Annotated in this window: 50 protein-coding genes (2 of these 50 only partly in view); 35 read left to right on the top strand and 15 right to left on the bottom strand. The window is 70.3% G+C overall.

The features are described from left to right. Positions 1 to 610: the 5' portion of a magnesium/cobalt transporter CorA gene (gene corA / locus ACH41F_RS24790; protein WP_391240287.1), read on the bottom strand. The gene continues 386 nt to the left of window position 1, outside the view; only the first 610 of its 996 coding nucleotides appear in the window; it begins with the start codon at positions 608 to 610; its stop codon lies beyond the left edge, outside the window. Positions 611 to 672: 62 nt separating this feature from the next. Here corA and ACH41F_RS24795 point away from each other — a divergent pair, with 62 nt between their 5' ends. The 5 genes from ACH41F_RS24795 to ACH41F_RS24815 all read left to right on the top strand — a co-directional run bounded on the left by ACH41F_RS24795 (position 673) and on the right by ACH41F_RS24815 (position 5,483). Next, positions 673 to 1,359 carry a histidine phosphatase family protein gene (locus ACH41F_RS24795; protein WP_398837577.1) on the top strand — a complete coding sequence of 229 codons (687 nt, stop codon included), beginning with the start codon at positions 673 to 675 and terminating at the stop codon, positions 1,357 to 1,359. Between the two features lie 67 nt (positions 1,360 to 1,426). Beyond that, positions 1,427 to 2,017 carry a DUF3090 family protein gene (locus ACH41F_RS24800; protein WP_391240281.1) on the top strand — a complete coding sequence of 197 codons (591 nt, stop codon included), beginning with the start codon at positions 1,427 to 1,429 and terminating at the stop codon, positions 2,015 to 2,017. Then, positions 1,981 to 2,790: an SCO1664 family protein gene (locus ACH41F_RS24805; RefSeq protein ID WP_398837578.1), complete on the top strand. Its 810-nt coding sequence runs from the start codon at positions 1,981 to 1,983 to the stop codon at positions 2,788 to 2,790. Before ACH41F_RS24800 ends, ACH41F_RS24805 begins: the two co-directional genes overlap by 37 nt. Before the next feature lie 171 nt (positions 2,791 to 2,961). Next, on the top strand, positions 2,962 to 4,191 hold the full coding sequence (mshC, locus tag ACH41F_RS24810; protein ID WP_398837579.1) for a cysteine--1-D-myo-inosityl 2-amino-2-deoxy-alpha-D-glucopyranoside ligase: 1,230 nt from the start codon (positions 2,962 to 2,964) through the stop codon (positions 4,189 to 4,191). 332 nt (positions 4,192 to 4,523) lie between these two features. After that, positions 4,524 to 5,483, top strand: a complete 960-nt coding sequence (locus ACH41F_RS24815; protein WP_398837581.1) for an SMP-30/gluconolactonase/LRE family protein — start codon at positions 4,524 to 4,526, stop codon at positions 5,481 to 5,483. Between the two features lie 174 nt (positions 5,484 to 5,657). Here ACH41F_RS24815 and ACH41F_RS24820 read toward each other — a convergent pair whose 3' ends face one another. Together ACH41F_RS24820 and ACH41F_RS24825 are read right to left on the bottom strand one after the other, a co-directional pair. Then, positions 5,658 to 6,650 (bottom strand): PAC2 family protein, encoded by a 993-nt coding sequence (locus ACH41F_RS24820; RefSeq protein ID WP_398837582.1) that lies wholly within the window; start codon positions 6,648 to 6,650, stop codon positions 5,658 to 5,660. Positions 6,651 to 6,870: 220 nt separating this feature from the next. Then, positions 6,871 to 7,542: an FCD domain-containing protein gene (locus tag ACH41F_RS24825; RefSeq protein WP_391240265.1), complete on the bottom strand. Its 672-nt coding sequence runs from the start codon at positions 7,540 to 7,542 to the stop codon at positions 6,871 to 6,873. Between the two features lie 455 nt (positions 7,543 to 7,997). Here ACH41F_RS24825 and mtnA point away from each other — a divergent pair, with 455 nt between their 5' ends. Beyond that, positions 7,998 to 9,029 (top strand): S-methyl-5-thioribose-1-phosphate isomerase, encoded by a 1,032-nt coding sequence (gene mtnA, locus ACH41F_RS24830; protein WP_398837584.1) that lies wholly within the window; start codon positions 7,998 to 8,000, stop codon positions 9,027 to 9,029. Positions 9,030 to 9,081: 52 nt separating this feature from the next. Here mtnA and mtnB read toward each other — a convergent pair whose 3' ends face one another. From mtnB to ACH41F_RS24845, 3 genes are read right to left on the bottom strand one after another with little or no spacing between them, the layout of a single operon-like run. Next, complete coding sequence (gene mtnB / locus ACH41F_RS24835; protein WP_391240259.1) at positions 9,082 to 9,690, bottom strand: methylthioribulose 1-phosphate dehydratase; 609 nt, start codon at positions 9,688 to 9,690, stop codon at positions 9,082 to 9,084. Further along, the gene (gene mtnC / locus ACH41F_RS24840) at positions 9,687 to 10,412 is read right to left on the bottom strand and encodes an acireductone synthase (protein WP_391240257.1); all 726 of its coding nucleotides are present in this window, start codon (positions 10,410 to 10,412) and stop codon (positions 9,687 to 9,689) included. Before mtnC ends, mtnB begins: the two co-directional genes overlap by 4 nt. Next, complete coding sequence (locus tag ACH41F_RS24845) at positions 10,409 to 11,008, bottom strand: acireductone dioxygenase (protein WP_391240255.1); 600 nt, start codon at positions 11,006 to 11,008, stop codon at positions 10,409 to 10,411. Before ACH41F_RS24845 ends, mtnC begins: the two co-directional genes overlap by 4 nt. A 506-nt stretch (positions 11,009 to 11,514) precedes the next feature. Here ACH41F_RS24845 and ACH41F_RS24850 point away from each other — a divergent pair. Genes ACH41F_RS24850 through mtnK form a run of 4 tightly spaced genes read left to right on the top strand, consistent with a single transcriptional unit; the run spans position 11,515 to position 16,414 of the window. Beyond that, complete coding sequence (locus tag ACH41F_RS24850) at positions 11,515 to 12,627, top strand: substrate-binding domain-containing protein (protein ID WP_398837586.1); 1,113 nt, start codon at positions 11,515 to 11,517, stop codon at positions 12,625 to 12,627. Then, the gene (locus tag ACH41F_RS24855) at positions 12,614 to 14,161 is read left to right on the top strand and encodes a sugar ABC transporter ATP-binding protein (protein WP_398837588.1); all 1,548 of its coding nucleotides are present in this window, start codon (positions 12,614 to 12,616) and stop codon (positions 14,159 to 14,161) included. Before ACH41F_RS24850 ends, ACH41F_RS24855 begins: the two co-directional genes overlap by 14 nt. A gap of 25 nt (positions 14,162 to 14,186) precedes the next feature. Beyond that, complete coding sequence (locus ACH41F_RS24860) at positions 14,187 to 15,233, top strand: ABC transporter permease (RefSeq protein WP_391240247.1); 1,047 nt, start codon at positions 14,187 to 14,189, stop codon at positions 15,231 to 15,233. A gap of 8 nt (positions 15,234 to 15,241) precedes the next feature. Continuing rightward, the gene (gene mtnK / locus ACH41F_RS24865) at positions 15,242 to 16,414 is read left to right on the top strand and encodes an S-methyl-5-thioribose kinase (protein ID WP_391240244.1); all 1,173 of its coding nucleotides are present in this window, start codon (positions 15,242 to 15,244) and stop codon (positions 16,412 to 16,414) included. A gap of 195 nt (positions 16,415 to 16,609) precedes the next feature. Here the strand turns inward: mtnK and ACH41F_RS24870 are convergent, their stop codons facing one another. The 4 genes from ACH41F_RS24870 to ACH41F_RS24885 all read right to left on the bottom strand — a co-directional run bounded on the left by ACH41F_RS24870 (position 16,610) and on the right by ACH41F_RS24885 (position 21,814). After that, positions 16,610 to 18,226 carry an FAD-dependent oxidoreductase gene (locus tag ACH41F_RS24870; protein WP_391240241.1) on the bottom strand — a complete coding sequence of 539 codons (1,617 nt, stop codon included), beginning with the start codon at positions 18,224 to 18,226 and terminating at the stop codon, positions 16,610 to 16,612. A 51-nt stretch (positions 18,227 to 18,277) separates the two neighbouring features. Continuing rightward, entirely contained in the window at positions 18,278 to 19,819 is a 1,542-nt protein-coding gene (gene glpK, locus ACH41F_RS24875) for a glycerol kinase GlpK (protein ID WP_391240238.1), read from the bottom strand. 52 nt (positions 19,820 to 19,871) lie between these two features. Further along, the gene (locus ACH41F_RS24880) at positions 19,872 to 20,672 is read right to left on the bottom strand and encodes an MIP family channel protein (protein WP_391240236.1); all 801 of its coding nucleotides are present in this window, start codon (positions 20,670 to 20,672) and stop codon (positions 19,872 to 19,874) included. A 377-nt stretch (positions 20,673 to 21,049) separates the two neighbouring features. Continuing rightward, complete coding sequence (locus ACH41F_RS24885; RefSeq protein ID WP_391240233.1) at positions 21,050 to 21,814, bottom strand: IclR family transcriptional regulator C-terminal domain-containing protein; 765 nt, start codon at positions 21,812 to 21,814, stop codon at positions 21,050 to 21,052. A 306-nt stretch (positions 21,815 to 22,120) separates the two neighbouring features. Here ACH41F_RS24885 and metH point away from each other — a divergent pair, with 306 nt between their 5' ends. The 4 genes from metH to ACH41F_RS24905 all read left to right on the top strand — a co-directional run bounded on the left by metH (position 22,121) and on the right by ACH41F_RS24905 (position 30,232). Further along, entirely contained in the window at positions 22,121 to 25,636 is a 3,516-nt protein-coding gene (gene metH, locus ACH41F_RS24890; RefSeq protein WP_398837592.1) for a methionine synthase, read from the top strand. 227 nt (positions 25,637 to 25,863) lie between these two features. Further along, a complete protein-coding gene (locus ACH41F_RS24895) occupies positions 25,864 to 26,565 on the top strand; it encodes an HAD-IA family hydrolase (protein ID WP_391241888.1) in 702 nt (233 codons plus the stop codon). Between the two features lie 420 nt (positions 26,566 to 26,985). After that, complete coding sequence (locus ACH41F_RS24900; protein ID WP_391241891.1) at positions 26,986 to 28,587, top strand: ABC transporter substrate-binding protein; 1,602 nt, start codon at positions 26,986 to 26,988, stop codon at positions 28,585 to 28,587. Positions 28,588 to 28,651: 64 nt separating this feature from the next. After that, positions 28,652 to 30,232 (top strand): ABC transporter substrate-binding protein, encoded by a 1,581-nt coding sequence (locus tag ACH41F_RS24905; protein ID WP_391241894.1) that lies wholly within the window; start codon positions 28,652 to 28,654, stop codon positions 30,230 to 30,232. A 111-nt stretch (positions 30,233 to 30,343) separates the two neighbouring features. On the opposite strand, the gene ACH41F_RS24910 is transcribed toward ACH41F_RS24905, so the two are convergent. Further along, positions 30,344 to 31,015 (bottom strand): response regulator, encoded by a 672-nt coding sequence (locus tag ACH41F_RS24910; protein WP_391241897.1) that lies wholly within the window; start codon positions 31,013 to 31,015, stop codon positions 30,344 to 30,346. A gap of 14 nt (positions 31,016 to 31,029) precedes the next feature. Beyond that, positions 31,030 to 32,085, bottom strand: a complete 1,056-nt coding sequence (locus ACH41F_RS24915; protein WP_398837596.1) for a RecB family exonuclease — start codon at positions 32,083 to 32,085, stop codon at positions 31,030 to 31,032. Positions 32,086 to 32,898: 813 nt separating this feature from the next. Between ACH41F_RS24915 and ACH41F_RS24920 the strand changes: the two genes are divergently transcribed. The 3 genes from ACH41F_RS24920 (at position 32,899) to ACH41F_RS24930 (ending at position 36,192) form a co-directional block, all read left to right on the top strand. Further along, positions 32,899 to 34,413, top strand: a complete 1,515-nt coding sequence (locus ACH41F_RS24920) for a site-2 protease family protein (protein WP_391241903.1) — start codon at positions 32,899 to 32,901, stop codon at positions 34,411 to 34,413. Between the two features lie 77 nt (positions 34,414 to 34,490). Then, positions 34,491 to 35,393: a tRNA (adenine-N1)-methyltransferase gene (locus ACH41F_RS24925; protein WP_266833473.1), complete on the top strand. Its 903-nt coding sequence runs from the start codon at positions 34,491 to 34,493 to the stop codon at positions 35,391 to 35,393. A 220-nt stretch (positions 35,394 to 35,613) separates the two neighbouring features. After that, on the top strand, positions 35,614 to 36,192 hold the full coding sequence (locus tag ACH41F_RS24930) for a hypothetical protein (protein WP_391241907.1): 579 nt from the start codon (positions 35,614 to 35,616) through the stop codon (positions 36,190 to 36,192). A gap of 81 nt (positions 36,193 to 36,273) precedes the next feature. On the opposite strand, the gene ACH41F_RS24935 is transcribed toward ACH41F_RS24930, so the two are convergent. Beyond that, positions 36,274 to 36,579, bottom strand: coding sequence for a ferredoxin (locus tag ACH41F_RS24935; RefSeq protein ID WP_391241910.1), 306 nt, complete (start codon positions 36,577 to 36,579; stop codon positions 36,274 to 36,276). Positions 36,580 to 37,014: 435 nt separating this feature from the next. Here ACH41F_RS24935 and arc point away from each other — a divergent pair, with 435 nt between their 5' ends. The 6 genes from arc to prcA all read left to right on the top strand — a co-directional run bounded on the left by arc (position 37,015) and on the right by prcA (position 43,133). Beyond that, a complete protein-coding gene (gene arc, locus ACH41F_RS24940; protein ID WP_391241913.1) occupies positions 37,015 to 38,781 on the top strand; it encodes a proteasome ATPase in 1,767 nt (588 codons plus the stop codon). A 245-nt stretch (positions 38,782 to 39,026) separates the two neighbouring features. Then, the gene (gene dop, locus ACH41F_RS24945; protein ID WP_391241916.1) at positions 39,027 to 40,538 is read left to right on the top strand and encodes a depupylase/deamidase Dop; all 1,512 of its coding nucleotides are present in this window, start codon (positions 39,027 to 39,029) and stop codon (positions 40,536 to 40,538) included. 155 nt (positions 40,539 to 40,693) lie between these two features. Next, positions 40,694 to 40,912 carry a ubiquitin-like protein Pup gene (locus ACH41F_RS24950; RefSeq protein ID WP_007380863.1) on the top strand — a complete coding sequence of 73 codons (219 nt, stop codon included), beginning with the start codon at positions 40,694 to 40,696 and terminating at the stop codon, positions 40,910 to 40,912. A gap of 24 nt (positions 40,913 to 40,936) precedes the next feature. Continuing rightward, positions 40,937 to 41,539, top strand: a complete 603-nt coding sequence (locus ACH41F_RS24955) for an endonuclease VII domain-containing protein (protein WP_398837600.1) — start codon at positions 40,937 to 40,939, stop codon at positions 41,537 to 41,539. Continuing rightward, entirely contained in the window at positions 41,491 to 42,336 is an 846-nt protein-coding gene (prcB, locus tag ACH41F_RS24960) for a proteasome subunit beta (protein ID WP_391241921.1), read from the top strand. The genes ACH41F_RS24955 and prcB overlap by 49 nt, the downstream gene beginning before the upstream one ends. Positions 42,337 to 42,395: 59 nt before the next feature. Then, the gene (gene prcA, locus ACH41F_RS24965; RefSeq protein WP_391241924.1) at positions 42,396 to 43,133 is read left to right on the top strand and encodes a proteasome subunit alpha; all 738 of its coding nucleotides are present in this window, start codon (positions 42,396 to 42,398) and stop codon (positions 43,131 to 43,133) included. Positions 43,134 to 43,202: 69 nt separating this feature from the next. Here the strand turns inward: prcA and ACH41F_RS24970 are convergent, their stop codons facing one another. After that, on the bottom strand, positions 43,203 to 44,219 hold the full coding sequence (locus ACH41F_RS24970) for a LacI family DNA-binding transcriptional regulator (protein WP_398837603.1): 1,017 nt from the start codon (positions 44,217 to 44,219) through the stop codon (positions 43,203 to 43,205). Positions 44,220 to 44,316: 97 nt separating this feature from the next. On the opposite strand from ACH41F_RS24970, the gene ACH41F_RS24975 reads away from it, so the two are divergent. The 12 genes from ACH41F_RS24975 to ACH41F_RS25030 all read left to right on the top strand — a co-directional run bounded on the left by ACH41F_RS24975 (position 44,317) and on the right by ACH41F_RS25030 (position 56,746). Continuing rightward, positions 44,317 to 45,576 (top strand): MFS transporter, encoded by a 1,260-nt coding sequence (locus ACH41F_RS24975; protein WP_398837605.1) that lies wholly within the window; start codon positions 44,317 to 44,319, stop codon positions 45,574 to 45,576. Between the two features lie 9 nt (positions 45,577 to 45,585). After that, a complete protein-coding gene (gene pafA, locus ACH41F_RS24980) occupies positions 45,586 to 46,947 on the top strand; it encodes a Pup--protein ligase (protein WP_239752952.1) in 1,362 nt (453 codons plus the stop codon). A gap of 127 nt (positions 46,948 to 47,074) precedes the next feature. Next, a complete protein-coding gene (locus ACH41F_RS24985; protein ID WP_391241933.1) occupies positions 47,075 to 48,079 on the top strand; it encodes an FKBP-type peptidyl-prolyl cis-trans isomerase in 1,005 nt (334 codons plus the stop codon). A 60-nt stretch (positions 48,080 to 48,139) separates the two neighbouring features. After that, on the top strand, positions 48,140 to 48,511 hold the full coding sequence (locus ACH41F_RS24990) for an FKBP-type peptidyl-prolyl cis-trans isomerase (RefSeq protein ID WP_391241936.1): 372 nt from the start codon (positions 48,140 to 48,142) through the stop codon (positions 48,509 to 48,511). 206 nt (positions 48,512 to 48,717) lie between these two features. Continuing rightward, a complete protein-coding gene (locus ACH41F_RS24995) occupies positions 48,718 to 49,671 on the top strand; it encodes a WYL domain-containing protein (protein ID WP_391241939.1) in 954 nt (317 codons plus the stop codon). A 19-nt stretch (positions 49,672 to 49,690) separates the two neighbouring features. Continuing rightward, positions 49,691 to 50,686: a WYL domain-containing protein gene (locus ACH41F_RS25000; protein ID WP_391241942.1), complete on the top strand. Its 996-nt coding sequence runs from the start codon at positions 49,691 to 49,693 to the stop codon at positions 50,684 to 50,686. A 182-nt stretch (positions 50,687 to 50,868) separates the two neighbouring features. Continuing rightward, entirely contained in the window at positions 50,869 to 51,162 is a 294-nt protein-coding gene (locus tag ACH41F_RS25005) for a hypothetical protein (protein ID WP_391241944.1), read from the top strand. Positions 51,163 to 51,172: 10 nt separating this feature from the next. Next, complete coding sequence (locus ACH41F_RS25010; protein ID WP_391241946.1) at positions 51,173 to 51,367, top strand: hypothetical protein; 195 nt, start codon at positions 51,173 to 51,175, stop codon at positions 51,365 to 51,367. 261 nt (positions 51,368 to 51,628) lie between these two features. Further along, positions 51,629 to 51,913: a Sec-independent protein translocase subunit TatA gene (tatA, locus tag ACH41F_RS25015; protein WP_391241948.1), complete on the top strand. Its 285-nt coding sequence runs from the start codon at positions 51,629 to 51,631 to the stop codon at positions 51,911 to 51,913. Positions 51,914 to 51,960: 47 nt separating this feature from the next. Further along, positions 51,961 to 52,923, top strand: a complete 963-nt coding sequence (gene tatC / locus ACH41F_RS25020) for a twin-arginine translocase subunit TatC (RefSeq protein WP_391241951.1) — start codon at positions 51,961 to 51,963, stop codon at positions 52,921 to 52,923. A gap of 31 nt (positions 52,924 to 52,954) precedes the next feature. After that, positions 52,955 to 53,845 carry a diacylglycerol kinase gene (locus ACH41F_RS25025; protein ID WP_398837608.1) on the top strand — a complete coding sequence of 297 codons (891 nt, stop codon included), beginning with the start codon at positions 52,955 to 52,957 and terminating at the stop codon, positions 53,843 to 53,845. A 39-nt stretch (positions 53,846 to 53,884) separates the two neighbouring features. Next, the gene (locus tag ACH41F_RS25030) at positions 53,885 to 56,746 is read left to right on the top strand and encodes a DEAD/DEAH box helicase (RefSeq protein WP_391241956.1); all 2,862 of its coding nucleotides are present in this window, start codon (positions 53,885 to 53,887) and stop codon (positions 56,744 to 56,746) included. 70 nt (positions 56,747 to 56,816) lie between these two features. Here the strand turns inward: ACH41F_RS25030 and atzF are convergent, their stop codons facing one another. Next, positions 56,817 to 57,671 carry the 3' portion of an allophanate hydrolase gene (gene atzF / locus ACH41F_RS25035; protein WP_398837610.1) on the bottom strand. It continues 789 nt past the right edge of the window, so 855 of the gene's 1,644 nt are visible here — the last part of the coding sequence; the start codon falls outside the window, past its right edge; the stop codon is at positions 56,817 to 56,819.

The following is a 57,671-nucleotide window of genomic DNA, read 5'->3' on the forward strand; positions in this document are numbered from 1 at the left end:
CGAGCGGCCCAGTGGCCCGGCGGAACTCCAGGATCTGCCGCTTGAAGTTGTAGATGCGGGACGCGGTGTGGCGCGAACCGCCGCCGTCCGGGGAGAAGACCTCCGTCTCCAGCTCCTCCAGGTCGGTCTGGAGCTCCGTCGCCACGTCCAGGTAGTGGTCGACCACGGCGTCCGAGACGGCGTACAGCACCGCCGTGGGGCCCTTGCCCAGCAGCTCCGGCTCGTGCTCCAGCCGCTGGCGCACGTCCGCGAGCGGGGAGCCCTCGCCGTGCCGGACGGTCACCACGAAGCCGTCGCCGAGGAAGAGCATGACCTCGCCGGTGGAGACCGTGTCGCTCTGCGGCTCGTACACGACCGGCTTGAGGACGACGAAGAGCGAGTCGTCGTAGACCTCCAGCTTGGGCCGCTGGTGGGCTTTCAGGGCGTCCTCGACCGCCAGCGGGTGCAGCCCGAACTCCCGGGTGACCAGGTCGAACTCCTTCTCCGACGGCTCGTGCAGCCCGATCCAGACGAACCCGCCCGCGCCGCGCGCCTGGTCGAGGGCGTCGGACAGGTCCTCCGGGCCGTCGGCCCGATGCCCGTCGTGGTAGATGGCACAGTCCACGATCACGCTGCGTATTCTCCCGTCGCTCGGCGGCCGGCGCACGCGTGCGTGCGCCTACCCTGGGCCGCATGCCCACGTTGATCCTCGTCCGGCACGGACGATCCACCGCCAACACCGAGGGACTGCTCGCCGGGTGGACGCCCGGTGTCGCCCTGGACGAGCGCGGCACCGCGCAGGCCGCCGCGCTGCCGGCACGGCTCGCCCAGCTGCCGATCTCCGAGGTCGTCAGCAGCCCGCTCCAGCGCTGCCAGGAGACGATCCGGCCGCTGCTGGAGGCCCGCCCCGGACTGAGCGCCCACACCGAGGAGCGGATCGGGGAGTGCCACTACGGCGACTGGTCCGGCCGCAAGCTCGCCGAGCTCATGGACGAACCGCTGATGGAGGTCGTCCAGGCGCACCCGTCGGCCGCGGCGTTCCCGGGCGGCGAGTCGATGCGGGCGATGCAGACCCGCGCGGCGGAGGCCGTACGTGAGTGGAACGCGCGCGTGGAGCGCGACCACGGCTCCGACGCCGTCTATCTGATGTGCTCGCACGGCGACATCATCAAGTCGCTCGTCGCGGACGCTCTGGGACTTCATCTCGACCTCTTCCAGCGGATCTCCGTCGAACCGTGTTCCATCACAGCGATCCGTTACACCCGTCTGCGGCCGTTTCTCGTACGCCTCGGTGACACCGGTGATTTCACCTCGCTGGTGCCGCGCGAGGAGCCGGCCGGCGGTGACGCCACGGTCGGTGGTGGTGCGGGCGCACCGTGATCGTCGGGCGCAGTAGGGTGAAGCGGTCGAAGCAGCGCCGTACCCACGATTCCAATGGAGACAGGACGTGTCCCGTCAGGTGTTCCTCTACGACCCGCCGGAGCGTTTCGTGGCCGGCACGGTCGGGCTGCCCGGGCGCCGTACGTTCTTCCTCCAGGCCTCCGCCGGCCCCCGGGTGACCAGCGTGGCCCTGGAGAAGACCCAGGTCGCCGCGCTCGCCGAGCGGATGGACGAACTGCTGGACGAGGTCGTGCGCCGCAGCGGCGGCAGCGCCGCCGTGCCGGCCATGGCACCCACCGAGGTGTCCGACACCGCCCCGCTGGACACCCCCATCGAGGAGGAGTTCCGCGTCGGCACCATGGCGCTGGCCTGGGACGGCGAGGAGCAGCGCATGATCGTCGAGGCGCAGGCCCTCGTCGAACTCGACGCCGACTCCGAGGAGGACCTCGCCGAGGCCGAGGAGCGGCTCCTCCAGGACGAGGAGAACGGCCCCCCGATGCTGCGGGTCCGGCTCACCGGCGCGCAGGCGAGAGCCTTCGCCAAGCGTGCCCTGGACGTCGTCAACGCCGGGCGGCCGCCGTGTCCGCTGTGCAGCCTCCCGCTCGACCCGGAAGGACACGTATGTCCGCGCCAGAACGGATACCGCCGCGGAGCGTGACCACGGCAGAGCTGCTCACGCGAGGTGAGCTGACCGTGCGCGGGCAGATCCGGGACGCCTCCAACGCGGTCCTGCACTGCTCCGTGGCGTACGAGGGCCGTGAGGCCCTGTGCGTCTACAAGCCGGTGCGCGGCGAGCGCCCCCTGTGGGACTTCCCCGACGGCACCCTCGCCCAGCGGGAGGTGGCCGCCTACGAGGTCTCCGAGGCGACCGGCTGGGGGCTCGTCCCGCCCACCGTGCTGCGCGACGGACCCTACGGCGAGGGCATGGTCCAGCTGTGGATCGAGGCCGAGCCGGGCCCGGACCTGCTGGCGCTCGTCGACGCGCAGGAGCCGGGGCCGGGTTGGAAGGCGATCGGGTTCGCCGAGGCGGGGGACGGGAAGACCGCCCTGCTGGTGCACGCCGACGACGAGCGGCTGCGGCGGCTCGCCGTGCTCGACGCCGTGATCAACAACGCCGACCGCAAGGGCGGCCATCTGCTGCCCGCCGGGGACCGGCTGTACGGCATCGACCACGGGGTCACCTTCAACGCCGAGAACAAGCTGCGCACGCTGCTGTGGGGCTGGGCGGGGGAGCCGCTGCCCGGCGAGGCCGTCGACGTGCTCAAGGGCCTCAGGGAGGCTCTGGCGGGCGAGCTGGCCACCCGGCTGGCCGAACTGATCACACCCGCCGAACTCGACGCCACACGCGCGCGTGTCGAGTCCCTCCTCGCCACCGGCAGGCACCCGGAACCGAGCGGCGAGTGGCCGGCCATTCCCTGGCCGCCCGTATAGGAGCACCGCGGGTGGCTTCGTACCCCGCGCGGGGAACCGGCCGACCAGCTCTCACCGGTCGGCCGTTCCGTCACGGTTACTCCTGCGGGGCGTTCCGCGCAAGACCGCCTTACCGGCCATCCGGCCCGGTCCGGTTCGTATGCGGAACATCCGTCCGGTTAGGCTCATGACATGCATGCCTGGCCCGCTTCCGAGGTCCCCGCCCTGCCTGGTCAGGGCCGCGACCTGAGGATCCACGACACCGCGACCGGCGGTACGGTCACCCTCGACCCCGGTCCCGTCGCCCGTATCTACGTCTGCGGCATCACGCCGTACGACGCGACCCACATAGGTCACGCGGCGACCTACAACGCGTTCGACCTGGTTCAGCGCGTGTGGCTCGACACGAAGCGGCAGGTGCACTACGTCCAGAACGTCACCGACGTCGACGACCCCCTCCTGGAGCGCGCCGAGCGGGACAACGTCGACTGGGTCGCCCTCGCCGAGAAGGAGACGGCCCTCTTCCGCGAGGACATGACCGCCCTGCGGATGCTGCCGCCGCGCCACTACATCGGCGCGGTCGAGGCGATACCCGGCATCGTCCCGCTGGTCGAACGGCTGCGGGACGCGGGCGCCGCGTACGAGCTCGAGGGGGACGTGTACTTCTCCGTCGAGTCCGACCCGAACTTCGGCAAGGTGTCGAACCTCGACGCCGCCGCCATGCGACTGCTGTCCGCCGAGCGCGGCGGCGACCCGGACCGTCCGGGCAAGAAGAACCCGCTCGACCCGATGCTGTGGATGGCCGCCCGCGAGGGCGAGCCGAGCTGGGACGGCGGCTCGCTGGGCCGCGGCCGGCCCGGCTGGCACATCGAGTGTGTCGCCATCGCCCTGGACCACCTCGGCATGACCTTCGACGTCCAGGGCGGCGGCTCCGACCTCGCCTTCCCGCACCACGAGATGGGCGCCTCGCACGCCCAGGTGCTCACCGGCGAGTTCCCCATGGCCAAGGCCTACGTCCACGCCGGCATGGTCGCCCTGCACGGCGAGAAGATGTCCAAGTCCAAGGGCAACCTGGTCTTCGTCTCGAAGCTGCGCTACGACGGCGTCGACCCGGTCGCGATCCGGCTCGCCCTGCTGGCCCACCACTACCGGGCCGACTGGGAGTGGACCGACCAGGTCCTCCAGGACGCCGTGGCCCGGCTCGGCGCCTGGCGCGCGGCCGTGTCCCGGCCCGACGGACCGCCCGCCGACGCCCTCGTCGAGGAGATCCGCGAGGCCCTCGCCGACGACCTCGACGCCCCCGCGGCGCTCGCCGCGGTCGACCGCTGGGCCGCGCTCCAGCAGGCCCAGGGCGGCACCGACGAGGGCGCACCCGGCCTCGTCTCGCGAGCCGTGGACGCGCTGCTCGGCGTCGCGCTGTAGGCACCGGCACGGTGAAGGGCGCTTCCCCCGCGGTGGGGGAGGCGCCCTTGGCCTGTCAGCTGGGTGACCGGCCGCAGGCTTTCCTCGCTCCCGAACAGCGGTTCAAGCGTGAGCGGTGGACGACCACGCGCCCCAACGGGCCCTTGTCCAGGCTGTGTTCGGCAACTCGTTTGGAGAGAAGCCGAGTTGGGCAACGGGTGCAATCCGCCCTGAAACAGATGTCACGCAGCAATCCGGCCAAGGACTGCGGTGGTCATCGCCATGTGATGGGGTGGGAGCGTCTGTTGACCGTTCGGCCGGCCACCGCCGGCCCCCTGGCAGAAGGACGCACAGTGGCACCCACAGACCGTTCCTTCGCACGTCGAAGACTGCTCACCGCGACCGCGGCGCTGACGGGAGCAGCGCTGCTCGGCGGCACCGCACACGCGGCCGAGACACCGAGAAAGGCCGCCTGGCCCGACCGGTTCCCGCTGCCCGACGGCTTCCAGCCCGAGGGCATCGCCATCGGGACCCGACCCTTCGGCTACTTCGGCTCCCTGGCCGACGGCGCCGTCTACCGGGCGAGCCTGGCCACCGGCCGGGGCTCGGTGATCAGCAAGGGCCTCGGCGAGGGACACCCCACCGTGGGCCTGAAGATCGACCCGCACGGCCACAGGCTCTTCCTCGCCGGCGGCGACAGCGGCGAGATCCGCACGGTGGACGCCCGCTCCGGCGCCATCGAGAAGGTGTACGCCACCGGCGGCACCTTCGTGAACGACGTGATCCTCACCCCGGGCGCCGCCTGGTTCACCGACTCCTTCAAGCCGCAGCTCTACAAGCTGCGCCTCGGCGGGCACGGGGAACCCCTGGACGTCGAGACCGTTCCCCTGACCGGCGACTGGGTCCAGGGCGACGACTTCACCGCCAACGGCATCGAGCGCACCCCCGACGGCCGCGCGCTGCTCGTGGTGAACGCCTTCGCCGACGGCGGCACCCTGGAGAGCGTCGACCCGCGCACCGGAGTCGCCCGCGCCGTGGACCTCGGCGGAGCGAAGATCCCCAACGGGGACGGCCTCCTGCTGCTCGGCAGGACCCTCTACGTGGTCCAGCAGGCGCAGAACGCGGTCGACGTGTTCAGGCTGAACGCGGCCGGCACCAAGGGCACGACGATCACCCGGATCACCGACCCGCGCTTCCGCATCCCGACCACCGCGGCGGCCTGGGGCGACCGGATCTACCTGCCCAACGCCCGCTTCGACGTGGACCCGACGCCCACCACCGACTACGACGTGGTGGCGATACCGCGGGTCTGACGCGCCGGGAGGGTGGTGCGCGTCACGCACACCGCCCTCCTCCGCGCAGCCCCGAGCACAGCCCGAACCCCGAGCACAGCCCAAGCTCCAAGCACAGCCCAAGCTCCAAGCACAGCCCAAGCCGTCGCGCAGGCCTCCGCCCGAGCCACCGGCCCGGAGCGCTCGGCCTCCGCCTCAGTCCTCCGACGAGTCGGCCGGCCCCTCGTCGTCCGTGCCGCCCGGCCTCGGCGGCTTCGGCGGGCGCGTACGACCGCCGGGGTTGTCCCGCAGATACGACGTGCCCTCGCCGCCCTCGGTCGCGCGGCCGCCGGGCGGGGTCGGGCCACCGCCGTCCCGTCTGCGCAGATACCGCTCGAACTCGCGGGCGATCGCCTCGCCCGACGCCTCCGGCAGCTCCGCGGTGTCCCGGGCCTCCTCCAGCGTCTGCACGTACTCGGCGACCTCGGTGTCCTCGGCGGCCAGCTGGTCCACGCCCACCTGCCAGGCGCGCGCGTCCTCGGCCAGCTCGCCCAGCGGGATACGGATGTCGATCAGGTCCTCGAGCCGGTTCAGCAGCGCCAGCGTCGCCTTCGGGTTGGGCGGCTGCGACACGTAGTGCGGTACGGCCGCCCAGAGGCTGACCGCCGGCACGCCCGCGTGCGTGCACGCCTCCTGGAGGACGCCGACGATGCCCGTGGGGCCCTCGTACTTGGTCTCCTCCAGGTCCATCCGCTGGGCCAGGTCCGGGTCGGACGTGGTCCCGCTGATCGGGACCGGACGCGTGTGCGGGGTGTCACCGAGCAGGGCGCCCAGGATCACCACCAGCTCCACGCCCAGTTCGTGGGCGAAGCCGAGCAGCTCGTTGCAGAACGAGCGCCAGCGCATGGACGGTTCGATACCTCGGACGAGTACGAGATCGCGCGGCTTGTCGCCGCCGACGCGGACCACGGAGAGCCGGGTCGTCGGCCATGTGATCTTCCGTACTCCGGCATCCATCCACACCGTGGGCCGGTTCACCTGGAAGTCGTAGTAGTCCTCGGCGTCCAGCGCCGCGAACACCTCGCCCTTCCACTCCCTGTCCAGGTGCGCGACCGCGGTGGAGGCGGCGTCGCCGGCATCGTTCCAGCCCTCGAACGCGGCCACCATGACCGGGTCGATCAGCTCGGGAACCCCCTCGAGCTCGATCACCCAGTGCCTCCTTCCGACGTGCCCTCACGTACGCCCCAACCTTACGGCGTCCAACGGGGGCGTCCGCAGCCCCCTTGCACGGGGGAGTGAACGCATCACTGCCCCGTCTGTCGCCCCGGAACACCCCCAGTGATCCGAGCTGTGCCGGGACGACCTGCACGGCTGTGCCGGATGTCACCCCCTGACGCGGGTAGACGTCCGATGATGGGGGAGCCGTCGCTCACAGGGTCGAACGCAGCCACTGCTCCACGCTCGCGATGTGCACCGTGGCCCACGAGCGGGCCGCGTCGGTGTCCCGGTCGCGCAGGGCGGCCAGGATCATGCGGTGTTCGTGGAGGGTGCGGCTGACGGCGTCCTCCTGGGTGAGGCCGCGCCAGATGCGGGCGCGGGTGGTGGGCCCGGAGAGGCCGTCGAGGAGGGAGCAGAGCACGGAGTTGCCGGAGCTCTGCACGATGCCCCGATGGAAGTCGAGGTCGCAGGCGACCAGTTCCTCCACCGAGGGGGCGTCGCCGAGCTTGTCCAACTGGGCCGACAGCGCGTCCAGTTGCTGTTCGCTGATGCGCAGGGCCGCCATCGCGGTCGCGGCCGGCTCCAGGATGCGGCGGACGGCGAGGAACTCGAGGACAGTGTCGTCGCGGTGGAAGTCCACCACGAAACTCAGCGCCTCCAGCAGGAGTTGAGGGTCCAGGCTGGTCACATAGGTGCCGTCGCCCTGGCGCACGTCCAGGATCCGGATCAGCGACAGGGCGCGCACCGCCTCCCGCAGGGAGTTGCGGGACAGCCCGAGTTCGGCGGCGAGTTCGCTCTCCTTGGGCAGCCGGTCGCCGGGGCGCAGGGTGCCCGAGACGATCATGCCCTTGATCTTCTCGATCGCCTCGTCGGTGACTGCCATGCCCGGCCTCCCAGTGGTTCCCACACGCCCGGTTCGGGGCCTGCGAACGGCCCGTCAAGACATCCGATGTCTTACGTCATTATGGGGCCGACCGACCGACCGGCCGAACAGGACGCCACACGCCCCGCTCAGGCACGACCGCCGAATGCGCGGCGTCCGCGAGCGTCGACCACGGTCGTGCGGTGGCCGCAGGGGCGGCCAGGGGCAGGGGAGAAGGTGCGGACAGACGCTGGAACGAGGGGGCAGGTCAGCGTCGGCAGCCGTCACCGGCCCACCGACCGTAGGCGAGGAAACGGCGCTTGAGCGGCACGGGCTTCCTCTCGCGTCTCGGCATGCGGACTGGTTCCCCGACCCTGGCGTGCGATTCCGGTCACTTGCTCGATTGTCTCGAACTGTGGTTCCCCCAGGTCATGTACCGTGACCGGACACCACCGGAACATCAGGAGTGTCCCGCTATGTCCCAGGAATTGCGTGCCGTCGAGTGGATCGGTGACGGTCTCGCCCTCATCGATCAGACGCTGCTGCCGCATCGCGACGAGACGGTGGCTGTCCGCGATGTGGACACTCTGGTCGACGCGATCCAGCGGCTCGTGGTCCGCGGCGCCCCCGCGATCGGCGCGGCCGGCGCGTACGGGGTCGCCCTCGCGCTGGTGCAGGGGGAGCGCGAGGGCTGGTCGGTGGCGCAGGTGCGGGCCGCCGTCGCCCGCGTCCGGGAGGCCCGGCCGACCGCCGTCAACCTGATGGTGTGCGTGGACCGCGTGATGGCCCGCTTCGACGAGGGCCTGGGCGCGGTCCTGGAGGAGGCCGTCGCCGTCCAGCGCGAGGACGTCGAGGCGAACCGGGCGATGGGCCGCCACGGTGCCGACTGGCTCCTCGAAAGGGTGGACGTGGAGCGGCCGTTGCGCATCCTGACCCACTGCAACACGGGCGCCCTCGCGACGGCCGGCTGGGGCACGGCACTCGGCGTCATCCGCGAACTCCACGCGCGCGGACGCCTCGACGTCGTCTACGCCGACGAGACGCGTCCGCTGCTCCAGGGATCCCGGCTCACCGCCTGGGAGTTGGTCCAGGAGGGCATCGCGCACTACGTGCAGGCGGACGGCGCCGCCGCCGGGACCATCCTGCGCGGCGAGGTCGACGCGGCGATCGTCGGGGCGGACCGTGTCGCCGCCAACGGCGACACGGCGAACAAGGTCGGCACGGTGGGGGTCGCGCTGGCGTGCGCCGACGCGGGCATCCCCTTCCTGGTGGCGGCACCGACGACGACCGTGGACCTCGCCACCAAGACCGGCGACGAGATCCACATAGAACTCCGGGCCGAGACCGAGGTCTTGGAGTGGGGCGGCGCACGGACGGCACCCGCCGGGTCGCGCGGCCACAACCCCGCCTTCGACGTGACGCCGGGGCGGTTGGTGACGGCGCTGGTGACCGAGCGGGGTGTGCTGGAGGTGGCCTCCGGCCAACTGCCGGGCGAGTACCTGAGGTGACGCGAACGTGACGAGAAGGGGATCCCCGACTCCGGGGCCCCCTTCCGTGTGCTCAGCGCTGCGACAGCTCCAACTCCAGCAGCCACTCCACGACTTCGGTGTGATGCCGGGCCTGACGGGGATCGGCACCCCACACGTACAGGCCGTGCCCCGCGACCACCACCGCCGGCATCCGCGGATCACGCGCCGCCTCCAGACGGTCCCCGAGCACCTTCATGTCCTGGCTGTTGGCGATGACCGGCAACAGCACCTCGACGTCGTGCGCGGGCTGTCCGACGCCCTTGAGCATCTCCAGGTCGCGCAGGACGACCCCGCCCGGCTCCCGCCGCCCCATGGCCACCGAGGCGACCGTGTGCACGTGCACCACGGCCCCGGCGCCGGTCAGCGCCGCCACGCGCGCGTGCAGCTCGGCCTCCGCGGACGGCTTGCCGCCCCGCACCGCGGCGCCCTGGCCGTCCACCAACACCACGTCTGCGGGGGTCAGTTCCCCCTTGTCGCGGCCGCTCGCGGTCACCGCGAGCCGCAGCGGGTCGCGGCTGAGGACGACGGACAGGTTGCCGGAGGTGCCGCGCATCCAGCCGAAGCCGGCGAAGCGCGCGGACTCGGCGGCGAGGACCGCCCCCGCCTCCTCCAGGTCGAGTTCGGTGATCTCGGCGGTCATACGGTGCTCCCGGTGGTGCTGAGGATGATCTCGTCGAACGCCGCCGCCTCGGCGTGGTCGCCGACGCCCTGCGCGTAGTACGGCTCCCCGGGCCGCCGGACCCCGACGGTGCGCCAGCCGGCCGCACGGGCCGCGTCCAGCTCGCCGGTACGGTCGGAGAGGAAGAGAAGCCTCGCGGCCTCGACCCCGGTCGCCGCCGCGATCCGGCGGTAGGACTCCGGCTCCTGCTTGGGGCCGGCGTTCTCGGTGTCGTACAGGCCCGAGACGAGCGGGGTGAGGTCGCCCTCCGGGCTGTGGGTGAACCACGCCCGCTGGGCGGCGACCGAACCGGACGAGTAGACGTACAGCCCGATCCCCGCCGCGTGCCAGGCCCGCAGCCGTGGGACGACATCGTCGTAGAAGTGGGAGACGAGGTCGCCGCGGGCGAAGCCCTCGGACCAGATGACGCCCTGGAGGGTCTTCAGCGGTGTGGCCTTGCGGTCCTCGTCGAGCCAGGCGTTCAGGGCCTTCTCGACCGCCGCCGCGTCCGCCGCCGGGTCGCCGAGCGCCTCGCGGACCTGCGCGACCGCCCGGGCCACGTCCGGATCGTCGCCCCGCTCGGCCAGCAACGCGCCGAACCGGGAGCGCGAGTACGGGTACAGCACGTCGACGACGAAGCCCGTGGCGCTGGTGGTGCCCTCGATGTCGAGCACCACGGCGTCCACGTCGTGCACCGCGCTCATGCGGAGGCCTTGTCCGCCTCGTAGCCCGCCGCGATCGTGTCGTAGTCCGGGAAGCGGGAGGCGATCGTCGAGCCGGTGAAGGTGCCGATCCAGCCGTCCTCCTCGTGGAAGAAGCGGATCGCGGTGAACGACGGGTTGGTGCCCATGTCGAACCAGTGCGTGGTGCCGCGCGGCACGCCCAGCAGGTCGCCCTTCTCGCAGAACACCGCGTGCACCTCACCGCCCGCGTGGAGGTAGAAGATGCCCGAGCCGGAGACGAAGAAGCGGACCTCGTCATCGTCGTCGTGGGTGTGCTCCTGGAGGAACTTCTCGCGCGCGGCCTTCGCCTTCGCGGGGAACTCCGGGTCGTCGCTGGGGTGCAGGCCGAGGACGTCGACGGTCGTGAAGCCCTCCTCGGCGTTCAGCCTGTCGATCTCCGGGCCGTACGCGGCGAACACCGTGTCGCTGTCGGCGTCGAAGGGGACGTCCTCGCGGATCGGCCACTGCTCGTAGCGCACGCCGAGCGGCTTGAGGGCCTCGGCGATCTCGGCGGGGTCCGAGGTGCGGCGGACCAGCGTCTCGGGGCCGGACTCGGACCAGGTGGTCAGCAGGGTCATGGGAACAACTCCAGGAGTCTGGAAGGGATGTCCGGATACCGAGACAAGCACCGGACGGGCGGGGGAGGAAGAGGGGCGGTGACGGGACGGGCGAGGCGGGCGGTCAGCCGCGACACGGCGCGCCGGGACAGCGGCGCATGCCGGTCCTACGCGTCGCTTTCGCGCCAGCTGTCGTCATCAGGGCCTCACAGTGCCGGGTCGGTGCCGGTCCCGCGATGCTAACGCCTGCCGTGACCTGCGGTGGGTGTGACCTAGTCGTTGTCTCACTCTCTGAGAAACCGCTTTCAAGCTTTGACGTATGGCCGAAATCTTTCTCATGATCTGCGTATGAAGACGCTGCTGCTCGTACGGCGGCTGTACGTGGACCTGCTCCGGTCGACCACGGCCCGCTGTCGCTGACCCCTCCCGGAGCCCTGGCCCGCCCGCCCCTCTGTGCGCCGGCGCATCACGACACCCCTGCTCCGGGTCGAGCACCCCTTTCACCTCCCCGCACCTGGAGCCCCGTCATGCCCCGCACTCGTCTGCCCCGCACCCGTCTGCCCCTCGCCGCGCTCTCCCTCGCCTCGCTCGGCGCCCTCGTGCTGTCCGGCTGCTCGCAGTCCACGGACGCCTCGAAGGACACCGGCGACACCGCCGCCTCCGCCTCGGCCGTCACCGGCAAGAAGCCCGCCCCCTTCAGCGCGGGCGCGGTCAAGGTCGCCCTGGTCCGGCAGAGCGGCGCCGGTGACTACTTCGAGCAGTGGGGCAACGGCGCCAAGGCGCAGGCCAAGGCCCTCGGCATCGACCTGACCGTGTACGACGCACAGGCCGACAACGCCAAGCAGGCCACCGACCTGTCCTCCGCCATCAACTCCGGCGCGAAGGCGATCATCATCGACCACGGCTTCCCGGCGACCATCCAGCCGGAGATCGACAAGGCCGTGCAGAAGGGCATCAAGGTCGTCGTCTACGACGTCGAGACCGCCACGAAGGGTGTCGTCTCCACCAAGCAGGACGACGCGAGCATGGCCAAGGCCGTCCTCGACGTGATGGCGAAGGACCTCGGCAAGAACGCCAAGGTCGGCTACGTCAACGTCGCCGGCTACGCCGCCCTCGACAAGCGCGACTCGGTCTGGAAGGGAACCGTCGACAACAACGCCTGGAAGCAGGAGTTCAAGGTCGGCAAGGTCACCGACTCCACCGCCACCGACAACGTCCCCCTGGTCTCCGCCGCGCTCACCCAGCACTCCGACGTGACCGGCGTCTTCGCCCCCTACGACGAGCTCGCCAAGGGCACCGTCCTCGCCGTCCAGAACAAGAAGCTCCAGGACAAGGTGAAGGTCTTCGGCGCGGACGTCTCCAACGCCGACATCCAGCAGATGACCGCCGCCGGCAGCCCCTGGGTCGCGACCGCCGGCACCGACCCGTCCGCCGTGGGCGCCGCCGTCGTCCGGACGACCGCGCTGGAACTGGCCGGACAGCTGAACAAGACCTCCGTCCAGTTCCCGGCCGTCGCCATCACCCAGGACTTCCTCAGGAAGAACAAGATCGGGAACATGGACCAGCTGCGTGAGGCCCTGCCCGCGCTGAACCTGGCCCAGGTCTCGACCGCGGACTGGATCTCGAATGTCGCCCACTGAGACGGCCCGTGAGGAGGCCACCCCGGCCGCCCCGGCCGTCGCTCTCACCGACGTCAGCATGGCCTTCGGCGGCAAGACCGTCCTCGCCTCCGTCTCACTCGACATCGCCCCGGGCAGCGTCGTCGCGCTGCTCGGCGCGAACGGCGCCGGCAAGTCCACGCTGATCAAGATCCTGTCGGGCGTGCACACCGACCACGGCGGCGAGATACGGGTCGCGGGCCGGCCCGCCGCACTCCAGTCGCCGCTCGCCGCCCGCCAGTTGGGCATCCAGACGGTGTACCAGCGCATCGGCGAGGGCATCGTGCCCGGCCTCACGGTCGCCGAGAACCTCGTCTTCGAGGAACTCGCGCAACGCCGCGGCAACCCCTTCCTCAACAGCGGCACGCTGCTCGCCCGCGCCCGCGAGATCCAGGCCGGCCTCGGTCTGGACTGGAGCGACCCCCTGCTCAAGCGGGACGTCACCGAACTCGGCATCTCCGACCGCCAGTTGCTCATCCTCGCCCGCGCCCTGGCGACCCGCCCCCGGCTGCTCGTCCTCGACGAGCCGACCTCCGCGCTCTCCGCCGCCGAGGCCGAGCGCCTGTTCACGCTCGTCGAGAGGATGCGCGACGACGGCATCGCGGTCCTCTACGTCTCCCACCGCCTCGGCGAGATCGACGCCCTCGCCGACCGCCTGGTCGTCCTGCGGGACGGCCGACTCACCGAGGACCAGGCCAAGCCCTTCGACTGGGACGCCGCCCTGCGCGCGATGCTCGCCCAGGCCCAGGAGGCGACGACGGCCCGCCCGGTGCGCGAGGGCGCCGCCGGCGAGGTGGCCCTGTCCCTGCGCGGCGTCCGCCTCCTCCCGGGCCGGGCCCCCCTGGACCTCGACCTCCGAGCCGGCGAAGTCACCGGCGTCGTCGGCCTGTTGGGCGCCGGCAAGACCGAGCTGGCCCGCGGACTGTTCGGCGCCGAGCCCTTCACGACCGGTTCCGTCGCCCTGGACGGCACGCCGTACGCGCCGAGGAGACCCTCCGACGCGATCCGGGCCGGCGTCCACCTCGTCCCCGAGGACCGGCACGCCGACGCCCTGATCCCCGGCTGGTCCCTGGCCCGGAACGTCTCGCTGCCGTTCCTGAGGTCGCTGTCCCGGGCGGGGCTCGTCCAGCGGGGGAGGGAGGACGCCCTCGGCCGCGACACCATCGAGGCCCTCGGGGTCGTCGCCCGCGACGAGCACAGCACCGTCGAGGAGTTGTCCGGCGGCAACCAGCAGAAGGTCGTCGTCGGCCGCTGGCTCGCCGAGACCCCCCGCGTTCTCATCCTGGACGAGCCGTTCCGAGGCGTGGACATCGGTGCCCGCCGGGACATCGGCCGGCGCGCCCGCACCCTCGCCGCCGAGGGCGCCGCCGTGCTCGTCCTGTCCGCCGACGTCGACGAGGTGCTCGAGGTCGCCGACCGGGTCGTCGTGCTCGCCGCCGGTGAGATCCACCTCGACGCGTACGGCGAGGCCGCGGAACGCGACCGCGTCATCCAGACCATCTCGGCGTCCGTGTGACCCCGGCTCCCTGAGGAACTACGCCATGACGACCACCCAGAGCACGGAAGTCCCCACGAAGGCGACGCTCCCGCCCGCCGACTCCACCGCCCTACGGGTCCAGAACGCCGTCATCAAGTACGGCTTCATCTTCGTGACGGTCGCGCTCTTCCTGTACTTCGCGCTCAGCGAGGGCTCCTTCCGCGAGTCCGCGACCCTCCTCGACACCCTGCGCTACGTCTCCGTCGCCGCGATCCTCGGCCTCGGCGTCACCCTCACCATGGCCGTCGGGGGCATGGACATGTCCGTCGGCGCGGTCGCCGGACTCGGCGTCTCGGTCGCGGCCCAGACGATGGTCGTCCAGAACCAGGTCGGAGCGGTCGCCATCGTCGCCGTCCTCGCCGCCGGCGCCCTCGCGGGCCTGCTCAACGCGCTGCTGATCGTCGTCCTGAAGATCCCCGACATGCTCGCCACCCTCGGCACCATGTTCGTCATCCAGGGCGGCAAGCTCATCCTGGTCGACGGCCAGTCGATCACCCCGGGCATGACCCTGGACGACGGCACCACCGCCCCCGGCACGTTCACCGCCGGGTTCCTGCGCATCGACCGCGGCACGGTCCTCGGCATCCCCGTCTCGGTCCTGATCTTCGGCGGCCTCACCCTCGCCGCCTGGGTCTTCCTGGCCCGCACCCGCTGGGGCCGGGTCCTGTACGCCATCGGCGCCAACCCCGAGGCCTCCCGCCTCGCGGGCATCCGCGTCGGGGCGTACCGCTGTCTCGCCTACGTCCTGTCCGGCGTCCTCGCCTCCGTCGGCGGCCTGATCCTCGCCGCCCGCATCGGCCAGGGCGACGTGAGCGCCGGCACCTCCCAGCTCCTGGAGGCGGTGGCGGTGGCCCTGGTCGGCACCTCGGTCCTCGGCCGGGGCCGCCCCAACGTCTGGGGGACGGCCCTCGGCGCGGTCCTGATCGGCATCATCACCACCGGCCTGACCATCAAGGGCCTGCCCTACTACACCCAGGACGTCGTCGAGGGCGCGGTCCTCATCCTCGCCCTGGTCTTCAGCTTCACCCTGTCCAAGCGCCGCACGTCCTGAGGAGAGCCATGGGCTACCGCATCCTGGAGACCGACGACATCCCGGGCTACCTGCACGAGCGGGGCCACTGGGACGACCCGGCCGACATCACCGTCCGGGAGGTCTCGGACGGCAACATGAACAGGGTGTTCCTCGCCTCGAACACCGACGGCACCCGCCGCCTCGCCGTCAAGCAGGCCCTGCCCTGGGTCCGGGTGGCCGGCCCGTCCTGGCCGATGAGCCCCGACCGCGCCGACGCCGAGGCCCGCGCCTACGAGCAGGTCGCGCGGGTCGCCCCGGACAAGATCCCGGCGATCCACGGCTACGACCCCGAGAACCACGCCCTCGTCATGGAGGACATGTCGGACCTGCAGGTCCTGCGGACCCTCCTCAACGAGGGCGCCGCGTACGGCCCGCACACCTCGGCCCGGATCGGCGAGTTCGTCGCCCAGTTCTCCTTCGCCACCAGCGACTTCGGCATGGCCTCCGCCGACCGCAAGGCCCTGATCGCCGCCTCGGTCAGCCCGGAACTGTGCAAGATCACCGAGGACGTCGTCCTCTCCGAGCCGTACATCGAGCACGAGCACAACCACTGGCACGAGCAACTGGACGACCTGGCCCGCGAGTTCCGCGCCGACACCCGCCTGCGCACTGAGGTGGCCGACCTGCGCCACACCTTCATGACCAGCGCCCAGGCCCTCCTGCACGGCGACCTGCACACCGGCAGCGTCATGGTCGGCGACCGCGACGGCACCCCCGTCGTCCGGGTCTTCGACCCCGAGTTCTCCTTCGTCGGCCCCATCGGCTACGACCTCGGCCTGTACTGGGCCAACGCACTGGTGTCGGAGGAACGGGCACGAGCGCTGGGTCGGTTGACGGACCACGCGGACCAACTCCGGCTGTCCTGGGAGGCGTTCGAGACGGAGTTCCGCCGCCTGTGGCCGACCCGCGTCGACACCTTCTTCGACGACGCCTATCTGGACCGCTTCCTGCGCCGCGTCTGGACCGAGTCCGTGGGCTACGCCGGCACCGAGATCGTCCGCCGCATCATCGGCTTCGCCCACCTGACCGACCTGACGACCCTCCCCGACCCGGCCCCCGCGTCCCGCAGGTCGCTGCTGCTGGGCCGCGAACTCATCGTCCGGCGCGAGGAGTTGACGTCCCCCCAGGCGGTGCGTGACGTCGTGGCCGCGCTCGCCTGACCCGGCGCCGGACCAGCGCGGGGGTCGCCCGATCCACGGTCATGCACCCGGGAGAACCCCCGCCACCGACACCGCGGACACACGAACGGGGCGGCTCCATCGGCGTGGAGCCGCCCCGTTCGCGTGCCGGCCCCCATAGGGGAGAGGGGCCGTTCTCGGTGGTGCCGGCCAGGGCAGGAAGGGCCGGCCCGAGGTCTACTTCTTGTCGAGCAGGTCCTGGACCTTGGCGCGGACGTCGTCCGTGGCCAGGCCGCGGATCGTCAGCGTCGTACGGCGGCGCAGCACGTCGTCCGCGGTCTCGGCCCACTCGTGGTCCCGGGCGTAGACGACCTGCGCCCAGATCTCCGGGGCGTCCGGGTGGACCCGCCGGCCCAGTTCCGGGTTCTCGTTCGCCAGGCGGGCGATGTCGAAGGCGAGCGAACCGTAGTGCGTGGCCAGGTGCTTGGCCGTGTCCGCCGCCATCCGCGGGCCCGGCGCCGGGTTGTCGACCAGCAGGCGGTGGGCGACCGCGCGCGGGTTGGCGACACCCGGCAGCGGCAGCCTCTTGGGCAGCGAGGAGATCGGCTCGTAGTCGTCACCGAGCGGGGCGCCCGGCAGCGACTCCAGCTGCTTCATGACCGTACGGCCGATGTGCCGGAACGTCGTCCACTTGCCGCCCGCGACGGACAGCATGCCGCCCCGGCCCTCGGTCACCACGGTCTCCCGCTTGGCCTTGGCGGTGTCACCGGGGCCACCCGGCAGCACCCGCAGACCTGCGAAGGCGTACGTGATGAGGTCCCGGTCGAGCTGCTGGTCGCGGATGGAGAACGCGGCCTCGTCGAGTATCTGCGCGGTGTCCTTCTCGGTCACCGTCACGTCCGCCGGGTCGCCCTCGAACTCCTCGTCCGTGGTGCCCAGCAGCAGCATGTCCTCCCACGGGAGGGCGAAGGTGATGCGGTACTTGTCGATGGGGGTGGCGAGCGCGGCCCGCCAGGGCGACGTCCGCTTCAGGACCAGGTGCGCGCCCTTGGACAGGCGGATGGAAGGAGCCGCGTTCGGGTCCTCCATCTTGCGCAGGTGGTCCACCCACGGGCCGGTCGCGTTCAGCACCAGGCGGGCGTTCACGCCGAACTCGTCGCCGGACTGGCGGTCGCGCAGCTCGGCGCCCGTCACCCGGCCCCGGGTGAACCGCAGCCCGGTCACCTCGGCGTGGTTCAGGACCACCGCGCCCGCCTCGACGGCCGCGCGGACCGTCATCAGCGCCATGCGCGCGTCGTTCATCTGGTCGTCGCCGTAGACCGCGACGGCCTTGAGGTTGTCGGTACGCAGCTCCGGCACGTCCTGCGCCGCCTTGGCGGGGGACAGCAGGTGGCCGACGCCGTCACCGAACGCGGAGAGCATCGAGTAGGCGAAGACGCCCGCCCCGAGCTTCGCGGCGCCGTGCGGCCCGCCCTTGTACACGGGGAGGTAGAACGTGAGCGGGTTCGCCAGGTGGGGGGCCACCTGGCGGGAGACCGCACGGCGCTCGAAGTGGTTCTCCGCCACCAGCCGCACCGCGCCGGTCTGCAGGTAGCGCAGACCGCCGTGGAGCAGCTTCGAGGAGGCGGAAGAGGTGGCACCGGCGAAGTCGCCGGCGTCGACCAGGGCCACCCGCAGGCCGGACTGCGCGGCGTGCCAGGCGGTGGAGATGCCCAGGATGCCGCCGCCGATCACGAGAAGGTCGTACGACGCCTTGGAGAGCTGCTCCCGGGTCTCGGCGCGGCTCGGGTTGGAGCCGGAGGCCGGGCGCGTACCGAGGGCAGGCACGGACTGCAGGGTGGTCTGACTGGTCATTTCGGGTTCTTACTCCTCATCAGAGCGGCTTGAGCCTGCGAGTGGCTCTCGTCAGCTCTCTTCGTCCTCGAGCCAGCCCATCGTCCGCTCGACGGCCTTGAGCCAGCTCTTGTACTCACGGTCGCGCTTCTCCGCGGCCATGTTGGGGGTCCACTCGGCGGCTCGGCGCCAGTTGGCGCGCAGGTCGTCGGTGCTGGTCCAGAAGCCGACGGCGAGACCGGCGGCGTAGGCGGCACCGAGGCAGGTCGTCTCGGCGACCATCGGACGCACCACGGGGGCGTCCACGAAGTCGGCGAGGGTCTGCATCAGCAGGTTGTTGGAGGTCATACCGCCGTCGACCTTGACGGCCGCGAGCTCGACACCGGAGTCCTTCGTCATGGCGTCGGTGATCTCACGGGTCTGCCAGGCCGTGGCCTCCAGGACGGCGCGCGCGAGGTGCGCCTTGGTGACGTACCGGGTCAGGCCCGCGATCACACCGCGGGCGTCGGAGCGCCAGTACGGGGCGAACAGACCGGAGAAGGCCGGCACGAAGTAGGCGCCGCCGTTGTCCTCGACCGACAGCGCGAGCGTCTCGATCTCGGCGGCGGTGGAGATCAGGCCCATCTGGTCGCGCATCCACTGCACCAGCGAACCGGTGACGGCGATCGAGCCCTCGAGGGCGTAGACCGCCTTCTGGTCGCCGATCCGGTAGCCGACCGTGGTGAGCAGGCCGTTGTAGGAGTTGACCGGCTTCTCACCGGTGTTCATCAGCAGGAAGGTGCCGGTGCCGTACGTCGACTTCGCCTCGCCCTCGGCGAAACAGGTCTGGCCGAACAGGGCCGCCTGCTGGTCACCGAGCGCCGAGGCGACCGGGATGCCGCCGAGCAGGTCGCCCAGCTTGCCGCCGGAGACCTCGCCGTAGACCTCGGCGGAGGAGCGGATCTCCGGGAGCATCGACAGCGGCACGCCGATGGACTCGGCGATCTTCGCGTCCCACTCCAGCGTGTGGAGGTTCATCAGCATGGTGCGGGAGGCGTTGGTGACGTCGGTGTAGTGCTTGCCGCCGTTGACGCCGCCGGTCAGGTTCCAGATGACCCAGGAGTCCATGGTGCCGAAGAGGATGTCGCCGGCCTCGGCGCGCTCGCGCAGGCCCTCGACGTTGTCCAGCAGCCAGCGGGCCTTGGGGCCGGCGAAGTACGAGGCGAGGGGCAGGCCCGTCTCGCGGCGGAAGCGGTCCTGGCCGACGTTGCGGCCGAGCTCGCGGCAGAGCGCGTCGGTGCGGGTGTCCTGCCAGACGATGGCGTTGTGGACGGGCTCACCGGTGTTCTTGTCCCACAGGAGAGTGGTCTCCCGCTGGTTGGTGATGCCGATGGCCTTGATGTCGTCCCGGGTGATGCCGGCCTTCTCGATGGCTCCGGCGACCACTTCCTGGACGTTGGTCCAGATCTCGGTGGCGTTGTGCTCGACCCAGCCCGGCTTGGGGAAGATCTGCTCGTGCTCCTTCTGGTCGACGGAGACGATACGGCCGTCCCGGTCGAAGACGATGCAGCGGGACGAGGTCGTGCCCTGGTCGATCGCGGCGATGAAGGGGCCGGCGGTGTGCGCGTCGGTCACGGTGTGCTCCTGGGTTTCCGTAAGTAAGGGGGACTGTCTACGACTGCTTGTTCTAAGCGAAAGCGACGTTGTAGATGCCCGCAGCGATCGCGGCGCCGATCAGGGGACCGACGACCGGGACCCAGGCGTAGCTCCAGTCGGAGCCACCCTTGTTGGGCAAGGGCAGGAGGGCGTGCACGATACGCGGACCGAGGTCACGGGCCGGGTTGATGGCGTAACCCGTCGGGCCACCGAGGGAGAGACCGATCGAGACGACGACCAGGGCGGTGATCAGGGCGCCCAGGGTGCCCAGGCCGTTGCCGCCGTCGTTGAGGCCCTGCGTGAGAACCGCGAGCACCAGCACGATGGTGCCGATGACCTCGGTGGCGATGTTCTGCCAGGCGACCCGGATCTCGGGGCCGGTGGAGAAGATGCCCAGGACCGGGCCGGCGCCCTTCTCCTGCGCCTCGACGGACTTCGTGACGGTGCCCCGCGCATCCGGAGCGCCGACGATCTCGTCGTCGGTCAGGTGTGCGAGGAACTGGCCGTAGTAGGCGATCCAGACCAGGGCCGCGCCGATCATGGCGCCGAGCAGCTGCCCGCCCCAGTAGATCGGGACGTCACTCCAGGAGATGCCGTCCTTCTTGAGCGCGAGCGCGAGGGTGACGGCCGGGTTCAGATGGGCGCCGGAGAGCGGCGCGGACGTGTAGACGGCCGTCAGTACGGCGAAACCCCACCCGAAGGTGATGGCGAGCCAGCCGGCGTTACGGGCCTTGGAGGCCTTCAGCGTCACGGCCGCGCAGACGCCGCCGCCGAGCAGGATGAGTATGGCGGTACCTATGGTCTCGCCGATGAAGATGTCGGAGCTGGACACCCGCGACTCCTTTGTCCTTCGTCCAGGGGAAGCAGAACCCCGGGTCCCTCCGGTGGTTCGCGTGCCCTCGGGGTGAGAGCGATGCCGGCCCTTGGCGTTGTCACACTCTAGCGCGTATTGCCGGTAGGTGTTCGACAATGCCGACCGATGGACGGGAGTCTCACCCCGGCGTCACATGTGCGTCAAGGGTTCTGTTATCGAAAGCACGATCGTTATTGATTGCCGTGAGCTATCGATCTTCGAACAGGCCACCTGGTGCGACCCGCCCTATATGTCCACTTCAGGGTAGGGCTAGGACCGGAACGCCGTCGCGGCGTCCCGGTGGCTCCTGTCGAGTTCTGTGCCGACGGCTCCCGCCGGCCCGCCCCGGGCCCGCTCTAGAAGCGCCCGGCGCCCAGGTCCCGCGACACCGCGCGGGCACAGTCCCGCACCGCCGCGATCAGCTCGGGACGCAGCTCACCGTCCCGGCACAGCCGCTCCACGGCCCCGGTGACACCGACCGCCCCCACCGGCATCCGCCGCCGGTCGTGAATGGGCGCGGCCACACCGGCCACGCCCTCCCAGGTCTCCTCCACGTCCGCCGCGTACCCACGCGCGCGGGTGATGTCGAGGACGTTCTCGAAGGCGTCCAGCTCGCACACCGTGCGGTCGGTGAACGCCTTGCGGTCGGCCTCCAGCACCTCGCTGTGGGCCACCGGGTCGTACGCCGACAGCACCTTGCCGAGAGCGGTGGAGTGCAGGGGCTGCATGGCCCCGATCTCCAGGACCTGCCGGCTGTCGTCGGGCCGGAAGACGTGGTGCACGATCAGCACGCCCTGCTGGTGCAGCACACCGAGGTGGACGCTCTCGCCGCTGGAGCGGGCCAGGTCGTCGGTCCACACCAGCGCGCGTGCCCGCAGCTCGTGCACGTCGAGATACGTGGTGCCCAGACGCAGCAGCTCGGCGCCCAGCTGGTACCGCCCCGACGCCTCGTCCTGCTCGACGAACCCCTCCAGCTGGAGGGTGCGCAGGATGCCGTGCGCGGTGCCCTTGGCGAGACCCAGGGCCGAGGCGATGTCCGACAGGCCGAGCCGACGCTCGCCGCCCGCGAGCAGCCGCAGCATCGCCGCCGCCCGTTCGAGCGACTGGATGTTCCGTGCCATCGCCGTCCTGCCTCCGTCCCCTTCGACCGTCGACCCGCGACGTCGCTGCCGCCGTTCGGCAATGTCGAACACTACTAGTCCATGCCGACCAATCGCCAATGGTCGTACGACACCTTTGCGTCACCGGCGATCCGCACGCGCGGTCACCCGGGTCCCCCACCTGACTGCCCGCCATCCTCGTCCGTCCCGTGGACGCTCTGACCGTCCGGGCCCGGTCCCGGCTACCCTGACGGCGTGCGCCCGCGGTGGGAAGTCCCACGGCAGGAAGCAAAGCCGACAGCCGTCGCACCCTGAGGGAGCCCTTTCATGGCCTCGTTGCCACCGACCCCTTCCGCCGACAGCCGGACCCGCGCGTCCGAGCTCCGTGAGGCTCTGGCCACCCGTGTGGTGGTCGCCGACGGGGCGATGGGCACCATGCTCCAGGCGCAGGAGCCCACGCTCGAGGACTTCCAGCAGCTGGAGGGCTGCAACGAGATCCTCAACGTCACCCGCCCCGACATCGTGCGCGCGGTGCACGCCGAGTACTTCGGCGTCGGCGTCGACTGCGTGGAGACCAACACCTTCGGCGCCAACCTCTCCGCCCTCGGCGAGTACGACATCTCCGACCGCGTCCATGAACTGTCCGAGGCGGGCGCCCGTATCGCCCGCGAGACGGCGGACGAGTACGCGGCCCGTGACGGCCGCCGGCGCTGGGTCCTCGGCTCGATGGGCCCCGGCACCAAGCTCCCCACGCTCGGGCACACCACCTTCGGTGCCATCCGGGACGCCTACCAGCAGAACGCCGAGGGCCTGCTGGCCGGCGGCGCCGACGCCCTCCTGGTGGAGACCACCCAGGACCTCCTCCAGACCAAGGCCTCCGTCATCGCCGCTCGTAGGGCCATGGAGACGGCCGGATACGACGTCCCCCTGATCGTCTCGGTGACGGTGGAGACGACCGGGACGATGCTGCTGGGCTCCGAGATCGGTGCCGCGCTGACGGCGCTGGAGCCGCTGGGCATCGACGTGATCGGCCTGAACTGCGCGACCGGTCCGGCGGAGATGAGCGAGCACCTGCGCTATCTGGCCCGGCACTCCCGCATCCAGCTGTCCTGCATGCCCAACGCCGGCCTGCCCGTCCTCACCAAGGACGGCGCCCACTACCCCCTGACCGCGCCGGAACTGGCCGACGCGCAGGAGAACTTCGTCCGCGACTACGGCCTGTCCCTCATCGGCGGCTGTTGCGGCACCACTCCCGAGCACCTGCGCCAGGTCGTCGAGCGCGTCCGCGATCTCGCGCCCACCGAGCGCAGCCCGCAGCCCGAGCCGGGCGCCGCCTCCCTGTACCAGACGGTGCCGTTCCGGCAGGACACGGCGTACATGGCGATCGGTGAGCGGACGAACGCCAACGGGTCGAAGAAGTTCCGCGAGGCGATGCTGGAGGCCCGCTGGGACGACTGCGTGGAGATGGCCCGCGAGCAGATCCGCGAGGGCGCGCACATGCTCGACCTGTGCGTGGACTACGTCGGCCGCGATGGCGTTGCCGACATGGAGGAGCTGGCGGGCCGGTTCGCGACGGCCTCGACGCTGCCGATCGTGCTGGACTCCACCGAGGTCGACGTCATCCGGGCGGGGCTGGAGAAGCTCGGCGGGCGTGCGGTGATCAACTCGGTCAACTACGAGGACGGCGACGGCCCGGAGTCCCGGTTCGCGAAGGTCACCAAGCTGGCCCAGGAGCATGGCGCCGCGCTGATCGCGCTGACGATCGACGAAGACGGCCAGGCCCGCACCCCGGAGCACAAGGTCGAGATCGCCGAGCGGCTGATCGCCGACCTGACCGGGAACTGGGGCATCCACGAGTCGGACATCCTCATCGACACCCTGACCTTCACGATCTGCACGGGTCAGGAGGAGTCCCGCAAGGACGGCATCGCGACCATCGAGGCGATCCGTGAGCTGAAGCGGCGCCACCCCGAGGTGCAGACGACGCTGGGGCTGTCGAACATCTCCTTCGGGTTGAACCCGGCCGCGCGGATGCTGCTGAACTCGGTATTCCTGGACGAGTGCGTGAAGGCGGGCCTGGACTCGGCCATCGTGCACGCCTCGAAGATCCTGCCGATCGCCCGCTTCAGCGAGGAAGAGGTCCAGACCGCCCTCGACCTGATCTACGACCGGCGCGCCGAGGGCTATGACCCGTTGCAGAAGCTGATGGCGCTGTTCGAGGGCGCCACGGCGAAGTCGCTGAAGGCGGGCAAGGCCGAGGAACTGGCCGCGCTGCCGCTGGAGGAACGCCTCAAGCGCCGGATCATCGACGGCGAGAAGAACGGCCTGGAGGCCGACCTCCAAGAGGCACTCCAGGACACGCCCGCCCTCGACATCGTCAACAACACCCTCCTTGAGGGCATGAAGGTCGTCGGTGAGCTGTTCGGCTCCGGCCAGATGCAGTTGCCGTTCGTGCTCCAGTCCGCCGAGGTCATGAAGACGGCGGTGGCCTATCTGGAGCCGCACATGGAGAAGACGGACGACGAGGGCAAGGGCACGATCGTGCTGGCCACCGTGCGCGGGGACGTGCACGACATCGGCAAGAACCTCGTCGACATCATCCTGACCAACAACGGCTACACCGTCGTCAACCTCGGCATCAAGCAGCCTGTCTCCGCGATCCTCGACGCGGCCGTGGAGCACAAGGCCGACGTGATCGGCATGTCCGGGCTGCTGGTGAAGTCCACGGTGATCATGAAGGAGAACCTGGAGGAGCTCAACACCCGTGGCCTCGCCGCCGATTACCCCGTGATCCTGGGCGGTGCCGCCCTGACCCGTGCGTATGTCGAGCAGGACCTGCACGAGATCTACGAGGGCGAGGTCCGCTACGCCCGCGACGCCTTCGAGGGCCTGCGCCTCATGGACGCCCTCATCGGCGTCAAGCGCGGCGTCCCCGGAGCCAAGCTGCCCGAACTGAAGCAGCGCCGGGTGCGTGCGGCCGCGAGCGTCGAGGTCGAGGAGCGCCCGGAGGAGGGCCACGTCCGGTCCGACGTCGCCGTCGACAACCCCGTGCCCACGCCGCCGTTCTGGGACACCCGCGTCATCAAGGGCATCCAGCTCAAGGAGTACGCGTCCTGGCTCGACGAGGGCGCCCTGTTCAAGGGGCAGTGGGGCCTCAAGCAGGCCCGCACCGGCGAAGGCCCGTCGTACGAGGAGCTCGTGGAGACCGAGGGCCGGCCCAGGCTGCGCGGTCTGCTGGACAAGCTCCAGACGGAGAACCTGCTGGAGGCGGCCGTCGTCTACGGCTACTTCCCGTGCGTGTCCAAGGACGACGACCTGATCATCCTCGACGACGAGGGCAATGAGCGCACCCGGTTCACCTTCCCGCGCCAGCGCCGCGGCCGCCGGCTGTGCCTGGCGGACTTCTTCCGCCCGGAGGAGTCGGGGGAGACCGACGTCGTCGGCCTCCAGGTCGTCACCGTCGGCTCCCGCATCGGCGAGGAGACCGCCAAGCTCTTCGAGGCGAACGCCTACCGCGACTACCTCGAACTGCACGGCCTGTCCGTGCAGTTGGCCGAGGCCCTCGCCGAGTACTGGCACGCGCGCGTGCGCGACGAACTCGGCATCGCCGGCGCCGACCCGCGCTCCCTGGACGGCATGTTCCGTACCGAGTACCAGGGCTGCCGCTTCTCGCTCGGCTACGGCGCCTGCCCGAACCTGGAGGACCGCGCCAAGATCGCCGAACTGCTCCAGCCGGAGCGCATCGGCGTCCACCTGTCCGAGGAGTTCCAGCTGCACCCCGAGCAGTCCACGGACGCCATCGTGATCCACCACCCCGAGGCGAAGTACTTCAACGCCCGCTGAGGAGATCGACGCGCGCTGAGGACGTCGACGCGAGCGAGGGCAGCGCGTCGCGAGGGGCAGCGGAGAGGGCCGCGTCGAGGCGGCCCTCGACCGTGGCTCCGGTGTGCCACGGGCCCTCCCGGTTAAACAAAGCATGTCGTCGTACCGCGACGTACACTTGTCGGTCCACCGCAGGCCGGTTCCCTCCTGGGAACCGGCCTGATCGTCCCTCAAGGAGGTGCGCCAGGATGACCAGCACGGTCCCCGCGCCAGCAACCCGTACGGCCCAAGGGTCAGCGCTTCAGGCGGTGCTCCTCGACATGGACGGCACCCTCGTGGACACCGAGGGCTTCTGGTGGGACGTGGAGGTCGAGGTCTTCGCCCGGCTCGGACACACCCTCGACGACTCCTGGCGCCATGTCGTCGTCGGCGGCCCCATGACCCGCAGCGCGGGCTTCCTGATCGAGGCCACCGGCGCCGACATCACCCTGCCCGAGCTGTCGGTGCTGCTCAACGACGGTTTTGAGGACCGTATCGGCCGCTCGCTGCCGCTGATGCCGGGCGCCCTGCGGCTGCTGGCTGAACTCGCCGAGTACGAGATCCCCACCGCGCTGGTCTCCGCCTCGCACCGGCGCATCATCGACCGGGTGCTCACCTCGCTCGGCCCCCAGCACTTCGCGCTGACGGTGGCGGGCGACGAGGTGCCCCGGACCAAGCCCCACCCCGACCCGTATCTCTTCGCCGCGGCCGGCCTCGGCGTGGATCCGGCCAGATGCGCCGTCGTCGAGGACACCGCGACCGGAGTCGCGGCGGCCGAGGCCGCGGGCTGCCATGTCGTGGCGGTGCCCTCGGTGGCCCCCATCGCGCCGGCCGCCCGGCGCACCGTCGTGTCCTCGCTCGAGGAGGTCGACCTGGCATTTCTGCGCGGCCTGATGACGGAAATGCGCTGACCCTTCACGCAGCGTGCGGCACCGATAGCGGCGGTATTTACCGGGCCCGCCGCAAAGGAATTCGAACCCCGCGGGATGGCCGAATTCCGGTACGGACCCATGGCGTTGACGGTGTGACGTTCCCCACGCGGCAGGGGATCGACAGTCGATGAGGTGTGTGCATCGACGTCCGGTTCGGGCGGCTTCGACGTGCCCTTGTGTCCCGATTGGTGGGACCCTGCACGAATCCTTCCCCGGTCGGGTTTTCAATGCGTCGGCAACCGGTTTCGCTGCGTGATGGCAGCCCAACTCCGGTGGCCGTCAACGGGCGTGCGGACCCGGACTAATCTCGTCGCGAGAACATCGCCGTAACCCCCGTGATCCGCCGCACCACCCATGCATGCCGGGTACACGGACCAACAGCTCTGGAGAAACTCGAGCATGAACCGCAAGACTTTGGTGCTGCCGGCCGTCATCGGCCTGCTCGCGCCGGTTCTCGCCGCGTGTGGCGGGTCCGACGGCGGCAGTGGCGGAGACGCGATCGTCGTCGGCACCACGGACCGGTTCACCGCCTCGCAGGACGCCCCCGCGCCCCTCGACCCGGCGTACGCCTACGACGTCGGCACCTGGAACATCCTGCGCCAGACCGTGCAGACCCTGATGATCCAGCCGCGCGGCGAGGGCGAACCCGTGCCCGAGGCCGCCGAGAGCTGCCGCTTCACCGACACCGGCAACGAGCGCTACGCCTGCACGCTGCGCAAGGACCTGAAGTTCTCCAACGGCGACGCCGTGACGGCGGACGACGTGAAGTACTCGATCGAACGCGTCCTCGCCATCAACGCCGAGGGCGGTCCGGTCGGCCTGCTCTCCACCATCGACACGGTGGAGACGAAGGGCGACCGCGAGGTGATCTTCCACCTCAAGACCGCCGACGCCACGTTCCCGTACAAGCTCTCGACGCCGGTCGCGGGCATCGTCAACCCCGAGGACTACCAGCCCAAGAGCCTGCGCGACGGCTTCGACGTCGACGGCTCCGGCCCGTACACCATGTCGGCCGAGGTCAAGGACGACGAGCTGGTCAACGCCGTGTTCACCAAGAACCCCCACTACAAGGGGGCGCTGAAGGTGAACAACGACAAGGCCGAACTGCGCTCCTTCGCCGACGCCGACGCCATGGGCAGCGCCCTGGACGACGGTGACATCGACGTCATGTCCCGCTCCATGTCGCCGGAGCAGATCGAGAAGCTCTCCGCCTCCTCGGACGACGCCGTCGACCTCATCGAGATGCCGGGTCTGGAGATCCGCTACCTCGCCTTCAACACCAACGCCGCGACCGTGAAGACCAAGGCCGTGCGCCAGGCGATGGCCCAGGTCATCAACCGCAGCGAACTCGTCTCCAAGGTCTACGGCTCCGAGGCCGAGCCGCTGTACTCGCTGGTCCCGGCGAGCATCACCGGCCACTCCAACGCGTTCTTCAACAAGTACGGCGACCCCAGCACCGCCAAGGCGAAGGCGCTGCTGGCGAAGGCGAACATCACCAGCCCGGTCAAGCTGACCCTGCACTACACCACCGACCACTACGGTCCGGCCACCCAGCAGGAGTTCGAGCAGCTCCAGAAGCAGCTCAACGACAGCGGCCTGTTCGACGTCAGCATCAAGGGCGCGGCCTGGAAGACCTTCCGCCCCGCCGAGCAGAAGGGCGCGTACGACGTCTACGGCATGGGCTGGTTCCCCGACTTCCCGGACGCCGACAACTACCTCGCGCCGTTCCTCGACAAGGACAACTTCCTCGGGCTGCCCTACGCCAACAGCGAGATCCGCAACACCCTGATCCCGGAGTCCCGCCGCGAGGCCGACCGGCTGTCCGCCTCCAGCAGCCTGACGGACATCCAGGACATCGTCGCCGACGACGTCCCGCTGCTCCCGCTGTGGCAGGGCAAGCAGTACGTGGCCGCCCGCGACGACGTCACCGGCACGGCCTACGCCCTCAACTCCTCCTCCACCCTTCAGCTGTGGGAGCTCAGCCGTGGAGTGAGCGGCTGATCCGACCTTGCCCGGGCCTGGGACGGGCTTCGGGATTCACCCACCGACGACAAGGCACTCGTACGTGAACATGCGCAACCAGTGGCCAGTCCTGCCCCTCGTGGCGGGGCTGGCCTCCGGCCTGCTGACCGGCTGCGGCACGGAGAACGGCGATTCCGGGGGCACCGGCTCCAACGTGGTCATGGGGATGTCCGACGACGTCCTGGCCACGGACCCCGCGTCCGGTTACGACCCCGGCTCCTGGCTGTTGTTCAACAACGTCTTCCAGTCGCTGCTGAGCTTCCCCAAGGGCGGCACCGAACCGGAGCCCGAGGCGGCCGAGAGCTGCAAGTTCAGCGACACCGAGACCAAGGTCTACACCTGCACGCTCAAGGACGACCTGCGGTTCAGCAACGGTGACTCACTCACCTCGGAGGACGTCAAGTTCTCCTTCGACCGGATGCTGAAGATCAACGACGACGCCGGTCCCGCGATCATGTTCCCCATGCTGGACAAGGTCGAGACGCCGGACGAGAAGACGGTCGTCTTCCGGCTGAACACGCCCGACGCCACCTTCCCCAGCAAGATCGCCTCGGGTGCCGGTTCCATCGTCGACCACCGCCAGTACGACGCGGACGGGCTGCGCGAGGACGGCGAAGCGGTCGGCTCCGGCCCCTACAAGCTGGACTCCTTCGGCGAGGACGAGGCCGTCTTCTCCGTCAACGAGAACTACAAGGGCACCGCCGAGGTGAAGAACTCCGGTGTGACCCTGAAGTTCTTCCACGGCGACCAGGACCAGCTGAAGCGGTCCCTGACCGACAAGAACATCGACATCGCCTACCGAGGCCTCAGCTCGAAGGACATCGCCGACATCGAGGCCGCCGGCGCCGACGCCGGCGTCGAGATCGTCGAGGGCACCAGCGCCGAGGTCCAGCACCTCGTCTTCAACATGGACGACCCGGTCGCCGGCCGGCTCGGGGTGCGCAAGGCCATCGCCTACCTGCTCGACCGCGACGCCCTCATGAAGGACGTCTACCAGGGCACGGCCACCTCGCTGTACTCGATCGTCCCGGCCGGTATCACCGCCCACAACACGGCCTTCTTCGACACCTACGGCGCCCGCCCCTCCAAGGCCAAGGCCGCCGCCGCCCTGAACGCCGACGGCATCACCGGCAAGGTGAAGCTGACCCTCTGGTCCACCCCCACCCGCTACGGCCCGGCCACCGACCAGGAGCTCAAGGCGATCGCCGGACAGCTCAACAACAGCGGCCTGTTCGACGCCGACGTCAAGTCCGTCGACTTCAAGCAGTACGAGAAGGACATCGCCGCCGGCAAGTACGGCGTGTACGTCAAGGGCTGGGTGCCCGACTACCCCGACCCCGACAACTTCACGGCCCCCTTCTTCGGCAAGGGCAACGTGCTGGCCAACAACTACGACAACCGCACGATCACCGGCAGCCTCATCCCGCGCACGGCCGCCGAGAGCGACCGCTCCGCGACCGACGACGACTACGGCCGCCTCCAGGACATCGTCGCCGCCGAGGTCCCGGTCATCCCGGTCTGGCAGGCCAAGCAGTACGCCGTCGTCCACGAGGACGTGTACGGCCTGGAGTACTGCCTCGACGCCTCAACCGTCTTCCGCTTCTGGGAGCTCAGCAAGGGCTGACACCGCACCCACGGGCCGGCACGGCCCATGACCGAGGGCGCCCCTCCATCCGGAAGGGCGCCCTCGTCGTCGTACTCCACCCGCGGTGGCGCTACTCCACCCGCGGTGGCGCTACTGCGCCCCGGGGCGCACCAGACCGCTCTCGTACGCGTACACCGCCGCCTGCACGCGGTCACGCAGACCCAGCTTCGTCAGGACGTGACCCACGTGCGTCTTCACGGTCGTCTCGCTGACGAACAGGTCGGCGGCGATCTCCGCGTTGGACAGCCCGCGCGCCACCAGCTTCAGCACCTCGACCTCACGGTCGGTGAGCGTGTGCAGGGTGTCCGGGACGGGATCGTCACCGGACGGCAGATGCGTGGCGTACTTGTCGAGCAGCCGTCGCGTGATGCTGGGCGCGAGCATCGCCTCGCCGGCGGCGACCACACGGATGGCCTGCACGAGCTCGTTGGCCGGGGCGTCCTTGAGCAGGAAGCCGCTGGCCCCCGCCCGCAACGCCTCCACCACGTACTCGTCGAGATCGAAGGTCGTCAGCACCAGGACCTTCGCCGGACCGTCCCGACCGGGGCCGGTGATCTGCCGGGTCGCCTCGACGCCGTCCATCCGCGGCATGCGGATGTCCATCAGGACCACATCGGGCTGCAACGCCCGCACCTGGTCGATCGCCTGGAGCCCGTCGCCGGCCTCGCCGACCACGGCGATGTCCTGCTCCGCCTCCAGAATCATCCGGAAGCCGGTACGCAGCAGCGGCTGGTCGTCGACCAGTAGGACGCGGATGGCCACGTGACTCTCCTTCGCTAGTCCGGCCCCATTCTGCCCTGTGTGACTGCACCGGACTCGGGCGCCCTCACCGCCAGCGGATACGGCGGGGGAGTGCCGCCGAACTCCGGGCAGTGCGCCTGGTGGTCGCACCAGCCGCACAGCTTGGTCGGGCGGGGGCGCCAGTCGCCGCTCTCCGTCGCCGACCGGATCGCCTCCCACAGCGCGAGCAGCTTGCGCTCGACGCGCTCCAGGTCGGCGAGGACGGGGTCGTAGGTCAGGACGTCACCGCTGCCGAGGTAGACGAGCTGGAGGCGGCGCGGGATCACGTTCTTCAGCCGCCACACCACCAGGGCGTAGAACTTCATCTGGAACAGGGCACCTTCGGCGTACTCCGGCCGGGGAGCCTTGCCCGTCTTGTAGTCGACGATGCGCACCTCGCCCGTCGGCGCCACGTCCACCCGGTCGATGATCCCGCGCAGCCGCAGCCCCGAGTCCAGCTCGGCCTCCACGAACAGCTCCCGCTCGGCCGGCTCGAGCCGGGTCGGGTCCTCCAGCCCGAACCACCGCTCGACGAGCTGCTCGGCCTCGCCCAGCCAGCGCGCCAGCCGCTCGCCCTCCGGATCGTCCGCGAACAGCTCCACGACCTCCGGCCGGGTCTCCCGCAGCCGGTCCCACTGACCGGGGATGAGCGACTTGGCCCGCGGCGGGGTCCGCTCGGCCGCCGGGGCGTCGAACAGCCGCTCCAGCACCGCGTGCACCAGGGTCCCCCTGGTCGCCGCCTCGCTCGGCTTCTCCGGCAGCCGGTCGATCACCCGGAACCGGTACAGCAGGGGGCACTGCATGAAGTCACTGGCACGCGACGGCGACAGCGAGGCGGGGGCGACGGGGGCGGCGCTGGCGGGGGCCTCGGTGGCGACGGGGGCGTGGGTGGCGGGAGCCTCGGCGGTGACGGGCGTTATGGCGGCCGGCGCCTCGACGGTGGCCGCCGCCGTCCGCTCCGGTGCCGTCGCCTGTTCCTCCGCGACCGGCGGGTGCACTTCCGCGACCCCGCCGCCCGGCGTCTCGGCCGTGCCCTCTGCGCTCGTCTCCATGCCCCAGACCATACGGCCCACCACTGACAGTGACCCAGTCGCGGCGGACCGCCCCACGACAACGGAGGAAACAGAGGGGGTGCCGGGGCGGAACGTGCGGCGACCGCCGCATACCATCGTCCCGAGACCCTTCCGCCCGGCAGGCGCGGAAGACGCTTCGAACGAGGGGACACCGTGGACGAGAGCGGCGGGAGCGGGCAGCCGCGCTCCGACAACGACGAGCCGACCCGGCACCACGCACCCTCGGGCCCGGACCCCACACACACCGCCAGGACCCCGAACGCGACCGCCCACCCCGAGAAGGCTCCCGGGGAGACGGCCGCGCACGACGCGGACGCGGCGGAACCCGCTGGGCTGGAACCCGCCGGCCGGGAGCCTGCCGGTCCCGAGCCTGCCTATCGGGAGCCCGCCGGGCCGGAGCCCGCCGGGCCGGAGCCCGCCGGGTCGGAGCCCGCCGGGTCGGAGCCCGCCGGTCGGGAGCCCGCCGGTCGGGAGCCCGCCGGTCCGGGACCCGCCGGGCCGGAGACCCCTGGCCCGAAGGCCGAAACGCCGGAGGGCATCCGCCCCGGAGTCGACGCTTCGAAGGCCGCCCGCCGAGGAGGCGACGTTCCGGCGACGGCCCGTCCGGAAGGCGCCGTTCCGGAGACCACCCGTGCAGAGGCTGGCGCTTCGAAGGTCGCCCGCCAGGCAGGCGACGTTCCGGCGACGGCCCGCCCGGAAGGCGACGTTCCGGAGACCGCCCCTGCGGAGGCCGACGCTCCGAATCCCGCCCGCCCCGAGACCGGTTCCCCCAAGGCTCTCCAGGCCGACGCCATGCCCCAGACCGAAGCGGACGCCGCAGGCCGGGACACCGCCGCCGCAACGCCGGAGCAGCCTCCGGTCGACGCCACGCCGGCCAAGCGGACCGAGGAGCGACCCGTACCGGAACCTCGTCCGACGGAGGCACCCCGCGAGGACACGCCCCCCGAGAAGCCGCCTGCCGCCGACACACCCACCCCCCGCGACCCCGGGACCGCCCACCTCCCGTTCGACACCCCCACCCCCCGCGCCCCCGAGACCGCCCACCGCCCGTCCGACACCCCCACCCCCCACGACCCCGGCACCCCCCACACCCCCGCCGACCGCCCCCTCGCTCGCTCCGGGGCCCGGAAGGGCCGCCCCCCGAAGCGGCCCAAGGATCCCGGTGGCGGGCTGCTCATGGGGCGGCCCTTCGGCGTGCCCGTGTACGTCGCGCCCAGCTGGTTCCTCGTCGCGGCGCTGATCACCTGGGTGTTCGGCGGCCAGCTCGACCGGGTGCTGCCCGAACTCGGGGCCGCCCGGTACCTCGTGTCGCTGTTCTTCGCCGTCGCCTTCTACGCCTCCGTACTGGTCCACGAACTCGCCCACACCGTCGCCGCCCTGCGCTTCAAACTCCCCGTGCGCCGGATCCAGCTCCAGTTCTTCGGCGGCGTCTCCGAGATCGAGAAGGAGGCGGAGACCCCGGGCCGCGAGTTCTGGCTGGCCTTCGTCGGCCCGCTGCTCTCCCTCGTCCTGTCCGGCCTGTTCTACCTCGCCCTGCAAACCGTCGAGCCCGGCACCGTCCCCGGCGTCCTGCTCGCCGGCCTGATGATCTCCAACCTCATCGTGGCCGCCTTCAACCTCCTGCCCGGCCTGCCCCTGGACGGCGGCCGGATGCTCCGCGCGGTCGTCTGGAAGATCACCGGCAAGCCCATGAGCGGCACCGTCGCCGCCGCCTGGGTCGGCCGCGCCCTCGCCGTCTCCGTCCTCATCGGGCTCCCGCTGCTCACCCAGTCCGGCGCGCTCGGCTCCAACGCCGAGGACAACGTCGGCATGGACACCGTCATGGACGCCCTGCTCGCCGCGATCCTCGCCGCGATCATCTGGACCGGTGCCGGCAACAGCCTCCGCATGGCCCGCCTGCGCGAGCACCTCCCCGAACTGCGCGCCCGCAACCTCACCCGCCGTGCCGTCCCCGTCGAGACCGACACCCCGCTCTCCGAGGCCCTGCGCCGCGCCAACGAGGCCGGCGCCCGCGCCCTGGTCGTCGTCGACGCCGACGGAGAACCTCTGTCCCTGGTCCGCGAGGCGGCCATCGTCGGCGTACCCGAACACCGCCGGCCCTGGGTCGCCGTCAGCGGCCTTGCCCAGGACCTCACCGACGGCATGCGGGTCTCCGCGGAACTCGCGGGCGAGGACCTCCTCGACGCCCTGCGCGCCGCCCCCGCCACCGAGTACCTGGTCGTCGAGGAGACCGGCGAGATCTACGGCGTCCTGTCCGCCGCGGACGTCGAACGCGCCTTCGTGAAGGCGATGGCCCGCCCCAGCTGAGAGCACCGCTCTCCCAAGGGGGTGCCCACACCCCCCGGGTGGTCGGAGGCCTCCGCAAACCCCGGTAGGCTGGTCACATGTCCGAACCGACCGGTGCCGCCCGCAGGCGCGGGCCCTTCAAGGTCGGGGACCAGGTTCAGCTGACCGACCCCAAGGGCCGCCACTACACGTTCACGCTCGAGGCCGGGAAGAACTTCCACACCCACAAGGGTTCCTTCCCGCACGACGAGCTGATCGGCGCACCCGAGGGCAGCGTTGTCCGCACCACCGGTAACGTCGCCTACCTCGCGCTGCGCCCCCTGCTCCCCGACTACGTCCTGTCCATGCCCCGCGGCGCCGCCGTGGTCTACCCCAAGGACGCGGGGCAGATCCTGGCCTTCGCCGACATCTTCCCCGGCGCCCGCGTCGTGGAAGCGGGCGTCGGCTCCGGCTCGCTCAGCAGCTTCCTGCTGCGCGCCATCGGCGACCAGGGCATGCTGCACAGCTACGAGCGCCGCGAGGACTTCGCGGAGATCGCCCAGCAGAACGTCGAGCGCTACTTCGGCGGCCCGCACCCCGCCTGGCAGCTCACCGTCGGCGACCTCCAGGACAACCTGTCCGACACCGACGTCGACCGCGTCATCCTCGACATGCTCGCCCCCTGGGAATGCCTGGAGGCCGTCTCCAAGGCGCTCGTCCCCGGCGGCATCCTGTGCTGCTACGTCGCCACCACCACCCAGCTCGCCCGGACCGTCGAGTCCATCCGCGAGATCGGCTCCTTCAACGAGCCGACGTCCTGGGAGACGATGATCCGCAACTGGCACGTGGAAGGCCTGGCCGTCCGCCCCGACCACCGCATGATCGGCCACACCGGCTTCCTCCTCACCGCCCGCCGCCTCGCCGACGGCGTCGAACCCCCCATGCGCCGCCGCCGCCCCGCCAAGGGCGCCTACGGCGAGGACTACACCGGCCCCAACGCCGACGGAGGCTCCGGCCGCTGAGCGGCCCCGTGCCCCGTACAACGCAATGGCGCCGTGGCCGAGTTCCCGACATCGTCCGGAAACTCGACCACGGCGCCTCGTCGTTGACACCACGCCAGACCCGCCGCACCACGCAGGGCCACCAGCCGGCCACCCCCGACCCCGCCGTTCCGTCGCACTGTGACGTGTGGCACCATGCAGGCCACCCCCACCGCCACAGCCCTCTCGGGAGACACCCCTAGTGCAGCAACCCGCGGTCCCGGAACTCGCCCACACCCACACCCGCCCCATCCACTGGGTCGCGACCGCCACAGCCGTCGCCGGCGTCGTGGCCCTCTCCTCGGTCCTCCAGCCGAACCCCGCCACCGCCGCCCAGGCCGCCGGCCCCCCGTCACACACCGCCCCCGCGGCCGCCACCGCACCGGACCCCGCCCAAGCCGACTTCCCGATCGACTGCGGCCCCGTCAAGGCGCTGGTGGTGAAGAAGGCATCCGGAGACCTCGACGGCGACGGCCGACCGGAAACCGTGGCGGTCGTCCACTGCGACGCCCCCATGGGCACCCCGCCCGACGGCGTCTACGTCCTCACCCGCGCCACCGACACCACAGCACCCCGCGTCGTGGCCACCCTCGTCGACCCCAAGGACCGCACCACCGTGAAGACCCTCACGGTCTCCGACAAAACGGTCGGCGCCGACCTCCTCGGCTACTCCACGGACTCCGTGCCCAGTTGCTGCCCGGACGTGACCACCAGCGCCAAGTGGCAGTGGAAGAACGACGCCTTCATCCGCTCCACCCCCGCCGGCGCCCAGAGCGTCTGAGCCCCCGCGCGCCGAGCACGACCCGCGCCGAGTCCGGCGCCCCCGCACGCACGCGCGCGGAGCGCCCTGCGACGCAACGACTCACTCCGCGTCGGGGCCGTAGACCTCGACGCGATCCGACGCACGGCGCACATGAATGCACTCGCCCGGGCACTCCTTGGCCGAGTCCACCACGTCCGTCAGCAACGTCAGCGGCACCGGTGCCGTCGCACCCCTGTCCTGGAGCAGCACGTCGTCCGCGCTCTTCACATAGGCCAACCCGTCGATGTCCAGCTCGAACACCTCCGGCGCGTACTGCGCGCAGATCCCGTCGCCGGTACAGAGATCCTGATCGATCCAGACCTCCAGCGCCTCACCGTCGGCCACGGCTTCCTGCTGCACGCTCATGTCTCCTGCCGTCTCGGGTCCTGAACCACGCCTCGACCCTACCCCCGGGCACCCCCGCCCGACCGCCCGCCGAGACCTCCCGCGACCGTGACGCGACCCGCCCGCCCGCACACGCTCCGTCAACGAACCAGAGGCGAGATCGACTCCCGCCGGAGTCTCGCTGGAGCCGCCGCACACGGCCCCAGGCGGCGATCCACGGGCCCCCGACCGGGGCCGCTGCGGGTAACTCGCGCCCACCGTGGAAGAATTCGCGCACTTCCACCTAGGAACAGTCCGCTTCTGAAGCACGTTCTCTGGGTATCCACACGGCGAAGAGGGATGGCGCAGGGTGACCGACGACACACCTTGACACTCATAGTGATCTAGGGGTTTCAATCGACACCCACCCAGGTAGGGTCTGGAAGCGTCCAGCTCCCCTTGGAGGAGGTGAGGACCGTGGCAGCCCACGACGACGACATGAACCGCGGCATCCGCCCGGGACGAGGGTCCGACGACCCGGCCGGGCAGATTGCCTACCTTGAGCAGGAGATCGCCGTCCTGCGACGCAAGCTCGCCGACTCTCCGCGGCACACGAGGATTCTCGAAGAGCGGATCGTCGAGCTACAGACCAACCTGGCCGGCGTGTCCGCCCAGAACGAACGACTCGCGAACACACTCCGCGAGGCCCGCGACCAGATCGTGGCCCTCAAGGAAGAGGTCGACCGGCTCGCACAGCCCCCGGCCGGCTTCGGTGTCTTCCTGCAGGCCAACGAGGACGGCACCGCCGACATCTTCACCGGAGGACGCAAACTCCGGGTGAACGTCAGCCCCAGCGTCGAGCTCGAAGAGCTCCGGCGCGGCCAGGAGCTGATGCTCAACGAAGCACTCAACGTGGTCGAGGCCATGGAGTTCGAGAGCGTCGGCGACATCGTCACCCTCAAGGAGATCCTCGAGGACGGCGAACGCGCACTGGTGCAAGGGCACACCGACGAGGAAAGGGTGGTGCGGCTCGCCGAGCCGCTGCTGGACATCACCATCCGCCCCGGCGACGCCCTCCTGCTCGAACCCCGTTCCGGCTACGTCTACGAAGTCGTCCCCAAGAGCGAGGTCGAAGAACTCGTCCTCGAAGAAGTCCCCGACATCGGCTACGAACAGATCGGCGGCCTCGGCGGCCAGATCGAAGCCATCCGCGACGCGGTCGAGCTGCCGTACCTCTACCCCGACCTGTTCAAGGAGCACGAACTCAGGCCCCCCAAGGGCGTCCTGCTCTACGGACCCCCCGGATGCGGCAAGACGCTCATCGCCAAGGCCGTCGCCAACTCGCTGGCCAAAAAGGTCGCCGAAGTCACCGGCCAAGCCCAGGGCAAGAGCTTCTTCCTCAACATCAAGGGCCCCGAACTCCTCAACAAGTACGTCGGCGAGACCGAGCGGCAGATCCGCCTCGTCTTCCAGCGTGCCCGCGAGAAGGCCTCCGAGGGCACACCCGTCATCGTCTTCTTCGACGAGATGGAATCCCTCTTCCGCACCCGCGGATCCGGCGTCAGCTCGGACGTGGAGAACACCATCGTCCCACAGCTGCTCGCCGAGATCGACGGCGTGGAAGGCCTGCAGAACGTGGTCGTCATCGGCGCCTCCAACCGCGAGGACATGATCGACCCCGCCATCCTGCGCCCCGGCCGCCTCGACGTGAAGATCAAGATCGAGCGTCCCGACGCCGAGGCCGCCAAGGACATCTTCGGCAAGTACCTCACCGAGCGCCTCCCCCTGCACTCCGACGACCTCGGCGAGCACGGCGGCAGCAAGACCACCACGGTCCAGAGCATGATCCAGACCGCCGTGGAACACATGTACGCCGAATCCGAGGAAAACCGCTTCCTGGAAGTGACCTACGCCAACGGCGACAAGGAAGTCCTCTACTTCAAGGACTTCAACTCCGGCGCCATGATCGAGAACATCGTCGGCCGCGCCAAAAAAATGGCGATCAAGGACTTCCTCGACCACAACCAGAAGGGCCTCCGCGTCTCCCACCTCCTCCAGGCCTGCGTGGACGAGTTCAAGGAGAACGAAGACCTGCCCAACACCACCAACCCGGACGACTGGGCCCGGATCTCCGGAAAGAAGGGCGAGCGGATCGTCTACATCCGTACCCTCATCACCGGAAAGCAGGGCGCCGACACCGGACGCTCCATCGACACGGTGGCGAACACCGGTCAGTACCTGTAAAAACAGGGCGGCTGCGGGTGCCCTCACCGGGTACCCGCAGCCGACTGTTTTTCAGGCAACTAACCGGAACAAGAGGCGCGCAAGGCAATGACGCAAATGATCTCCCCACCAGCGCAAAGCCGTTCTAGGCTCTTCGGTACCGCCGAGTCGCGCAGTGCGGGGACGGGCACCGCACACGCACCGGAGCGCCAGCGGTACTTGAGCGCCGCCCCCGACCGAGGGCGCCGCCGGGCAAGGAGGGCCGCATGACCGTACGGCGAGTAATGGGCATCGAGACGGAGTACGGGATCTCCGTCCCCGGCCACCCCAACGCCAATGCCATGCTCACCTCGTCCCAGATCGTCAACGCCTACGCGGCGGCGATGCACCGGGCCCGCCGGGCCCGCTGGGACTTCGAGGAGGAGAACCCCCTGCGGGACGCACGGGGCTTCGACCTCGCCCGCGAGGCCGCCGACTCCAGCCAGCTCACCGACGAGGACATCGGCCTCGCCAACGTCATCCTCACCAACGGCGCACGACTGTACGTCGACCACGCACACCCCGAGTACAGCTCGCCCGAGGTCACCAACCCCCGCGACGCCGTCCTGTGGGACAAGGCCGGCGAACGCATCATGGCCGAAGCCGCCGAACGCGCGGCCCAGCTCCCCGGCGCCCAGCCGATCCACCTCTACAAGAACAACACCGACAACAAGGGCGCCTCCTACGGCACGCACGAGAACTACCTGATGAAGCGGGAGACCCCCTTCTCGGACATCGTGCGCCACCTGACCCCGTTCTTCGTCTCCCGCCAGGTCTTCACCGGCGCGGGCCGCGTCGGCATCGGCCAGGACGGCCACGAACACGGTTTCCAGATCAGCCAGCGCGCCGACTACTTCGAGGTCGAGGTCGGCCTGGAGACCACCCTCAAACGCCCCATCATCAACACCCGCGACGAACCGCACGCGGACGCCGAGAAATACCGCCGCCTCCACGTGATCATCGGCGACGCCAACCTCTCGGAGATCTCCACCTACCTCAAGCTCGGCACCACGGCCCTGGTGCTGTCCATGATCGAGGACGGCTTCATCGCCGTCGACCTGGCCGTGGACCAGCCCGTCCGCACCCTCCACCAGGTCTCCCACGACCCGACACTCCAGCGCCTCGTCACGCTCCGCAGCGGCCGGACCCTCACCGCGGTCCAGCTCCAGATGGAGTACTACGAACTCTCCCGCAAGTACGTCGAGGAGCGCTTCGGCGCCGACGCCGACGAGCAGACCAAGGACGTCCTGGCCCGCTGGGAGGACACTCTCAACCGGCTCGAGAACGACCCCATGAGCCTGGCCGGCGAACTCGACTGGGTCGCCAAACGGGAACTCATGGAGGGCTACCGCCGCCGCGACGATCTCGACTGGGACGCCGCCAAGCTCCACCTCCTCGACCTCCAGTACGCCGACGTACGCGCCGAGAAGGGCCTCTACAACCGTCTCGCGGCCCGCGGCCGGATGAAGCGCCTGCTGGACGAGACCGACGTCGAACGGGCCCGCACGAAGCCGCCGGAGGACACCCGCGCGTACTTCCGCGGCCGCTGCCTGGAGCAGTACGCCGACGACGTCGCCGCGGCCTCCTGGGACTCGGTGATCTTCGACCTCCCGGGCCGGGACTCGCTCCAGCGGGTCCCAACCCTCGAACCGCTTCGCGGAACGCGAAATCACGTCAAAGAGCTCCTGGACCGCTGCCGCACGGCAGAAGACCTGGTCAGGGTGTTGTCAGGCAACTGAGCGGCCCCTCGGGCCGGGTGACCGAGCAGGGTGGAAAACCCGGCCAGAGGGAATCATCGAGACGGCACCCGTACGTTGTAGGAACTGCGGGGCCGATGTCAGCCCCTGCTTGTAGGGTCTGATCAAGAACGTCGAACCGAGCGGGGTGAGGGGTTATGGCGACCAAGGACACCGGCGGCGGACAGCAGAAGGCCACGCGCAACACCGAGGAGGTCGAGGAGCAGACCGCGGAGACGCAGGGCTCCGAGGACCTCAAGGAGCGCCAGGAGAAGCTGAGCGACGACGTGGACTCCGTCCTGGACGAGATCGACGACGTCCTAGAGGAGAACGCCGAGGACTTCGTCCGTAGCTTCGTTCAGAAGGGCGGCGAGTAGCCTTCGAATTGAAGGCGTCGGGGGATGTGTAAGCTCGCAATCGAAGATGGCGCGAAACGCTGTTCGCGGTGCAAGCAGCACAAGCCGCGAGCAGCGTTCGCGAAGAACAAGTCGATGCGTGATGGCCTGCAGGCCTACTGCCGGGAGTGCGCGGCCGCGTACCACCAGCAGAGGCAGGTGGCCAAGGGGCGCAACGTCCGGCCCAGGGTGGAGGTGCCCGAGGGGCACAAGTACTGCCGCACCTGTGGCGAGATCAAGCCGCACAGCGAGTGGCAGCGGAACCGTAGCGCCTCGGACGGTCTGGCGACGCTCTGCAGGTCGTGCAAAGCGGTGAAAGGCCGAGCGCGCCACCTGAAGCGTCACTACGGCCTCACCGAAGCCGAGCGTGACGAGATGGTCGCCTCTCAGATGGGGCTCTGTGTGATCTGTCTGAAGGCTCCGGCCGTGCATGTGGATCATTGCCACAAGACGGGTAGGGTCCGAGGCGTACTGTGCTTCAACTGCAATTCGGCCATCGGCAAGTTGGGGGATGACCCCGACGCCGTCCGCCGGGCCGCCGCTTACTTGGAAGGAATCGCGTGGAAGCCAACACTCGTAGCACCGGGCGTCTACCGGCTGCCTTCCTGACGCCTGGGTCGTCGTCCTTCATGGACTTCCTGTCCGAGCACCAGCCGGAGATGCTGCCGGGCAACCGGCAACTGCCGCCCATGCAGGGTGTGATCGAGGCGCCGCACGGCACCACGATCGTGGCGGTGACCTTCCCCGGTGGTGTCGTGCTCGCCGGTGACCGTCGCGCCACGATGGGCAATGTCATCGCCCAGCGGGACATCGAGAAGGTGTTCCCGGCCGACGAGTACTCGGCCGTCGGGATCGCCGGTACCGCCGGCCTCGCTGTGGAGATGGTGAAGCTGTTCCAGTTGGAGCTGGAGCACTTCGAGAAGGTCGAGGGCGCGCAGCTGTCGCTGGAGGGCAAGGCGAACCGGTTGTCGACCATGATCCGGTCGAATCTCGGTATGGCGATGCAAGGGCTGGCCGTGGTGCCGCTGTTCGCGGGGTACGACGTGGATCGTGGCCGGGGGCGGATCTTCTCGTACGACGTCACGGGCGGTCGTTCCGAGGAGCACAACTTCGCCGCGACCGGTTCGGGCTCGGTCTTCGCGCGTGGGGCGATGAAGAAGTTCTTCCACGACGGTCTGAGCGAGGCCGAGGCCACGATGCTCGTGGTGCAGGCGTTGTACGACGCGGCCGACGACGACTCGGCGACCGGTGGTCCCGATGTCGCTCGCCGGATCTACCCGATCGTCACCGTGATCACCGAGGACGGTTTCCGTCGGCTCACCGACGAGGAGTCCTCCGAGATCGCCCGTTCGATTCTCGAGCGGCGGCTGGAGCAGCCTGACGGCCCGCGGGCCGCGCTGCTGTAGGCGTCGGCTGTCTTGTTCAGGTGATCGCAGTGACTTCCATAGAAAGGGACGGATAACCGGTGTCGACGCCGTTCTATGTTTCTCCCCAGCAGGCGATGGCCGACCGGGCGGAGTACGCCCGCAAGGGCATTGCCCGTGGTCGCAGCCTGGTCGTGCTGCAGTATGCCGATGGCATCGTGTTCGTCGGTGAGAATCCGTCCCGCGCGCTGCACAAGTTCAGCGAGATCTACGACCGGATCGGCTTCGCGGCCGCCGGTAAGTACAACGAGTACGAGAACCTGCGGATCGGTGGTGTGCGGTATGCCGATCTGCGGGGGTACACCTATGACCGTGACGACGTGACCGCGCGTGGTCTGGCCAACGTCTACGCGCAGACACTGGGCACGATCTTCTCCTCGGCCGGTGAGAAGCCGTACGAGGTGGAGCTGGTGGTGGCCGAGGTCGGTGAGACGCCGGACGGGGACCAGATCTATCGGTTGCCGCATGACGGTTCGATCGTGGACGAGCACGGTTCGGTCGCGGTGGGTGGCAATGCCGAGCAGATCAGCGGCTATCTGGATCAGCGTCATCAGGACGGCATGAGTCTTGCGGAGGCGCTCAAGCTGGCTGTGCAGGCGTTGTCGCGGGACACCAACGGCACGGAGCGGGAGATTCCCGCGGAGCGGCTGGAGGTGGCGGTGCTGGACCGTACGCGTCCGCAGCAGCGCAAGTTCAAGCGGATCGTCGGCCGTCAGCTGGACCGGTTGTTGGAGACCGGTGGGGCGACGACCGAGGCGGAGAGCTCCGAGGAGGAGTAGTCGCGCGTCGCATCCTGTCCTGTTCCTTCTGTGTGCCCCGGCCGGTGACTCGGCCGGGGCACAGGGCGTTCAGGGGGCGCCGGGTGGCGCTGTGGAGCCTCGTACGACCAGGTCGACGGGGATGTCTCCGGCGTCGGGGGTGCGGTCGTCCAGGACGGCCAGGAGGGCGCGCATGCCGCGTTCGCCGAAGAGTTCGGCGTCGAGTCGGACGGTGGTCAGTTCCGGGTCGAGGGCGGCGGCGAGGGCGATGTCGTCGACGCCGGTGACGGAGATGTCGTCGGGGATGCGCAGGCCTCGGCGGCGCAGGGCTTTGTAGACGCCTGCGGCGAGTTTGTCGTCGTCGCAGATGATGGCGGTGGGGTGGGGGCCGGGGGCGTCCAGGGCCGCTTCGGTGGCGGTGAGGGCGCCTTCGATGGACAGGGCGGTGGGCGCCGTCCGCAGCGAGGTGCCGGGGACGGTTCGCAGGCGGGTGGCGAGTTCGTGGGCGCGTACTTCGAAGGTCCAGGAGGGGATGTCGGCGGCGAGGTGGAGGAAGCGCCGGTGTCCGAGGGTGAGGAGGTGGTCGGCGATCTGGCGGGTGCCGTCGGCGATGTCGAGGTTGACGGTGGCGGCGCCGAGGTTGGCGGCGGGGTCGCTGTCGAGCATGACGAGGGGGAGTTGGTCGCCGCGGATGGCGGTGAGGGCGTCGGCGGCCATGGAGGAGGCGATGACGCCGTCGAGGGCGGCGGGGGCGGAGGCGAAGGGGTCTCTGGCGGGGCCGACGCCTTCGGGGGAGGGGTAGAGGACGACGCCGAAGCCGTGTTCGGCGGCGATGCGTGCGGCGCCGGTGTAGACGCCGGCGAAGAATTCGGTGGTGAGGGCGGGGACGACGAGGAGGACGGTGCGGGTGCGGCCCAGGCGCAGGTTGCGGGCGGCGAGGTTGGGTCGGTAGCCGAGGGCGTGTGCGGCTTCGCGTACGCGTTGTGCCTTGGCTTCGGAGACGCGTCCGCGCCATTTGTCGCCGAGGACCAGGGAGACGGCGGCCTGGGACACGCCTGCGACCTGGGCGACGTCTCGGCTGGTGGGGCGGGTGCTGCCTCGTGCCACCGTCTGCCTGCTCTTTCGTCTGGACTCGCCAACTGCGCACATGGTACGTATGACGGAAGGAGTTATACGTAAAACGTGAGAGGGGGCTACGGGACACATGGCTGCGGGATACCTGGAGATCCTCCGGGCGAGGCATGCGGCGCGCCTGCTGACGGGCACGTTGGTGGGGCGGTTGCCCAACGCGACCGCCGCCATCGCCCTGGTGCTGTTCGTGCGCGCGCAGGGTGGCTCGTACAGCCTGGCCGGTGTGCTGGCGGCGGTGTACGGCGTCGCGAACGCCGTCGGTCAGCCGGTGCTGGGCCGGCTCGTGGACCTGTACGGCCAGCCCCGGGTCCAGCTGCCCGCGGCCGTCCTGTCGGCGCTTGCCATGGCGGCCTTCGCCGGCTCGGGTATCGACCCGCTGCCCTTCGCGTACGCGGCCGTGGCCGCGGCCGGGCTCTTCACGCCGCCGCTGGAGGGCGGGCTGCGGGCGCTGTGGCCGAACGTGCTGCGCGGGGAGGGGCAGGTGCACCGGGCGTACGCGATGGACGCCGTGGCCCAGGAGGTCATGTTCACGGTCGGGCCGTTGCTGGTGACCCTGTGCACGGCGCTGTGGTCGGCGCAGGCCGCGCTGCTGGTGCTGAACGTCATCGGGGTGCTGGGGGCGCTGTCGGTGGTCGTGTCGCCGCCGTCGCGCGCGTGGCGCTCGGCGCCGCGGGAGGCGCACTGGCTGGGCGCGCTGCGCTCTCCGGGGCTGCTGGCGTTGCTGGGCGCGTTCCTGTTCGTCGGTATGGCGCTGGGTTCCATCACGGTGGCGTCGGTGCCGTACGCGGACGACCACGGCGGTGACGCGACGTACGGCTGGCTGATGGCCGGGATCGGGCTGGGCGCGCTCGTCGGCGGCAGTGTGTACGGCGCGCGGCAGTGGACCGGTGAGCCGGCGCGTCGACTCCAGGTGCTGGTGGCCCTTCTGGCGGTGTGTTATCTGCCGCTGATGCTGATGCCGGGTGAGTTCGCGATGGTGCTGCTGACCGTGGTGGCCGGGGTGTTCCTGGCGCCGGCCATCGCCTGTGCCTTCGTGCTGGTCGACCGGCACGCCCCGCGCGGGACCGTGACGGAGGCCTTCTCCTGGCTCGTGACGACGTTCACCGTCGGCGCGTCCGTCGGAACGGGCGTGGCGGGGCCGGTCGTAGAGGCCGGGGGAGCCCTGTGGGGGTTTGCCGTGCCGGGGGTCGCCGGGGGTGTGTCGTTGCTGGTTCTGCTGGCCACCGGGCGGGTCCTCGCAGCTCCTGGTGGGCGGGGGGTGGTTGCGGCTTCATCGGAAAATGATCCAAACCGTGCTGTCGAACCCCGTTTCAGCACAGGGGATCGGGCGTAATGTTCAGTCATGGACCGCCGCATTTTCGGGCTGGAGAACGAGTACGGCGTCACATGTACGTTCAGGGGACAGCGCCGCCTGTCTCCCGACGAGGTGGCGCGGTACCTCTTCCGCCGTGTCGTGTCATGGGGCCGCAGCAGCAATGTCTTTCTGCGAAACGGCGCCCGGCTTTATCTCGACGTGGGTTCACATCCGGAATACGCGACCCCCGAATGTGACAATGTGACCGAACTGGTCACCCACGACAAGGCCGGCGAGCGCATTCTCGAAGGACTCCTGGTGGACGCCGAACGACGCCTGCACGAGGAGGGAATCGCGGGCGACGTCTACCTCTTCAAGAACAACACCGACTCGGCGGGCAACTCGTACGGCTGCCACGAGAACTATCTCGTCGCACGCCACGGGGAGTTCTCCCGGCTCGCGGACATCCTCATTCCGTTCCTCGTCACTCGGCAGCTTCTGTGTGGTGCCGGCAAGGTGCTCCAGACGCCGCGTGGCGCGGTCTACTGCGTGAGTCAGCGGGCGGAGCACATCTGGGAGGGCGTCTCCTCGGCGACGACCCGTTCGAGGCCGATCATCAACACCCGCGACGAACCGCACGCGGACGCCGAGCGCTACCGTCGCCTCCACGTCATCGTGGGCGACTCGAACATGTCCGAGACGACGATGCTCCTCAAGGTCGGTGCCACGGACCTGGTGCTGCGCATGATCGAGGCGGGCACCGTGATGCGCGACCTCACCCTGGAGAACCCGATCCGGGCGATCCGCGAGGTCAGTCATGACATCACCGGTCGGCGCAAGGTGCGTCTGGCCAGCGGCCGGGAGGCCTCCGCGCTGGAGGTGCAGCGCGAGTACTACGAGAAGGCCGTGGACTTCGTCGAGCGCCGCGGGATCCGCACCGGGACGGTCGAGCAGGTCCTGGAGCTGTGGGGCCGCACGCTGGACGCGATCGAGGCGGAGGACCTCGACCGGATCGGCACCGAGATCGACTGGGTCATGAAGTACCAGCTCATCGAGCGGTACCGGGCCAAGCACAACATGACCATGTCCCACCCGCGGGTCGCGCAGATAGACCTCGCGTACCACGACATCCACCGTCGTCGTGGGCTCTACTACCTGTTGGAGAGGAAGGGCCAAGCCGCCCGTATCTGCAACGACTTGAAGATCTTCGAGGGCAAGTCCGTGCCCCCGCAGACCACTCGGGCCCGGCTGCGTGGCGACTTCATCCGCCGCGCGCAGGAACAGCGCCGGGACTTCACCGTCGACTGGGTCCATCTCAAGCTCAACGACCAGGCGCAGCGCACGGTGTTGTGCAAGGACCCGTTCCGTTCGGTCGACGATCGGGTGGAGAAGCTGATCGCCGGTATGTGAGGAAGGTGTTCCGGTTCCGTGCCGGAACGCCACACGGGCGCCGTACGTTATCCGTACGGCGCCCTTCTCACGCCGTAGAGTTGCGCGCACGCCATCCACAAGATCGACCGATTACGAGGCCCTCATCGTGCGCCGACGCTCCCTACTGATTGCCGTACCCGCTGGAATGGCCGCGCTCGCCGCGTGCAACGACGACGACGGGGCCGGCTCGGCGAAGAGCAGCGACAGCGCGTCGCCCTCCGCCTCGCAGACCTCCGCCGCGCCGGCACCGAAGATCGTGGACGGTCCGCTGCCGGCCATCACCGCGGGCAAGAAGTTCGGCGAGAAGCCCACGGTCGCCAAGGGCAGCGGCAAGCCGTCCGACCAGCTCGCGGTGAAGACGGTCAGTGCGGGCAACGGGGCGACGGCCGCGGAGGGCGACTTCCTCGTGGCCGACTACCTCGGTCAGATCTGGGACACCGGCAAGGTGTTCGACAACTCCTTCGACCGAGGTGCCGCGCTCGCCATCCAGCTCTCCCCGTCGAGCGTCATCGACGGCTGGCGGTACGGCCTCGTCGGCAAGAAGGTCGGCAGCCGTGTCCAGCTCGCCGTCCCGCCCACCTGGGGGTACGGCAAGGAGGGGTACGCGCAGGGCGGTATCAAGGGCACCGACACGCTGGTGTTCGTGGTGGACCTGAAGGGCCGCTACCCCGTCACCAGCTCGGCCAAGGGCAGCGAGGTCGCGCAGAACGACGCGGACCTGCCCAAGGTGGGGACGAACACCGACGGCAAGGCTCCCTCCATCGAGGTCCCCAAGAAGGACGCGCCCGCCAAGCTCGTCTCGAGCTACGTCATCGAGGGTGACGGCGAGGAGGTCGCCGCCGACAGCGGTCTGCTCGTGCAGTACAAGGGCGTGCTGTGGGACTCCGGCAAGGAGTTCGACTCGACGTATGCCAGGAAGACCCTGACGTCGTTCTCGCTGGACGGTGTCGTCAAGGGCTGGAAGCAGGGGCTGACCGGCAAGAAGGTCGGAAGCCGCGTCCTGATCGTGATCCCGCCCGCCCTGGGCTACGGCGACAACCCGCCGAGCGGCAGCGGTATCGAGAAGGACTCGACGCTGGTCTTCACCGTCGACATCCTGGCGAAGCTGTGACCCCTCGGGGGTGTAAGACTGTGTGCGTTGCCTTTCCGAAGACAAGCAGGAGCTAGAGACGTGAGCATCGAGAAGCCCGAGATCGACTTCCCCGGTGGCGAGCCCCCGGCGGACCTTGAGATCAAGGACATCTGGGAGGGCGACGGCGCCGAGGCGCAGGCGGGCCAGACCGTCACCGTCCACTACGTGGGCGTCGCCTTCAGCACCGGTGAGGAGTTCGACGCGAGCTGGAACCGCGGTACGCCGTTCCGCTTCCCGCTCGGTGGCGGCCGTGTCATCAAGGGCTGGGACCAGGGCGTGCAGGGCATGAAGGTCGGCGGCCGTCGTCAGCTGACGATCCCCGCGCACCTCGCCTACGGCGACCAGAGCCCGACCCCGGCCATCAAGCCCGGCGAGACGCTGATCTTCGTCGTCGACCTGCTCGACGTCTGATCCTTGTACCGGAGCCGGTTCCGAGGTCGTAGCGGTCGCAAGAGGTCGTAAGAGATCGACTTACGGTCTGATCTTCGTACGAGATCGGACCGGACCCGATCACCTGGGGTCCATGCCTGTCCGGGCATGGGCCCTCGGCTTTTGCCGCGCCACCGCGGGGCGGTACGGTCGTCGTCGTTAGCACCATAGGGAGGCGAAGGGCGTCGATGGCCATTGCCAAGGCCGAGCGGCTGATGAACCTGGCGTTGTGTCTGCTGGGGACGCGCAGGCCGCTGAGCAAGCGTGAGCTGCGTGAGTCCATCGAGGCCTACCTGGAAGCGAACTCGGACGACAGCTTCAACCGGATGTTCGAGCGCGACAAGGACGATCTGCGCGAACTCGGGCTCGTCATCGAGACCGTGGAGAACCTCGACGGCGAGGTCGGCTATCTCGCCCGCCGCGACAGCAACCGCCTGCCGCCCATCACCCTCGACGCCGAGGAGGCCGCGGCGCTCGGGCTCGCCGCCAAGGTGTGGCAGCAGGCCCGTCTCGCGGGCGCGGCCAGCGGCGCGTTGCAGAAGCTGCGCGCGGCCGGGCTGCCGGAGGACGTGGACCCCTACGAGGCCCATGGCGCGCTGGAGCCCCGGATCCCCGTGCACGAGGCCGCGTTCGAGCCGCTGATGCTCGCCTGCCGGGACCGCCGTCCGGTCGCCTTCGAGTACCGCAAGGCCACCGCCGCCCACCCCGAGACCCGCAACGTGGAGCCGTGGGCGCTGGAATGCTGGCGCGGCCACTGGTACCTGGCGGGCTGGGACCGCGACCGGGGCGCCGAGCGGGTCTTCCGGCTGTCCCGGATCACCGGCAAGGTGCGCTCGCGCGGCGCCCGCTTCACCGCCGAGGTGCCCGACGTCGTCACGGTGCGCGAGACGGTCGCGAGCTGGGCGGGGGAGACCGCGGACCGCAGCGCGCTGATCCGGCTGCGCGCGGACGCCGGCTACCCGTTGCGGTCCAGGGCCACCGCCGTGCGGGAACTGGGCGACGGCTGGGACGAGTTGGAGATCCCGTACGGTCATGGCCTGGACGCCTGGCTGGTGGAGTTCGGGCCCGACGTGGTGGTCCTGGGGCCCGCGGAGCTGCGGGCCGACGTGGTGGACCGGCTGCGTGCCGTGGCCAAGGGCTGAGGGGGAGCGGAAGAGAACTGTGGCAGGCAAACCGGTCAGGCCCGTCAACGCCATCGACCAGACCCGGCGGATGCTCTCCCTGGTGACCTATCTGAAGGAGCGGCCCGGCGCCCGGGTCGAGGACGTCGCCCGCGCCTTCGGGATCACCGAGGACGAGCTGGTCTCCGACCTCGACGTGCTGCCCATGTGCGGCACCAGCTTCCGGGGCGGCGACCTCCTCGACATCGACACCGACGGCGAGCGCATCTGGTGGCACAACCCGGCCGCCCTCGGCGAGGAGACGGCCGATCCGCTGCGGCTCGCCGCCGACGAGGCCACCGCGCTGCTCGTCGCCGCCCGGGCGGTCGCGACCCTGCCCGGGCTGCGCGAGAGCGACCGGCAGGCGCTGCTGCGGGCGACGGCCAAGGTGGAGGCCGCGGCCGGCGAGCAGGCGGGCGCCAGTTCCCGGCTGTCGGTGACCTTCGAGTCCGAGGGCGGGGTCTTCGCGGACGTCGACCGTGCGATCTCCGAGCGGCGCAGGCTGTGGATCCGCTACTACTCGCCCGCGCGCGACGAGGTCACCGAGCGCGAGATCGACCCGATCCGCCTGGTCAGCGTCGGCCACACCTATGTGGAGGCGTGGTGCCGGCGTTCCGAGGCGCGCCGCACCTTCCGGCTCGACCGGGTTGCCGAGATCAAGATCCTCGACGAGCCGTCCGCGCCGCCCGAGATCGAGCTGCGGGACCTCTCGGAGGCGCTGGTGCAGCCGGCCGCCGAGGACCCGGAGGTCGTGATCGAGGTGGGTCCCGGTGGACGCTGGGTCGCCGAGTACTACCCGCACGACAGTGCGGATGAGCTGGCGGACGGCGGGCTGCGTATCACCCTGCGCACCCCCGACCCGACGTCCCTGCGGCGCCTGGCGCTGCGGCTGGGCCGCGACGGGCGGATCGTCTCGCCGCGCGAGCTGGCCGACAGCGCCCGGGAGGCGGCCCGGGAGGCGCTGGCGGCGTACGACGGGGTCGAGGCGCAGGGGTGACACGGAGCCCGGCCGGGTTCCGCGTGAGCCGGCCGGGTGCACAGGCGCCGGGCCGGTGAGCCGGGAGGGTTCACAGGCGCCGTGAGCCGGCCGGGCTCAGCCGGGTTCCGTGTGAGCCCGGGTGGGTTCACACCGAACTCATACGAACGCGACGGGCAGTACGACAGGCAGGAGCAGGGGCTTTGAGCGAGTCGGCGACGTCTGGTGTGCAGGGGATGTCGGTGGAGGCCGCGTTCGCCGGGATGCGGAGCGTGTCGCCGATGGTGTTCCGGGCGGGCTGCCCCGACTGCCGGGGCCGGTTCGAGCTCGCGGCGAGCGCCCTGCGGCTGGCCATCGGGGCCACCAGCAAGACCACCTTCTACTCCTTCACCTGCCCGGACTGCGGTGTTCCGGTCCGCAAGCCGGCGGGGGAGCGGATCGTGGAGCTGCTGACCGGTGGCGGGGTCAGGACCCTGCGGCTGCACTCCACCCTCTAGGCTCGGCACCATGTTCTGGCCGATGTTCGCTATTGCCGTGGGTTTCCTGGGTCTCGCCGTGCTCGGCGTGCTCGCCGTGCGGGTGTTCCTGGAGGCGCAGCGCCTCGGTCGCCAGGTGGCGGACTCCGCGCAGCGCATCGGCAGGGCCGCCGATGACCTGGAGCGGGCCGCGGTGAGCACCGCCCGCTCCGTGGACGCGTTGTGAGTCCCGCTGTGCACCGCGTGTGAGTCCTTGCGCGGGAAGCGTTTTGGGTCACTTCGCCCTGTCACCCCGGGGTGCGGGCCAGGTACGCTGCTGGTCGCGGCCCGGAGAACGAGGCCCGGACCGCGGACCGGGAGTACGCACGGGGATTGCCTCACGTTTACCCCTGAGCGTTACGATCGCTGCCAGCACGATCGCTCGGACACCTGTCCGACCGGTCGGACAGCACCCACCCCAGCCGCCTCGGTGAGAAGGTAAAGACTTATGTTCGGAAGGCTCGGCGCCCCCGAGATCATTCTCATCCTCGTCGTCATCATCCTGCTGTTCGGCGCGAAGAAGCTTCCCGACATGGCGCGCTCGCTCGGCAAGTCCGCCCGCATCCTCAAGAGCGAGGCGAAGGCGATGAAGTCCGAGGGCCAGGACAACTCCACCGCCGCGTCGGCCCCGCCGCAGGACGACCAGCAGCCCCACCGCACCATCCAGGCCGCCCCCGGTGACGTGACCACCTCCCGCCCGGTCACCGAGCCGACGGACACGACCAAGCGCTGACGCAGGGCCGGTGACCTCCGGCCCGCCGCACGAGATGGGAACGTGGGTTGCTCAAGTCTGCCCGCAAAGAGGAGAAGGATCCCGAGGGGCGGATGCCCCTTGCGGATCACCTTCGTGAGCTCCGCAACCGGCTCGCGAAGGCGCTGCTGGCCGTCGTCGTCGTCACGATCGTCGCCGCCTTCTTCTACAACGACATCATCAACTTCCTGACGAAGCCGATCCTGGACTCGATCGGCTGCTCGCAGAGTTTCGCGGAACTCGCGCGGTCGGCGTCGCCCGACGAGGCCGCCGAGAAATGCGCCCGCATCACCATCAACGGTCTGCTCGCGCCCTTCAACCTGGCCCTCCAGGTCTCGTTGATGGCCGGTATCGTGATCGCCTCGCCGATCTGGCTGTACCAGCTGTGGGCGTTCGTCGCGCCGGGCCTGCACCGGCACGAGAAGAAGTACGCCTACGCCTTCGTCTTCACCGGTGCCCCGCTGTTCGTCGGCGGTGCCTACTTCGCGTACTCGGTGCTCCCGACCACCGCCAAGGTACTGATCGAGTTCACCCCGAACGGCAGCATCGACAACCAGCTCCCGCTCGACGACCTGCTCCAGCTCGTCACGCGCATGGTGATCGTCTTCGGCCTCTCCTTCGAGCTGCCCCTGCTGCTGATCTTCCTGAACCTCACCGGGATGATCACCGGCAAGCGGATGCTCGGCTGGTGGCGCGGGATGATCATGGGTATCACCGTGTTCGCCGCCGTCGCGACGCCCAGCACGGACCCGCTGAGCATGCTCGCGCTGGCCGGCCCCATCTGGGTGCTGTACTTCGCCGCCACGCTGTTCTCCCTGGTGAACGACAAGCGCCGGCGTCGTCGCGACGCCTTGGGCCCCGCCGACGACGAGGCCTCCGACCTGGATCTCACCCCCGAGGACATCGGCGAGGTCGAGACGGTCTCCGCGAGCCGGGCGCTGCCCGAGCAGGTGTCGACGGACCGGGTCAACGGTTATGACGACGTGACCTGAAGATCGGGAAGCGGCTCGTAGGGTCGGTGACGTGGCCAGCGAGATCACCCTCTTCGTCAACCCCACCGCGGGGCGCGGCCGGGGCGCCCACGCGGCGCAGCCGGCCGCTTCGGCTTTGCGGGCGGCCGGTTTCTCCGTACGCACGGTCCTCGGGGAGAACGCCGCGGACGCCCTCGCACGCGCGCGTGCCGCCGTCGCGGACGGCACCGGCGCCCTGATCGCCGTCGGCGGCGACGGCATGGCCAACCTCGCCCTCCAGGCCGTCGCCGGCACCCGCACCCCGCTCGGACTGGTCGCCGTCGGCACCGGCAACGACCTGGCCCGGGCCCTGGGTTTGCCGGTGCGCGACCCGGGCGCCGCGGGCCGCCGTATCGCCGACGCCCTCAAGAGCGGCGACCTGCGGGACATCGACCTCGGTCAGGTGCAGGGGCGCTGGTTCGGCACCGTCCTCGCCTCCGGCTTCGACTCCCGCGTGAACGACCGCGGCAACCGCATGCGGTGGCCCACCGGCCGCTTCAAGTACGACCTGGCGATGATCGCCGAGCTGGCCGCCTTCACGCCCTTCCCCTACCGGATCAGGCTCGACGACGGCGAGGTCCGGGAGGTCGAGGCGACCCTCGTCGCCGTCGGCAACGGCTCGTCGTACGGCGGTGGCATGCGGATCTGTCCCGGGGCGGACCTCACCGACGGGCTGTTCGACGTCACCGTGGTCGGGGACTGCGGCCGGGCCACGCTGCTGAAGGTCTTCCCGCGCGTCTACCGGGGCACCCACGTCGACCACGCCAAGGTCACCGTGCACCGGGCGGCGAAGGTCGAGATCAGCGCGCCGGGGATCACCGGGTACGCCGACGGGGAACCCCTCGGACCGCTGCCGCTGACCGCGCGGTGCGTACGGGGGGCGGTGCGGGTCGCGGGCCTGTGAGGTGCACGGATCCGGGTTTGGCAAGACGGGATCCGGATAATGATCGTCCTGTTGTCAGTGGTGCCGGGTACGCTCGAAAGCACGATGACAGAGGACCTCTCACCGGCCGAACGGTATGCCGCCGCGCGCAGGCGCGCCGCCGAGCAGGCCACCGCGCTCGCCGACTTCCGCGAGATGTACGACTTCGGCCTCGACCCCTTCCAGATCGAGGCCTGCCAGGCGCTCGAGTCGGGCAAGGGCGTGCTGGTGGCCGCTCCCACCGGCTCGGGCAAGACGATCGTGGGCGAGTTCGCCGTCCACCTCGCCCTGCAACAGGGCAAGAAGTGTTTCTACACGACGCCCATCAAGGCACTGTCGAACCAGAAGTACGCCGACCTGTCGCGCCGTTACGGCGCCGACAAGGTCGGCCTGCTCACCGGCGACAACAGTGTCAACTCCGAGGCGCCGGTGGTCGTGATGACCACCGAGGTGCTGCGGAACATGCTGTACGCGGGTTCGCAGACCCTGCTGGGCCTCGGATACGTGGTCATGGACGAGGTGCACTACCTCTCCGACCGCTTCCGGGGCGCCGTGTGGGAAGAGGTGATCATCCACCTGCCCGAGTCGGTCACCCTGGTCTCCCTCTCCGCGACCGTGTCCAACGCCGAGGAGTTCGGCGACTGGCTGGACACCGTCCGCGGGGACACCGACGTGATCGTCTCCGAGCACCGGCCGGTACCGCTGTTCCAGCACGTGCTCGCCGGGCGTCGGATGTACGACCTGTTCGAGGAGGGCGAGGGCCAGAAGAAGGCCGTCAACCCCGACCTCACGCGCCTGGCGCGGATGGAGGCGCAGCGCCCGTCCTACCAGGACCGCAGGCGCGGGCGGGCGATGCGGGAGGCCGACCGGGAGCGGGAGCGCCGGCAGCGGTCGCGGGTGTGGACCCCGGGGCGGCCCGAGGTCATCGAGCGGCTCGACGCCGAGGGGCTGCTGCCCGCCATCACCTTCATCTTCAGCCGCGCCGCCTGCGAGGCCGCCGTGCAGCAGTGCCTGTACGCCGGTCTGCGGCTCAACGACGACGAGGCGCGGGCGCGGGTCCGTGCCCTCGTCGAGGAGCGCACCGCCTCCATCCCCACCGAGGACCTTCACGTCCTCGGTTACTACGAGTGGCTGGAGGGCCTGGAGCGCGGTATCGCGGCCCACCACGCGGGCATGCTGCCGACGTTCAAGGAGGTCGTCGAGGAGCTGTTCGTCCGCGGCCTGGTGAAGGCCGTGTTCGCCACCGAGACGCTCGCCCTGGGCATCAACATGCCCGCGCGGTCGGTGGTGTTGGAGAAGCTCGTCAAGTGGAACGGCGAGCAGCACGCCGACATCACACCGGGCGAGTACACGCAGCTGACGGGGCGTGCCGGGCGGCGCGGCATCGACGTCGAGGGCCATGCCGTGGTGCTGTGGCAGCGCGGGATGAGTCCGGAGCACCTGGCCGGTCTCGCGGGCACGCGCACGTACCCGCTGCGGTCCAGCTTCAAGCCGTCGTACAACATGGCGGTCAACCTCGTCGAGCAGTTCGGGCGGCATCGCTCGCGTGAGCTGCTGGAGACGTCGTTCGCGCAGTTCCAGGCCGACAAGTCGGTCGTCGGGATCTCGCGGCAGGTGCAGCGCAACGAGGAGGGGCTGGAGGGCTACAAGGAGTCCATGACCTGCCACCTCGGCGACTTCGAGGAGTACGCGCGGCTGCGCCGGGAGCTGAAGGACCGGGAGACCGAGCTGGCCCGGCAGGGCGTCAGCCAGCGGCGGGCCGAGGCGGCCACCGCGCTGGAGAAGCTCAGGCCCGGCGATGTCATCCATGTGCCGGCGGGCAAGTACGCCGGTCTGGCGCTGGTCCTCGACCCGGGGCTGCCCGCCGGCCGGTCCAACGGCCACCGCGGTTTCGAGCACCACGACGGGCCGCGGCCGCTGGTGCTGACGGCCGAACGGCAGGTCAAGCGGCTCGCGTCGATGGACTTCCCGGTTCCCGTCGAGCCGCTGGAGCGGATGCGGATCCCGAAGTCCTTCAACCCGCGCTCGCCGCAGTCCCGCCGGGACCTCGCCTCCGCGCTGCGCACCAAGGCCGGGCACATTCCGCCGGAGCGGGCGCGGAAGAAGCGGGCGCAGGCGGCGGACGACCGGGAGATCGCACGGCTGCGGACGGCCCTGCGGGCCCACCCGTGCCACGGGTGCGACGAGCGCGAGGACCATGCGCGCTGGGCCGAGCGCTACCACCGGCTGCTGCGGGACACCTCGCAGCTGGAGCGGCGCATCGAGGGCCGGACCAACACCATCGCGCGGACCTTCGACCGGATCGTCGCGCTCCTGACCGAGCTGGACTATCTGCGCGGCAACGAGGTCACCGAGCACGGCAAGCGGCTGGCGCGGCTGTACGGCGAACTCGACCTGCTGGCCAGCGAATGCCTGCGGGCGGGTGTCTGGGAGGGGCTCGCTCCCGCCGAACTCGCCGCCTGCGTCTCCGCGCTGGTGTACGAGGCCCGGGTCGGCGACGACGCCATGGCGCCCAAGGTGCCGTCCGGCAAGGCGAAGGCCGCGCTCGGGGAGATGGTGCGGATCTGGGGGCGGCTGGACGCGCTGGAGGAGGACTTCCGGATCAACCAGACCGAGGGGGTCGGGCAGCGGGAGCCCGATCTCGGGTTCGCCTGGGCCGCGTACATGTGGGCCTCGGGGAAGGGGCTGGACGAGGTGCTGCGGGAGGCGGAGATGCCGGCGGGCGACTTCGTCCGGTGGTGCAAGCAGGTCATCGACGTGCTCGGGCAGATCTCGGCGGCCGCTCCGGTGTCCGGGAGTGACGGGGCCTCCGTGGCGAAGAACGCGCGGAAGGCCGTGGACCTGCTGCTGCGGGGGGTCGTGGCCTACTCGTCGGTGGGGTGACCTGCCGGGGCGCGGGGTGAGTGCGTGGTGGCTTGTCGCGCGGTGCCCCGCGCCCCGGGGGGGCGCTGACCTACTCGGCGTTCACGTAGGACCGCCAGCCTCCGTACGAGGTGATGTCCTGCGCGTCCACGAGAGCGGACGGTTCGCACAGGAAGCCGGGGACGCTGGTGCCGTCGGCCAGTTCGACGCTGCCGAGGGTCATCGGGCGGGGGAGGCTCGCGACGAGGCGGCCAAGGCCCTCCGCCGGGAGGTGCCAGATCTCCGTCTCGATCGGGGCGCCGCCCGCCCCCACGTGTTCGAGGCCCGGCTTCGGCGGGGCGGTCCGCAGGGCGTGCAGCCGGTACACCGGGGCCGTGGTCGTCGTACGGTCCAAGCGGGCTCCCAGCGCCAGGAGTTGCGGGTTCAGGGGCTGGCCCGTCAGATGGGCGCCGACCACCGCCAGCCGCGTCCGCGGCTGCAACAGGGCCGCGATCCTCGCCAGACGCTCGTCGGTGTGTGCCGGGCCGATCAGCATCACGCCGAACGGCAGGCCGTGCACCTCTCCCGCCGGGACGGCGACCGCCGCCTGGTCGAAGAGGTTGGTGGAGTTGGTGAAGCGGCCCAGGCGGGCGTTGGCGCCGAGCGGGTCGGCGGCGACCTCCGCGAGGGTGGGGTGACCCGGCGTGGTGGGCAGCACCAGGGCGTCCGCGTCGGCGAGTTCGGTCTCCGCGCGGGTGCGCAGGGCGGCCAGTCGATCCTGGTCGGCGTAGAGCTGGTGGGCCGGGAGGTCGCGGGCGCGGGTGATGATGCCGGCGACGGTGGGGTCCAGGGTGACCACACCCTCCGAGATCGCCTTGTCGACAAAACTCCCCACGGTCGTGTAGCGCTCGGCCACGAACGCGCCCTCGTAGAGCATCGCGGCCGCCTCGCTGAAGGGCGTGAGGTC

Origin of the sequence: Streptomyces sp. NPDC020489, from assembly GCF_044386545.1 — a bacterium.
Classification (GTDB): domain Bacteria; phylum Actinomycetota; class Actinomycetes; order Streptomycetales; family Streptomycetaceae; genus Streptomyces.

Coding starts and splice junctions, on each gene's coding strand:
- ACH41F_RS24795 (WP_398837577.1), top strand. CDS start 673: ATGCCCACGTTGATCCTCGTCCGGCACGGACGATCCACCGCCAACACC.
- ACH41F_RS24805 (WP_398837578.1), top strand. CDS start 1,981: ATGTCCGCGCCAGAACGGATACCGCCGCGGAGCGTGACCACGGCAGAG.
- mshC (WP_398837579.1), top strand. CDS start 2,962: ATGCATGCCTGGCCCGCTTCCGAGGTCCCCGCCCTGCCTGGTCAGGGC.
- ACH41F_RS24825 (WP_391240265.1), bottom strand. CDS start 7,542: ATGGCAGTCACCGACGAGGCGATCGAGAAGATCAAGGGCATGATCGTC.
- mtnA (WP_398837584.1), top strand. CDS start 7,998: ATGTCCCAGGAATTGCGTGCCGTCGAGTGGATCGGTGACGGTCTCGCC.
- mtnB (WP_391240259.1), bottom strand. CDS start 9,690: ATGACCGCCGAGATCACCGAACTCGACCTGGAGGAGGCGGGGGCGGTC.
- mtnC (WP_391240257.1), bottom strand. CDS start 10,412: ATGAGCGCGGTGCACGACGTGGACGCCGTGGTGCTCGACATCGAGGGC.
- ACH41F_RS24845 (WP_391240255.1), bottom strand. CDS start 11,008: ATGACCCTGCTGACCACCTGGTCCGAGTCCGGCCCCGAGACGCTGGTC.
- ACH41F_RS24850 (WP_398837586.1), top strand. CDS start 11,515: ATGCCCCGCACTCGTCTGCCCCGCACCCGTCTGCCCCTCGCCGCGCTC.
- ACH41F_RS24855 (WP_398837588.1), top strand. CDS start 12,614: ATGTCGCCCACTGAGACGGCCCGTGAGGAGGCCACCCCGGCCGCCCCG.
- ACH41F_RS24860 (WP_391240247.1), top strand. CDS start 14,187: ATGACGACCACCCAGAGCACGGAAGTCCCCACGAAGGCGACGCTCCCG.
- mtnK (WP_391240244.1), top strand. CDS start 15,242: ATGGGCTACCGCATCCTGGAGACCGACGACATCCCGGGCTACCTGCAC.
- ACH41F_RS24870 (WP_391240241.1), bottom strand. CDS start 18,226: ATGACCAGTCAGACCACCCTGCAGTCCGTGCCTGCCCTCGGTACGCGC.
- ACH41F_RS24885 (WP_391240233.1), bottom strand. CDS start 21,814: ATGGCACGGAACATCCAGTCGCTCGAACGGGCGGCGGCGATGCTGCGG.
- metH (WP_398837592.1), top strand. CDS start 22,121: ATGGCCTCGTTGCCACCGACCCCTTCCGCCGACAGCCGGACCCGCGCG.
- ACH41F_RS24895 (WP_391241888.1), top strand. CDS start 25,864: ATGACCAGCACGGTCCCCGCGCCAGCAACCCGTACGGCCCAAGGGTCA.
- ACH41F_RS24900 (WP_391241891.1), top strand. CDS start 26,986: ATGAACCGCAAGACTTTGGTGCTGCCGGCCGTCATCGGCCTGCTCGCG.
- ACH41F_RS24915 (WP_398837596.1), bottom strand. CDS start 32,085: ATGGAGACGAGCGCAGAGGGCACGGCCGAGACGCCGGGCGGCGGGGTC.
- ACH41F_RS24920 (WP_391241903.1), top strand. CDS start 32,899: ATGCCCCAGACCGAAGCGGACGCCGCAGGCCGGGACACCGCCGCCGCA.
- ACH41F_RS24925 (WP_266833473.1), top strand. CDS start 34,491: ATGTCCGAACCGACCGGTGCCGCCCGCAGGCGCGGGCCCTTCAAGGTC.
- ACH41F_RS24935 (WP_391241910.1), bottom strand. CDS start 36,579: ATGAGCGTGCAGCAGGAAGCCGTGGCCGACGGTGAGGCGCTGGAGGTC.
- dop (WP_391241916.1), top strand. CDS start 39,027: ATGACCGTACGGCGAGTAATGGGCATCGAGACGGAGTACGGGATCTCC.
- ACH41F_RS24950 (WP_007380863.1), top strand. CDS start 40,694: ATGGCGACCAAGGACACCGGCGGCGGACAGCAGAAGGCCACGCGCAAC.
- ACH41F_RS24955 (WP_398837600.1), top strand. CDS start 40,937: ATGTGTAAGCTCGCAATCGAAGATGGCGCGAAACGCTGTTCGCGGTGC.
- ACH41F_RS24975 (WP_398837605.1), top strand. CDS start 44,317: ATGGCTGCGGGATACCTGGAGATCCTCCGGGCGAGGCATGCGGCGCGC.
- pafA (WP_239752952.1), top strand. CDS start 45,586: ATGGACCGCCGCATTTTCGGGCTGGAGAACGAGTACGGCGTCACATGT.
- ACH41F_RS24995 (WP_391241939.1), top strand. CDS start 48,718: ATGGCCATTGCCAAGGCCGAGCGGCTGATGAACCTGGCGTTGTGTCTG.
- ACH41F_RS25010 (WP_391241946.1), top strand. CDS start 51,173: ATGTTCTGGCCGATGTTCGCTATTGCCGTGGGTTTCCTGGGTCTCGCC.
- tatA (WP_391241948.1), top strand. CDS start 51,629: ATGTTCGGAAGGCTCGGCGCCCCCGAGATCATTCTCATCCTCGTCGTC.
- ACH41F_RS25030 (WP_391241956.1), top strand. CDS start 53,885: ATGATCGTCCTGTTGTCAGTGGTGCCGGGTACGCTCGAAAGCACGATG.